Below are 57,671 nucleotides of genomic sequence, written 5' to 3' on the forward strand. Positions count from 1 at the left end.
TTACTTTGGATACCAAATGGATGATATGCGAATAATATTGTGGTTCCATGTAAGACTCAACCTTGACTTGAGTACAGTGTCTGCTTAAGTCATTACGGGCAAGGTCAACAAGCATCACATGTTCTGAGGTTTCTTTTGGGTCTTCCTTCAACCTGGAAGCAATCTTCTGGTCTTCATCCATGTCACCTGTACGCTTGAATGTTCCCGCTATCGGAAAAATTGTTGCCTGTTTTCCATGTATACGTAACTGGGCTTCTGGGGATGATCCAAAGAGTTTAAAATCGCCGTAATCAAAATAGAAAAGGTAAGGGGATGGGTTAATGGATCGTAGGGCACGATAGACATTAAATTCATCACCAGAGAATGAAGTCTTGAAGCCTCTCGATGGAACGATCTGGAAAACATCGCCACGTTGGATATGTTCTTTCATCTTTTTGACCAATTGGCGATGTTCTTCATCGGTACGGTTGGAGCTTTCTCCGCCAGCCAATTTGAAGGTGTACTCTGGGAAATTTTTATTCTGAATAAGAAACTGCATTCTTTCAAGTTCCGATTCTTCACCTTCCAACAGGTGTTCAAAGATATAAAGCTGGTTACGGAAGTGGTCGATGGCAATAACATATTTGTAGACGTGATATTGCATGAATGGTATTTTCCGTTCAGGATCTACTGCTGTTGTCAACTTGATATCCTCAAAGTGCTCGATACAATCGAAGGTAAAATAACCGAAAAGACCATTGGAGATCAGGTTAAGTTCAGCAATTGTTGAATCTTCGAAAGAATTCCGGAAATCGGAAACTTCCTGACGTAATTCGATTTCCTGCGCATGTTTTATGATGCGTTCTTTGCCAGGATAAGTTAAGGTTAGCTCCTTTTCATCGAGTTGAATTCCAGCAATAGGCTGACAACAGATATAACTGATGTTATTGTCGCGACTGTGGTAGTCAGAACTTTCCAATAACAATGAGTTTGGAAAGATGTCTCTAAGGCGAAGGTAGATACTCACCGGAGTCGTTGTGTCCGCGAGTAATTTTCTGCTTTCTGTTTTGAATCTATACTTCATTTTTATATTTTTTTCTTTTTGATAAACGTTAATACATAAAAAAACCCGATACTGTTTAGCATCGGGTTTGGAATTTCCATAAATGGTTTTGGTTGATTATGAAATATGATGACAATACCAATTAGTTCCCGATGCTTATTGCTTCAGGCCACCACCAATTTGTATTTGTATATCTTCGTGTCATTATTACACAAATTTATAAAAAAAAATAAATAAGCAAACTTTTTGTGATAAAAAAACAAAAATACACCTTATTCCTTAATCATTTAATAAATCGGGACGTCTTTCCTGTGTTCTTTTTAGCTGTTGTTCATGCTTCCAGGTAGCGATGTTTGCTTCATGTCCGCTGAGCAAAATATCGGGTACTTTGTGCCCTTTCCAGTCTGCAGGGCGTGTATAGATCGGCGCATCAAGCAGTCCGTCCTGAAAAGAATCCGAAAGTGCGGAGGTCTCATCAGATAAAACTCCGGGGATCAGACGGATGATCGCGTCTGTAACAATTGCTGCGGGAAGTTCGCCTCCGGACAGCACATAATCACCCACCGAGATTTCCTTTGTCACATATATATCCCGGATACGTTGGTCTATACCTTTGTAGTGGCCACAGAGAATGATGATATTCTCTTTTGTGGACAATCCGTTTGCGATATCTTGATTGAATGTTTCACCGTCGGGTGTCATATAGATGATCTCATCATATTTCCGCTCGGCCTGTAGCTGTTCAATGCATTTTGCGAAGGGCTCGATTTGTAGGACCATACCTGACCCACCACCATAAGGATAATCATCGACACTTTTGTGCTTGTTTGTTGAATAATCTCTTAGATTGTGAACATGTATTTCTGCCAAGCCTTTATTCTTTGCACGTTGCAAAATAGAGTGTGCAAATGGACTTTCCAAAAGGTCGGGTAAGACCGTAATAATATCAAAACGCATGGCGCAAAGATACACAAAAATGCACCATTGTCTATTTATAAGATTGATTCGCTTATCTTTGTGGCAAATTTAAGTGTACATACAGTGATTGACGTAAATAATATTTCTGTTTCCTTTGGGGGAACGACTCTTTTTTCGGATGTATCATTCTCCATTAATGAGAATGATAAGATTGCATTGATGGGTAAGAACGGTGCGGGTAAATCTACCCTGTTGAAAATTATCGCTGGCGTGGGAAAGCCTACAACGGGTAATGTCGCAGGGCCAAAAGACGCGGTTATTGCATACCTACCGCAGCATTTGCTGACAGAGGATAATGTAACAGTCTTTGAGGAGACCTCGAAAGCTTTCGAGGAGGTTTACGGCATGCGGGATGAATTGGAGCAACTGAACGAGCAGCTGAATGTCCGTACGGATTATGAGTCGGATGATTATATGCAATTGATCGAACGGGTGTCAGAGCTGAGCGAGAAGTTTTATTCGATCGAAGAGGTCAATTACGATGCGGAGGTAGAAAAGGTGCTAAAAGGGCTTGGTTTTGAACGATCGGATTTTACCAGACAGACGTCGGAATTTTCCGGGGGCTGGCGTATGCGTATCGAACTAGCTAAAATATTATTAAAAAAACCGGATCTGATTTTGTTGGATGAGCCGACCAACCATATGGATATCGAGAGTATCCAATGGCTGGAGGATTTCCTTGTCAATTCGGCCAAAGCAGTTATTGTTATATCACACGATAGAGCCTTTGTCGATAATATCACCAACCGTACCATTGAGGTGACGATGGGGCGTATTTACGACTATAGAGCCAAGTACAGCCATTACTTGGAACTGCGTCAGGAAAGACGTCAGCATCAGCTGAAAGCTTATGAGGAGCAGCAACGTTTTATTGCTGACAATCAGGAATTCATTGACCGTTTTAGAGGTACTTATTCGAAAACCTTGCAGGTACAGTCACGTGTTAAGATGTTGGAAAAGCTGGAAATTATCGAAATTGATGAAATCGATACTTCAGCCTTGCGTCTGAAATTTCCCCCTTCACCACGCTCGGGTCAATATCCTGTGATTGTGGAAGATCTTAGCAAAGCATATGACGATCATGTCGTATTCCAAAAAGCCAATATGGTGATTGAACGCGGAGAAAAAGTTGCTTTTGTCGGTAAGAACGGTGAGGGTAAATCAACCATGATCAAAGCGATTATGGGCGAAATAGATTTTGAAGGTACATTGAAAATAGGCCATAATGCCAAAATCGGTTACTTTGCTCAGAATCAAGCCGCTTTATTGGATGGCGAATTGACTGTTTTTGATACCATCGACCAAATCGCCGTGGGCGATGTGCGCGTAAAAATGAAAGATCTTCTGGGGGCTTTTATGTTCAGCGGGGATGACACGACGAAAAAGGTTAAAGTATTATCCGGTGGTGAGCGAACTCGTCTGGCGATGATAAAACTACTTTTGGAACCCGTGAATGTGTTGATCCTCGATGAGCCGACCAACCATTTGGACATGAAGACCAAGGATATTATCAAAGATGCTTTAAAGGATTTTGATGGTACATTGATCCTTGTTTCACACGACCGTGACTTTTTGGACGGCTTAGCGGAGAAAGTATTTGAGTTTGGAAATAAGCGTGTCCGTGAACATTTTGAGGACATCAAAGGATTCTTGGAATATAAGAAAATGAGCAGTTTAAAGGATATTGAGCGATAGCATCTAAATCAACGGAGTGTAAATATATGCTGTTAGTCTATCTCATATAATCATACGCTATAAGTTTTTGTCCAAATCCCGATATTTGCAGTACAGAAATCAGAAACTTTATCTGTAACGAAGTCTCCTGAGCTTAGCTATAAGAGCAACTGACCTGTAACTAACAGGTTATTGGTTTATCTCTATAGGAGGTTCAGTTATAAAAAGCGGCTTTATATAAAAAAGCCGCTTTTTGCGTTTCAAACGAAGATTAAATCGGATCTTTACGCTTTTTTTTCTTAATCCCAAAGGGTGTGAAAGATACCTGCCTGATCAATACGCTCATAGGTATGTGCGCCAAAATAGTCTCGTTGTGCTTGTATAATATTTGTAGGTAATTTTTCGGATCGGTAGGCATCAAAGTAAGAGAGTGCGTTTACGTATCCGGATACGGGTATCCCGTTTGCGATAGCATCTTTCAATACCTCGCGAAGGCTGGCCTGCGTGTTCAGCAACTTTTGTGCAATGCTGTTATCGAGTAGGATATTGCGCAGGTCCGGATTAGCCGCATAGGCTTTTCTAAAGTCCTCGAGCAAAGCCGCGCGAATAATACAGCCGCCGCGCCAAACTTTGGTTACCACCTGCAAATCTAGCTCATAGCTGTAGCTTTCCGATGCAACAGTAAGCTGTGCCAAACCTTGCGCATAGGTCGTGATGATCACAAAGTACAATGCATCTTTTAAGCGATCGATGAGTTTTGTTGCGGGGAGATCAACAGCTTGTCCATCCCAATGAAGTAATTTTGCTGCTTCCAAACGCTCGGGTTTGTATTTGGACATATCGCGCATATTGACCGCTGCATCAATCACCGGCACTGGCACCTGTAGATCCATCGCATTTTGCGAAGTCCATTTACCCGTTCCTTTTGATCTTGCCCAATCTGAAATCAGGTCCACCAAATATTGGTTACCTTCTTTTTTCTTCAGAATCTGAGCAGTAATCTCAATCAAGAACGAGTTTAGTTTGCCCTTGTTCCATTCTTCAAAGGTCTGCTGTATGGTTTGGGTGTCAAAACCATATAATCTTTTCATCAGGTCATAGGTCTCTGCGATCAACTGCATGATACCATATTCGATACCGTTATGCACCATCTTTACATAATTTCCGGCAGACCCGTTGCCTAGAAATTCTACACAGGGCTCGCCGTTTACCTTGGCCGAAACCGCCTCAAATATTGGCCTTAGCCTTTCGTATGCCTTTCTGTCGCCACCGGGCATCAAGCTCGGCCCGCGACGAGCGCCACTCTCTCCTCCAGATATGCCCATTCCGAAGAAATGCATACCCATCCCGGAAAGCTCATTAAATCGTCTGTCCGTATCCGCAAAGTAGCTGTTTCCGCCGTCGATGATTATATCTCCTTTATCCAAAAGCGGCACAAGACTGGCAATCGCCATATCAACCGGCTTTCCGGCCGGCACCAACAGCATAATTGCTCTGGGTTGTTGCAAAGCCCCTATAAATTCTTTTACCTGGGTCGTCACTTTGATGCGATGCCCTTCACCTGCTTCAGCTTCCAATGACTCAGCTTTCTGTGGGTCAAGGTCTAATCCGGCTACCGCGAAACCGTTGTCGGCGATGTTCAGCAATAAATTACGTCCCATTATGCCGAGTCCGACAATTCCAAAATCGTAATTATTCATTTTATCTATACTCATCGTTCAATACCGTTTTTAAAGTTGAAATTTACCATTTTTGTTGATACTATGAAAGGCAATTATCAGCAGATTGGTATGAAGCGCTTTTTTTTCTCCAATTACTTCGATGGTATTGAGTGTTTTGTTGTAAACTAACAGATAATCCGTATATTGAACTCTCCTAAACATCAATTTTATTTATGATCATTGGATTAGACATTGGGACATCATCTGCGAAAGCTGTTGCATTTGACTACGAAGGTAACATCTTGTCGCAACATGGTATACCTTATCCCATATTAAACCCGTCGGAAGGCTGGTACGAGCAAGATCCGGAGATTGTTTATGCTGCATGTATTGAGTCTATTAGGTATGTCATGGTTAGCTTAAAGCAATCGAGTGCCGAGATACCGAAACCCGTATGCATTTCGGTGAGCAGTGCTATGCACGGACTGATCGCTGTTGACTCGGTGGGAATGCCACTTAGCAATTGCATGATATGGGCAGATCGCAGAAGCGAGGATATTGCGGTAGCCTTGGAGGCAAGTGAGACTGGCAGGCTGCTTTATCAGCAGACGGGTACACCGATACATCCCATGTCTTTGCTCTGCAAATTAATGTGGATAAAGTCTAACGATCAAAAATTATTTGCGCAGTCGCACAAGTTTATCGGTATCAAAGAATTTCTTTTTTACCGGCTCTTTGGCGTTTATGTGGTCGATCATTCCATTGCATCTGCCACAGGGCTTTTCGACATACATCGCCTAAAATGGTCTGATCAGGCGTTAAAATTGACGGGCATATCGGAAGAACAACTAGCATCACCAGTTCCGGTCGATTATATGTTAAATATGCCTAGCCGAGAAATTGCGGACTTGATGCACATCCCTGAAGATACCCCCTTTGTTATAGGCGGTAGTGATGGGTGTTTGGCTAATCTCGGGGTAGGGGCTATACGTCCTGGGGTGGCTTCGGTAACTGTCGGTACCAGTGGAGCTATTCGCGTGGGAAGTCCGCAGGCAAATCAAGAAAAAAAACAAAGGCTATTTACCTACCTACTGAGACCGGATGAATATATAATTGGTGGCGCGGTTAACAATGGAGGTGTATTACGCAACTGGTTTCGAGATAATTTTTTGCATGAATTTATCCAAACGGAAACGGATGGAGATTCTTCTACCGCGTTAAATGCTTTGGTCGACTCCGTCGTTCCCGGGACAGAGGGCTTGATATTCTTGCCCTATTTAACCGGTGAACGGGCACCACATTGGAATTCCAATGCAAAAGGCGTTTATTTTGGGATACAGCTGCATCATGGCAGGGCGCACTTTGCGCGGGCCATGATGGAAGGGATGTTGTTTGCAATTTACAGTGTAGGAATCGCATTGGAGGAGAACACCGGCCCCATTCATACGATCTTTGCAAGCGGCGGCTTAGCGCGTTCATCATTGTTGCCGCAAATGCTTGCAGACATTTTCAATAAACCTGTATTCACCAAAAATACGGTAGAAAGCTCTGCATGGGGAGCAGCATTGATAGGCTTGGAAGCATTGGGTATACAGGCGGGTGAGCCTTCCGTAAAAAACAAGCAAGTGGCGGGAACACATGATACCGAGTACTATTACAAACCGAGTGAAGAGAATCACGCCATATATATGAAGAATTTCCAGAAATTTGAACGCCTGTACCATATATTGGAAGGTGAGTTTTAACTAGTTGTAAATTATTATGCCTCTAATCATCGTTATTTTGGGAGTAGCTTTGCTACTTCTTTTAGTCACTGTCGTCAGGTTAAACACGATCTTTTCATTACTAATAACCTCTGTTGCGGTCGGTTTTGCTATGCATATGAATGCTGTCGATATCCTTAAATCTGTTGAAACCGGAGTGAGTAGTACCATGGGTCAGTTGGCACTTTTGTTGGCTTTCGGGTCTTTACTGGGTAAATTGATGGCCGAGGGGGGCGCTGCAGAAAAGATCACAACGAAACTAACGGCGGTATTTGGCAGAAAGAACTTACCTTGGGCAATGGTGCTCACGGGCTTTTTAGTAGGAATTCCTTTATTTTACAATGTCGGTTTTATCGTCTTGGTACCGTTTGTTTTCATGGTCTGTGCTTCCAATAAAATGCCCTTGCTTTACGTGGCTATTCCACTGCTGGCAGCGCTGTCCGTGACGCACGGTTATTTGCCACCGCATCCGGGAGCTACAGCCATAGCGGTTACTTACAATGCGGATATAGGTCTGACAATGGCCTATGGCATTGTGGTGGCAATTCCTGCCATAATTATCGGTGGACCACTCTTTGGTAGGATGCTTAAGCGTATTCCGACCAACCCACCTGCCGAGTTTTTTCCTGAACACAATCAAGCAGATAAGAAAGAGCTTCCCGGATTTGCAATTAGTATATTTACGGGGCTGTTTCCAATAATTTTAATTGCTTTTGGTTCATTTGCACATCTAATATTCCCGGAAGATTTCCCTTGGCTGACGGCCCTACGTTTCCTGGGTGACCCGGTGGTGGCTTTAATGATTGCATCTCTGGTAGCGATGTACACGATGGGAATCCGCCAGGGTAAAAGTTTGCGGGAGCAGTCAGAAAGTGTGGAAGAAGCAATCCGTGGGATCATGATGATCCTTTTTATCATTGCAGCATCAGGCGCCTTCAAGCAAATTTTGGTAGATAGTGGTGTAGCGAACTACATCGCAGACCTAACCGCAGACCTTAGCTTGTCACCTCTTGTGCTTGCCTGGTTAATAGCTGGTATCATTCGCCTGGTGATCGGTTCGGCAAGTGTTGCTGGACTCACGGCAGCGGGCATTATGCTCCCCATTGTGCAGGCAGGAGATGTTACTCCTGAATTAATGGTGCTCGCGACTGGAGCGGGCAGTCTCATGTTCTCCCACGTCAACGATCCGGGGTTTTGGATGTTTAAATCTTATTTTGGAGTGAGCGTGAAAGATACGTTTCGCTCATGGACGGTGATGGAAACGCTCGTTTCTGTTGTTGGATTGATCGGTGTCTTGATTTTACACTGGCTTGGTCATTGATAGCTAATGAGAAAGTTTCATATTGCCATAGGCTCCTGTCCTTTGCTAAAGCTGCCGCAAGACCAGCTCCATACCTTGAAGGCAAAGCTTGACAATGGGGTTTAAGGTGAAAGTGAACCAAATTTTGTTATTCTAAAACTATGGGGAAATTACATCGATTTCATATCTTTTTGTTGTTCTGGGTGGGAACCTGTCTCACTGGGGCTTCAGCTTTTGGACAATCGATAGCCTATACAGTTGACAATATACCCAGTCCAAAGCAGAAAGGACAAGATTATTTTGTCTCCAACCCTGATGGGATTCTGTCTTCGGGTACTGTAGCTGAATTGGATGGTTTATCCACACAGATTGAAGCTGCTACCAAAAGTGAGTTTGCCATTGTATTGGTCAATGACTATGTTGGTGACAGCGATTTTGAATTTGCATTAAAGCTATTTAATGCCTGGGGTATCGGTAAGAAGGAAAGCAATAATGGGCTATTATTGTTTATTGCCAAAGACCGGCGGGAATATCGCTTTATTACAGGTTATGGCATGGAAGGTACATTGCCTGATGCCTATCTAAAACGAATCGGCGAAAAGTATCTGGTACCTAATTTTCGAAATGGAAATTATGATCAAGGCGTCCTGGAGGCTTCGCGGTTTATCAAAACCATTCTGACATCACCCGACAGTAGGGCCGAACTGGAACGTTTGATGCCCGAAGCAACTCCAATTTGGAGTTTTAGAAGTCCTATCCTGAGAAATTCACTTTTGGTACTGGCTTTATTTGCCCTCTGTTACATCTGGCTGGGCGAAGTGACCCGTGCGATCAAAGGAAAGCTAACCAAAAAAAGTAAATATTTTCCACCACTGGTCAGCGGCTGCGGTTGTATGGGAATGCTGATGTTTGCCAGTGTATTTATATGCGCTTTTGCGCTGAACAACTTCGAAATTGTTTATCAATGGAAGAACCTACCTTATTTTGTGTTTATATTTGGAAGCATTACACTGGCGATGAAATATAATGCAAGCCGTACACAGATTATTAATTCCTATCGTGATGAAGAAAATATCCAGCAGGCCTTGCGTAAGTTTCGTGTATGGGGACTTATTCCTTTAATGTTAAGCCCTTTGGCGCTGTTTGATCTCTTTGGAATAAATAAACGGATCCGAAGGAATGAACTTCGGCTGACCCCTCCAGATGGCTCAGGACGTTGGTTGCGCATGAATAAGGATGATGCCGATACCCGGGAAAGTGCATATTTGGATAAAGGGCAGCTTTTGGAAGAGAAAATCGGCAGCCGGTCTTATGAGATCTGGGTAGATCAGACAAGTAATGAGACCAAGCTGGTTCCCTGGGATGAAAATGCAGGGTACATGGATTGTCCGCAATGTCATTACCGCACATTTGAGACCGGTCTTTCACGGACGATCCGATCCGCAACCTACAATTCGCAGGGACTGGAGGAACGTTTTGATAAATGTAAGAACTGTGGCCATCGCGTCTCCCATGGTGAGCATACCATACCAGTTAAAGTGCGATCTTCATCGAGCAGCTCCAGTGGTGGTGGTTCTGGTAGTAGTGGTGGTGGAAGTTTTGGCGGTGGTTCGTCCGGCGGCGGCGGGGCTGGCGGAAGATGGTAGCTTGTCGATGTCATTCTTCTTGAGGTAATGAATAGGAAAAACTTGACTTTTGCTGATTGTCCACTATTGGAAACTGATATTTAATCGATTGATAAGCAGCTGTTTTATTGTATGCAGTGGAGATAGACTCTCTTTTCGAAAGGATTTAATCATGATTTTGTTACAAATGACAAAAGGTTAATCTTGTTCATTTTTAGTCGAGATTTATGGATAAGAGGCCATATAGTATCATTTTTATCTTTTTTTTCTGTTTTCGTGAAAAAAAATATTTGGATTATAAATTGTTTTATTTCAACTTTAAGACTAGTAAATAATTTTAATTTATATATAAACTTACACGTTTCATGAAACCATCATGATTTATTTGACCTCTCTGAGGGATGAATAAATCTGATCGCTTCATCACAATTAAAAAAAATTATTCAGATGAAAAAAATGATTTTATCTGCAGCGATTGCTGCACTTTTCTTAGCTTCTTGTAATAATGCAGATAGCAAAAAGGTAGAAACAAAGGATACTACAATGTCAGTAGATACAGAAGATGGTGTTGCCCAGACCACCAGTACAGAAACCACTACCACCACTGAAGTCCCTAAATTTAGTTCTCCGGAAGCTCAACAGTTGGCCGAGGACTATACAAAATATGTAAATGAATATGTTTCCGCGGCTAAAAGCGGCGATGCTACTAAATTGCAGGAACTAGCAGGACAGCAACAAGAATGGGCAACCAAAACTGCTGCAGCTGCTTCGAAATTAACCCCGGAAGATGCGAAATTGTGGTCAGAGTATGCACAGAAGTTAGCTGCTGAGCTGACTGCTGGAGCTGCCCAATAGCTGGTAAAAGGAAAGTGGGAAAACAAGATCCCACTTTCTTTTTAGATATCACCGAGAAATTAAAAGGGTAGATCATCATCGTTGTCTTTCGGAGGAATTGGACTGTCATTGCTTGTACCGTTCTGATCAGAAAGAATTAGAAAGCTATCCACTTTAATTTCAGTGACATATTGTTTTAACCCATCGGTATTTTCATAATTACGATAGGTGAGTTTTCCTTCAACCATTAATTTGGTCCCGCGCTTGCATTTTTTCTCAATGGTATTATTCTGATTGCCCCAAATGACGAGGGTATGCCATTGTACTTCTTCAACCCATTCTCCGGCCTTGTTTTTAAAGAGATCATTGGTAGCGAGACGTATTATCGAATACGTTGTTCCTGTAGTGGTCGTTTTGATGACAGGATCATTTCCTAGATGACCGATTAATTGTACTTTGTTTCGTAATGTGCTTATTGTCTTAGATTTTTAAATGTTTTTAATAATTCTTATTTTAGTCATAAGCCACAGTTTTACTCCTATGCTTAATGATCTTGAGCAAAGATGAGAAGTGGATGAGGTATTAATCGTTTATTTACCATTTGTATTCGACTATAGTCGATTGTAACCGTTTGTTGTCGTTTAATCTTCCGTTATGGCTATTGAAAGAGTCTGTCTTGAATGTGGTGAACGTATACAGGGGCGTTCCGATAAGCGATTTTGTGATGATGCTTGTCGAAATACGTATAATAATAAACTCAATAGTGATCAAACGAACTTGGTCCGAAATGTGAATAATATTTTACGGAAAAATCGTCGTATATTATTCGACGCACTGGGAAGTGAAGGAATGCTGAAGATACAGCAAGAAAAACTGAAAAGTTTAGGTTTTGATTTTAAATTCCATACACATACATTTTCCAATAATAAGGGACAGGTTTATCGGTTTATTTATGAGGTGGGGTACCTCTTGCTTGAACATGATTGGGTATTGATTGTTCAAAAGAAACCTTTTTAGTTTTAACTGTAGCTATTCGATGAAAAATGTATAGTCATCTTGAGAGAAACGCCAAAAAGAAACCCTAGATGAACAATCATCTAGGGCTTTTATTTATATCAATATAGTTTAAGAATTATTCTGCTCTTAAGATTTTGGCAGCTTCTACCATTGATTCTAATGCGGCTTTAGTTTCTGGCCATGCACGAGTTTTTAAACCACAGTCTGGATTGACCCAAAGTTGTTCCGCAGGAACTACAGCTTTTGCTTTACGCAATAAGTCCACCATCTCATCTTTGCTTGGTACGCGTGGTGAGTGGATATCATAGACACCAGGACCAATATCATTTGGATATTTGAAATCACCTGCAAAAGCATTTAATAATTTCATTTGAGAACGGGAAGTCTCAATGGTAATTACGTCTGCATCCATTGCTGCGATATCTTCGATTACGTTGTTAAACTCAGAGTAACACATGTGGGTGTGGATCTGCGTATCATCTTCAACATTGGATGAAGATACACGGAATGCACGTACAGCCCAGTTTAAATAATCTTTTTGATCTGCTTTGCGCAATGGTAATCCCTCACGGATTGCTGGCTCGTCGATCTGAATGATTTTGATACCTGCTTTTTCCAAAGCTTGTACTTCGTCCAGGATCGCCAATGCGATTTGGTAAGTTGTTGTTGAACGTGGTTGGTCGTTACGTACGAAAGACCATTGTAAGATTGTTACAGGACCAGTCAACATCCCTTTAACCGGACGGTTTGTCAAGGATTGTGCATAAGACGACCAGCGTACAGTCATATCTTCCGGGCGGTATACATCTCCATAGATGATAGGAGGTTTCACACAACGTGAACCATAGGATTGTACCCAACCGTTTTGTGTGAATGCATATCCAGCTAATTGCTCACCGAAGTATTCAACCATGTCATTACGTTCGAACTCACCGTGAACCAATACGTCGATATCCAATTGCTCTTGAAGACGGATTGTGTTTTCAGTCTCTTCGGCAATCGCTTTATCATACTCTTCCTGTGTGATCGCTCCTTTTTTCAAATCAGCTCTCCATTTACGCACATCTTTTGTTTGTGGGAAAGAACCGATTGTTGTTGTAGGGAATGCTGGCAAGTTGAATTTCGCTTGTTGTGCCGCTTTACGGTCAGCAAAAACGGATGTACGTTTTGCATCATCATCAGTAATGTTGCTTGTACGCTCTTTTACCTCTGGTTTGTGGATCAATGGAGAAGTACGGCGGCTTTCAGCTGCAGCTTTGTTTGCTTCAAAACGTTTTGCTGTTTCTGTATCAACTTCACCTTCCGCTAAGACCGCTAGATCTTTTACTTCCGCTAATTTTTGTTTTGCGAATGCCAACCAGTTTTTAACTTCAGCAGGTAATGATTGCTCATTATGCTCATTATCCAAGTCAAAAGGAACGTGCAATAAAGAGGAAGAAGGAGCAATCCAAACGCGGTCTTTACCTAAAGTATCAACTGCTTGTTTGATTTTAACCAATGATTTTTCGTAATCGTTTTTCCAGATGTTACGGCCTTCAACAATACCCAAAGATAATGTTAATGAAGCAGGAACTTTTGCTAAAACGGTATCCAATTGGTTTTCGCCACGTACAAGATCCAAATGTAAAGCATGGATAGGTAGGTTGACTGCGACATCTTCGTTGTCTTTTAATGCTTCGAAGTAAGTCGTTGCGATCAATTTGATGTTTTTTGCTGCTGCAGCTAATTTCTCAAAAGTAGGTTGGTATAACGCTTTTACTTTTGCGTCTAAATCCAATGCCAAGAAAGGCTCGTCGATCTGAACGTATTGTGCACCAGCTTCTGCCAATTTAGACAAGATTTGCTCATATACAGGAACTAATTTGTCCAATAGGTCGATACGGTCGAAACCAGCTTCTTTTTCTTTACCGATCAAAAGGTAAGTGATCGGACCAAGTAAAACTGGTTTTGTCTCAATACCCAATGATTTTGCTTCGTTGTATTCATTTAAGAATTTCTCAGAAGTCAATTTGAACTCTTGATCTTTTGTGAATTCTGGAACCATATAGTGGTAGTTGGTGTCCAACCACTTGGTCATTTCCATGGCAGTCACATCGATTCCCTCTTGTTGGAAACCGCGAGCCATTGCAAAATATAAGTCTAAACTGTAATTGTTGTCTACTTTATTTAATAAAGAATGATAACGGGCAGGAATTGCACCAACAGTAAGTGTTAAATCCAATACTTGATCGTAAAAAGAGAAATCGTTGGAAGGGATCAAGTCTATTCCAGCATCTTTTTGCGTTTTCCAATTGCCTTCACGAATTTTTTTTGCTGTATCCAATAATTCCTCAACAGAAGATTTTTTAGCCCAATAGGCCTCATTGGCTTTTTTCAATTCGCGGAACGCGCCCACACGAGGGTAACCTAAATTGTTAGTCAATAACATAATGAATGTTTTATTAATTTCTTTCAACTATATTTCTTGCTAGAGAGAAGGACACACTAGAATTCGGTGACTTCGGCTTATCATTCCCAATACTGTGTTGGGTAGAATTTAGCACCTTGTCAAGGGACAGGTTGCTAAGGCTTCATCGGGTCTATTCCCTCTGCCTTTCTCTATAAGCGACGCTAAGTTAGAATATTTCTTTTTGATATGCAAATTTTTTATAAAAGTGCATCCATTTTTTTTATTCTTCTAATGATAGAAAGTTTTATTTGCCTTCTTTTTATCAAGGAAGAGGTGTGAATGCACATACTTCGCATTCACACACAATTTGTTTAGCTGACCAGCAGTTTGTACCCTTTTCCATGAACATTGACAATTTCCACCTTACTATCTTCTTTTAAGTATTTTCGAAGTTTGCTGAGGAATACATCCATACTTCTTCCGGTAAAATAGTTGTCATCATGCCATATTTTCAATAAAGCTTCTTCTCTGGTCAATACATCGTTTTTCTTTAGACAAAGAAGACGTAATAATTCAGCTTCTTTGGTCGAAAGTTTCTGCGTCTGTCCTTTGTATGAAATCTGTTGACTGGTATAGTCAAAGAAGTAGTCACCGATTTCAAATTTGTCTGCAACGATTTCATCTTCTTTATCCCTGACACTCCGCTTCAAAAGAGCATTAATCCGAAGTAATAACTCTTCCACTCGGAAAGGCTTTGTGATATAATCATCTCCACCTAGTTCAAATGCTTCGGTCTTATCTTCCATCATACCCTTTGCTGTTGCGAAGATGATGGGAACTGTATTGTTTGTTTTTCTGATCTCACGTCCGACCGCAAAGCCATCCTTTTTAGGCATCATGACATCAAAAATGCATAAATCATAGTTGTTTTTTTTGAATTGAGAAACAGCTTCGTCACCATCAGTACAGAGCGTAACGTCAAATTTCCCTTTTAATTCGAGATAATCCTTTAAAAGATCCCCCAAATTGGGATCATCTTCTGCTAATAATATCTTTTGCATAATGAATCTATTATTTTTCACTAATGTTCCTTGAATATACGAAAAAGGAACGTGTTATTTCTTAATGGGCAAAATTACTTCAAAGGTCGTACCCTTATCTTTTTCGCTTTTAACCGTAATTCTACCGTTCAATCTTCTCAAAATATCCTGTACGTAGCTTAACCCCAAGCCAAATCCTTTGACATTGTGAACATTGCCGGTAGGGATGCGGTAAAACTGATCGAATATCTTTTGAAGATGGTCCCGGCTCATGCCGATTCCGTTGTCTGCTATGGTGACAACAATGCTATCAGCCACGTTTTTTGAACTGACATGTACATGCAGATTCCCTTTGCTGTATTTTATGGCATTATCCATTAAGTTGTAAAAGACATTTGAAAAATGGAGCTCATCGCCTACGGCAATATCTTTAGTTGCGGCAAGGTCAATACTGAATTTTCCGCCTATATTTTGCATACGCAATTGCATGCTGTCAGTAACTGCTGAAACAAGGTCATTGATGTGTACATCTTCCTGATCGAGTTTTAGGGTTTCCTTTTCCAAGCGGGCCAGATCCAGGACACGCTCTATGTGATTACCCAGACGAACATTCTCATCATAGATGATATTGGCCAATTTTTGTACACGATTATGATCGGCATTAATGTCTGGATCTTTCAGGGACTCGCTGGCAATCATGATCGTTGCCACAGGAGTTTTAAACTCATGAGTCATATTGTTGATGAAATCTGTTTTCATCTCAGAAACCTTCTTTTGCTTGAAGATGATAAGAAGTGTATAGGCAAAACAGCCAAGTAGTAAAAACAATAATGCGAGCATTGGAAGGAGCAAATAGCCCATATTATCTGCTATGATGGCCTTTTTATTTGGGAAGTATATGGTCAATTTACCTGGCGCAGCACCAATATCACCTTTGAAAAGAGCTGTAGAATATCTGGTCGTGTTCTTTGAAGTATTTAGACTGGCCTCGTTTAAGATATTATTTAATAATATATTGCTTGTGCTCCATATTTCAATGTTAAAGGGTACTCTAATATCCCGTTGCGCCAATTCTTCCTTCAGGAGTTCTTGAACAATAATAACGTTTAACCGATCCTTCAATGGTCTTTTTGCCAGTTCCATCCCGATGGCAACATCCTCGATGTAATCTGCCTTCTTTCCGCCCAACATGGCCACAGAATCATAGACATTAAATTCATAGCCCGCATTTTTTCTGGACAATTTATTTAATCTGGTCTCCAGGTCAAATATCTTTTTAGATAATTTGGGGTCTGATCTTGGAGGTAAGGCAACAAGATCTTTTCTAAGTAGTCTTCTAAAATCGTCAATATGAACAATCAGAAAACGAGTACTATCGTCTTTTGCCTCTACCCGCGGAATTGTTTTCGTCGCCGAAACAATAACATCTTCCTGATAATATAGCCCACTGGTAGGAGTCTTAACAATATTGATCTCAACCAGATCCTGGTATTGTGTCCTTCTAATATAAGTTTCATAAAACCAATTCTCAATATTGATGATGTTCGGGTATAGTGCTTTTAGCTTGTCTTCTTCGATTTTATATTTTTGATAGATACGATCCAATTTCCCCCGCAGGTCCTCAATCTGAGTCTGGAGCTGTAACTGTTGGGTCAGCTGGCGTTGTTTGGCCTGTTCCTGCTTGGATTTTTCGATGTTACGTTCCTGCTGAATTTTGGCAAAATCAACCACTTCCTGGCGCTCAAGTTTTCCTGCAACGGCGGTGAGGGCCGCATTGACAGACTCATCAAACAGTTGGGATTTTTGACGGTACGAATCTCTCAAGAAATAGAATTGCATTGCCAATACACCAATAAGGGCCAATGACATCAGTCCAATGATTAATACAATACTATTTTTTTTCATTAGAATAAATTGTTGTTTATTAAGCCTGCTTTTTTAATATATCATTATAAACCCATTGCTGTTTGGCAATGAATTGATCATGGGCCATTTCTAATTTATATCCTCGGTGAATTCCGGGTTACCTATTAATGATCTTATGAACCCCTCTTTATTTATTATTTAAATTGTTACAAATATAAAGATGCAAATGTGTTTTGAAGCTGTTTTAACAATGTTTAACAGCCATAGCTATAGATCTTGGCTATGTTGTTGTAAATTAGTGTGTAAATAGCGTGTTGAATTCTTGTAATGTTTAAATTTTCATTATCAGTGTGATGAATACGAATGTTAAGTGGGCTAAGTCCCATCTGGCCAATGGAAGAAAAACTGTGCTTGCCAACTCATGAGATAATACGGGTATTGATGGATCTGATCGAGATAAACACGAATGAATAATGGAGGGTGTCGAGTTTATTGGAGACAAAAGCAAACAAATACATATCAATAATTATTTACAGATGAAAAATTACGTATTGTCATTGACATTATCTTTGCTTGGAGGAATTGCCTTTGGGCAGGTCAAATTGAAGGAACATCGTCCTTTACTGCAGCGGAAAGAATCGAACATGCCTATCCTTAAGCTAGATTCTTCTGATAGAAAATATAACATGCCCGTCAAAAAATTCAAGCGTGCAGATAGTCTGGCACCAATGCCTGGGACAGAGAAAATGCCGAAAGGAGGACAGAAAAAGCGGCCTTCCCAATACCAACCCTTAACGGATACCTTGAAAGTGAAGGATTTCAAACTAAAAATAGATTCATTGTATCCAAAAAGGCAAAAAAAATAGCGTGACCCGATAGGTCACGCTATTTTTTTTGCCTTCATGTTATCTTATAGTTGAGAGACACGAATAGTATTTGTTTTACCTTTTTCAATTAAAGGCGTGGAGGCTGTATTGATAATAATCGAACCAGGTTTAACATAATTATTTTTTATGATAAATTTATTGACATCATGGATAGAGCCGTCTGTACTCTCGAATTTATCATATATAAATGTTTTCACTCCCCAAAGCAGACTGAGCTGTTTCAATAATTTTTGGGTACCGGTGAATACCAAGACATCAACATTTGGTCTGTAGCTCGCAATTTCAAATGCTGTAGCTCCTGAAGATGTTAATACCGCAATTGCTGAAGCATCTGTTTTTTGTGCCAGGTAGACTGATGAAGCACAGATTGCATCTGGAATGAGCGTTCCATCGTGAATTTCACTAACTTTCTCATTATAATAAGGATAAGAAGTTTGTTCCACGTGGATAATAATTTTGCTCATGGTTTCGATCACAATCTCTGGGAATTCACCTACAGAAGTCTCACCACTCAACATAACAGCATCTGCTCCATCCAATACAGAATTGGCGACATCATTTACCTCTGCGCGCGTAGGGCGAGGGGTGGTGATCATGCTTTCCAGCATTTGGGTAGCAATGATGACAGGTTTAGAAAGATCTCTACATTTTTGGACAATGATCTTTTGAAGTCCCGGTACTTCTTCCATTGGAAGTTCTACACCTAAGTCTCCACGAGCCACCATAACAGCGTCTGTGGCTTCAATAATGGCATCTATGTTTTCGATAGCCTCTGGCTTCTCAATTTTCGCAATTATACGGGCATGGCTACCTTTTGCTGCTATGATTTTTTTACACTGAACGATGTCTTCTGCAGAGCGAACAAACGACATGGCAATCCAATCAGCACCATTATCCAACGCAAAATTCAGGTTATCCAAATCCTCTTCCGTTAAAGAAGGGATTGATACTTTTGTATTGGGTAAGTTTACACCTTTACGTGAAGTAAGTACGCCGCCATGGACCACTTCACAAGTGACCGTATCTTTATGGTTGGTCTCTAAAACACGAAGTTGAAGTTTTCCGTCATCAAGTAAAATGATTTCGTTGGCTTCAACATCGTTTGGAAAGTTTTCGTATGTAATATAGATTCTGTCTTCGTCCCCAATAAGTTCGTGTGTAGTCATTTCTACTTTTGAGCCATTTACGAGAACAGCGCCACCTTCTTTCATTTTTCCGATCCTGATCTTTGGACCTTGTAAATCTGCTAAGATGGCAACATTGAATCCAGTTTCATTATTTATTGCATTTATAGTTTCGATTACCTTAAGGTGATCGGACTGGCTGCCATGAGAGAAATTCAACCGACACACATCAACCCCTTTGGCAATCATGTTGGTCAAAACTTGTTTGTCTGCCGAAGCAGGGCCTAATGTTGCGACAATTTTAGTCCTTTTTTGAACTTTTTCCATCTGTTATTTTGTATTTTTTAATGTTCTTCATTTATCACAACAAATAGCACGCTATATTGTTGTGTACTGTCCAAACTAAAACGAATTAATTTAGATTTATGGGAGGTGTACTTGCTACACTAACCTACAGTGCGCTAAAATATGAGATTTTCTTTAGATTTCAATATTTTAGGAGATATTTCTTTTGCAATGACGACTTCTGGTAATCTGCTGATCTTTTTGATAATATGCTCAACATCATCTTCACAGATGTAATTTTTGATAATGATAAAAAAATCAAAGTGTGGATTTTCAGGAATTAAAAAAGCTCCTTCAATACTTTTATTGTTAATAAGATAATATTCTGTGTCAGAGTCGGTACTCACATAATGAAAGGAAGTGAAATGCTGGCTTATTTTTTTCTTTGCGTCAAAGATGATATGATATTCAAGCTCTTCTTCGGATTTATTTTTAGGTCTGCCGTCATGATCATTCTTGCTTTCTTTACCTCTAGCAAAATTGAGATTCGTTTCCTTATTGATAAAGTGGCAGAGCCGGTAATCTTTGAGCGAACAGGTAATGGCAAGAAGGGTGAAATCCAATTCTTCATCCATATCCATGTCTAACCTTGCTACTAACTTATTGACCACTTTTAATCCTTAAATATTTTGTTCTTTGATAACGAAGGTAGTAATAATTTTAGGGTCGGAATATACTTTTTATGTAAAATTTGAGTTAATTAGGGAAGCGTTTGGAATACAAAATAATTTTTGTTATACTTGAAGTAAGTTAATATAGAGTGGGTTAGCTAGTATAAGACGCGAATAAGTTCGGTCGCCTAACATGGTGACTTTCATCTAAATATCAATTTAGGTTTGAATTTTGATGAAATTTATTTTTCTTTGCACAGATTTATTAAACAATTAAACTATAAAATCATGTCAGATATCGCTTCAAGAGTAAAAGCAATTATCGTTGAAAAATTAGGTGTTGACGAAAACGAAGTAACACCAGAAGCTTCATTCACTAATGATTTAGGTGCTGATTCACTTGACACTGTTGAGTTGATCATGGAGTTTGAAAAAGAATTCAACGTTGCTATTCCTGATGACCAAGCAGAGACTATTGGTACTGTTGGTCAAGCAATCGCTTATTTAGAAAAAAACGTTAACTAACTAATTTAATTAGGCTAATCGTAATAAATGGAGCTTAAAAGAGTAGTAGTAACAGGATTAGGCGCCCTTACACCAATTGGTAATACCGTTCCAGCTTACTGGGAGGCGTTAATAAATGGTGTAAGCGGAGCTGCTCCTATTACGCATTTTGATGCGTCAAAATTCAAAACTCAGTTTGCGTGTGAGGTAAAGGGGTTTGATCCACATGATTTTATGGATCGTAAGGAAGCTCGTAAAGTCGATCCTTTTGTCCAGTATGCAATTGCGTCTACTGATGAGGCGATTAAAGATGCTGGCTTAGATTTTGAAAAATTAGATACTAATCGTATCGGAGTGATCTGGGGCTCAGGAATAGGCGGTTTGACAACTTTTACAGAAGAAGTTGCCAACTTTGCCAAAGGGGATGGAACACCACGTTTCAATCCTTTCTTTATTCCTAAAATGCTCGTCGATATCGCTCCAGGACATATTTCAATGCGTCATGGCCTTCGTGGTCCTAACTTTTCAGCTGTATCTGCTTGTGCATCTGCTACCAATGCAATGATTGATGCTTTTAACTACATCCGTATGGGAAAAGCTGATGTAATTGTTACTGGTGGCTCTGAAGCTACAGTCAATGAAGCTGGAATCGGAGGATTCAATGCAATGCATGCTTTATCAACCCGGAATGATGATCCTAAAACAGCTTCTCGTCCTTTTGACAAAGACAGGGATGGTTTTGTTTCAGGGGAAGGTTCAGGTGCTTTGATTCTGGAAAGTTTGGAACATGCCTTGGCTCGTGGAGCAAAAATCTATGCGGAGATTGCAGGGGGAGGAATGAGTGCTGATGCACACCACATTACTGCTTCGCATCCTGAGGGATTGGGCGCTAAATTAGCCATGACAATGGCAGTCAACGATGCTGATATGAACTTCTCGGACATCGATTATATCAATGTTCATGGAACTTCCACACCGGTAGGTGATATTAGTGAAACAAAAGCTATTGTTGATCTGTTCGGCGATCATGCTTATAAATTGAATATCAGTTCAACAAAATCAATGACAGGACACCTTCTTGGTGCAGCGGGAGCTATTGAAGTCATTGCTTCCATACTGGCTGTACAGAATGATATTGTCCCACCGACAATCAATCATTTTACTGATGATCCAGAAATTGATAATAAACTGAATTTTACATTTAACCAAGCGCAAAAACGTACTGTTAATGCTGCTTTGAGTAACACATTTGGATTCGGTGGACATAATGCTACCGTTATTGTAAAGAAATATAAAGCTTAATGTTTGATCCTTCAAACATGGTTTGATAATATGAGCTAGCGACAGGTTCTTTCATTAGGACTTGTCGCCTTATTTTTAGAAGAGATGCCCTTTGCAAGGATATATAAGTTGTATTTTTCGTCAGATCGGGAATATGTTAGAAAGCTAAAGAATTTGCTTGGATTTGTTCCGGGGAATGTACATTTGTACAAGATGGCATTTAGACATAAATCTGTTGCTGTTATTATTAAAGATGGTGCGAAGAATAGCAACGAACGCTTGGAGTTTCTGGGCGATGCTGTCTTGGGTTCAGTCGTTGCAGAGCTGCTATTCAAAAAATACCCTTATAAAGACGAGGGCTTTCTTACTGAAATGCGCTCTAAAATTGTCAGCCGTGCCAATCTCAACCAACTTTCCCGAAAGCTTGGGTTGAATGAACTTATTCAGTTTGATGCCCGGATGATTAGCTTCCCAAATAAGCAAGGGTCCTTATTGGGCGATGCGTTCGAAGCATTGATCGGAGCTGTTTATTTGGATAAGGGCTATGTGTTTACGAAGAGCTTTCTCCTGAACCGTATCATTAAACCACATGTTGATATCCAATTGCTGGAACAGACGGAAACTAATTTCAAGAGCCGTTTGATTGAATGGTGTCAACATACAGGAAAGGAAATTCTCTTCCAACAAATAGATAATCCTGAAGGTGAATCGGCCAAGATGTTCAGTGTTGAGGCTGTTGTTGATGGAGTCGTATGTGGTCTGGGGCGTGATTTTAATAAAAAGTCAGCTGAAAAATTGGCTGCCGAAAAAGCCTGCGAATTACTCAAGATTCTGGAAGTTGAATAAAGGATTTTTATTCTTTAATTTATTTAGTGCCCACTAAATATTAACTTTGCCAAATATGGCATTAGTAAAACCTTCTTTGGCGAAAGGAACCCGTGATTTTTCACCTTCCGAAATGATCAAACGTAATTATATTTTTGACACATTGAAAGCAGTGTTTAAAAAGTATGGTTACAATGAGATACAGACACCTTCATTTGAGAATTTAACAACCTTGACTGGAAAATACGGTGATGAAGGTGATAAATTGATCTTCAAGATCCTTAATTCTGGAGATTATTTGACAAAAGCTCCAGATGGCCTATTACAAGATAAAAATTCGAACAAATTAATTCCCCATATTTCTGAAAAAGCGCTAAGATATGATCTGACGGTTCCTTTTGCGCGTTATGTGGTGATGCATCAAAATGATATCTCCTTACCATTTAAGCGTTTTCAGGTACAGCCTGTCTGGCGCGCAGATCGTCCACAGAGAGGTCGTTACCGTGAATTTTACCAATGTGATGTTGATGTGGTTGGATCGGAGAGTTTGCTGAATGAAGCTGAATTTATCCTGATTTATCAAGAGGCGTTTGAGCATTTTGGGCTGAAAGATTTTAATATCAAAATCAACAACCGGAAGATACTGTCAGGTATTGCCGAAATTATCGGGAAGCCAGAGCTTATTGTCGATATGACTGTCGCCATCGATAAATTGGATAAGATTGGTCTTGATGGTGTGAATAAAGAGCTGTTGGAAAGAGGCTTCACAGAAACAGACTTGAACCTTCTAAAACCTATCATTTTGTTGGAGGGCTCAAATGAGGAGAAACTGTCAGCATTAAAAACAGTCTTATCAACTTCTACTGTCGGCTTAAATGGTATTGCCGAGATTGAGGAGGTATTTGACTATATCACAAAGTTAAGTGGAGATAATGTGCTGTTGACACGAATTGTTGATCTGGATATTACATTAGCTCGCGGCCTTAATTATTATACAGGTTGTATTTTCGAAGTAAAAACAAATGAGGTTGCGATGGGAAGCATAGGTGGGGGAGGTCGCTATGATGACCTTACTGGGATGTTTGGATTAAAAGGTTTGACGGGAGTTGGGGTTTCGTTTGGAGCAGACCGTATTTATGATGTTCTAGAAGAACTTAGCCTATTTCCCGAGAACAAAGCAGATACCACCAAGTTGCTGATCATCAATTTTGATAAACAGCTTGAAGCGTATACCTTGAGGTTGCTGCACAAGCTTCGAAAAGAAAATATTGCAGCTGAATTGTATGCTATGCCTGTAAAATTGAAAAAACAGATGAGCTATGCCGACGGAAAGGGAATTCCTTATGTACTGTTGGTCGGAGAGGAAGAGGTGAGTTCCGGTCAATTGTCGCTTAAAGACATGGAAAGTGGGACGCAAGTTAAAGTTTCAGAATCGGAGCTCATACAAAAACTGCGGTAGTAAAATGTTTGTACAAAATAGATTAAGCCAAATGATTATAATGTCCTTTGGCTTTTTTATTTTCATAAGTTTTTGATTTATTTGATTGTGCCTTTCATTTATTTGTTAAAAAATGCTATATACTTTAAATCAAATGTCTTAGAAGTGTCTTAAAGTATAAATAAAATTGATTTTTGGCAAAGGAAATTCACCCAAAATGATTAGATTTGTAGTCTAGAATAGTAAGAAAATCAAAACTTTGAAATGAGTTCAACACCTATAACAAAAGAGACATATTTGGAGTGGTATAAGTCCATGTTACTTATGCGTAAGTTTGAAGAAAAAGCAGGCCAACTTTACGGACAGCAAAAGATTCGTGGTTTCTGTCACTTGTACATAGGACAAGAGGCTGTAGTCGCGGGAACGATGTCTGTAATCAAATCTGAAGATTCATTAATCACTGCTTATCGTGATCACGCCCATGCCCTGGCGAAAGGCGTTTCCGCAAATGCATGTATGGCTGAATTATTTGGAAAGATCACTGGTTGTTCAAAGGGCAAAGGCGGTTCTATGCACTTCTTTTCGAAAGAGCATAAATTTATGGGCGGCCATGGTATTGTTGGTGGTCAGATTCCTTTAGGAGCTGGTATCGCATTTGCTGAGAAATATTTAGGCACAGACAATGTGAATATCTGTTATATGGGCGATGGGGCTGTACGTCAAGGGGCGTTCAATGAGACACTTAACATGGCAATGTTGTGGAAACTTCCTGTTATTTTTGTCTGTGAAAATAATGGTTATGCTATGGGTACATCGGTACAACGTACTACCAATATGCAGGATATTTATAAAATGGGTTTAGGCTTTGATATGCCTTCTGCACCTGTAGATGGAATGGATGTGGTCGCGGTACACAATGCAATGGATGAGGCGGTTCAACGCGCACGTGCTGGTGAAGGACCAACATTCTTGGAAATCCGTACATATCGTTACAAAGGGCACTCCATGTCAGATCCTGCAAAGTATCGTACAAAAGAGGAGTTAGAAGCATATAAAGACCGGGATCCAATCTTGTCTACCAAACATGCTATTTTGGAAAACAATTATGCTGATGATGCCTGGTTTGCTGAAGTTGAAGCTGATGTGAAAAAAGTGGTTGACGAATCTGTTAAATTTGCAGAGGAATCTCCATATCCAAATGCAGATGAGTTGTACAAAGATGTATATGTACAACAAGATTATCCATTTATTTTAGATTAATACTCTTTAACTTGATAATATAATAAAGAATGGCTGAAGTAGTAAGAATGCCGAAAATGAGCGACACAATGACCGAAGGGGTCATTGCAAAGTGGCACAAAAAAGTTGGTGATAAAGTGAATTCTGGTGATTTGGTAGCTGAAATTGAGACAGATAAAGCTACGATGGATTTTGAGTCCTACCAAGAAGGAACTCTTTTATATATTGGTCCTAAAGAAGGCGAGGCCGTAGCAATTGATGCTATTATTGCTGTTTTAGGTGAACCTGGTGAAGATTTTCAGGCTTTATTGAGCGGCGATGCTCCTGCGGCTGAAAAAGCACCGGAAAAAACAGAAGAGAAGAAAGAAGAAGAAGCTTCGGCTCCAGCAGCTTCGGCGAGCACAGTAACTCCTGAAGAATTGGGATGTACCGTGATCACGATGCCATTGTTGAGTGATACCATGAAAGAAGGTGTCATTGCGCAGTGGAACTTCAAAGTTGGCGACACGATCAAATCGGATGATGCGATTGCTGATGTAGAGACCGACAAAGCGACAATGGAAGTAACAGCGTATGCTGATGGTACATTGTTGTATGTTGGGCTTGAGGCTGGAGAGGCAGCAAAAGTAAATGATATTATTGCTATTGTTGGTCCTGCCGGAACGGATATTACTCCTTTGTTAAATCAAAAATCTGAACCTGCCAAAGCCGAAGCTGCGGAAGCTCCTAAAGCGGATTCAGCTCCAGCAGCAACTGCTGCACCGGTTGCATCTGCTTCAAGCGATGATTCCCGTGTGAAAGCTTCTCCTTTGGCCCGTAAGATTGCGAAAGAAAAAGGAATCAATTTGAGCGATGTTAAAGGTTCTGCTGATGGTGGTCGTATCGTGAAAAAAGATGTGGAATCCTTTGTTCCAGCAGCAGCGAAAACCGCTGAAACAACAGCTGCAGCAGCTCCTGCTACAGAAACAAAAGCAATTACTTTACCTACGTATGTTGGTGAAGAGCGTTATACGGAAAAACCTGTCAATCAAATGCGTAAAACAATTGCCCGCCGCTTAGGAGAGTCGTTGTTTACAGCTCCGCATTTCTATTTGACGGTTTCTATCGATATGGATAATGCGATGGCAGCTCGTGCTCAGATCAATGAAATTGCACCCGTTAAAGTTTCATTTAATGACATCGTTGTGAAAGCTGTGGCGGTTGCATTGAAAAAACACCCTGCTGTGAATTCATCTTGGCAAGGAGACAAAATCCGTTTCAATGAGCATACAAACATTGGTGTTGCTATGGCGGTTGAAGATGGGTTATTGGTTCCTGTGGTGCGCTTTGCTGATGGCAAATCATTATCTCATATCTCTGCGGAAGTGAAAGACTTCGCTCAGAAAGCGAAAGCTAAGAAATTACAACCTGCAGACTGGGAGGGATCTACATTTACAGTTTCCAACTTGGGTATGTTTGGAATTGATGAATTTACATCAATCATCAACTCCCCTGATGGCGCAATCCTTTCTGTAGGAGCGATTCAGGCAGTTCCTGTTGTGAAAAACGGTGCTGTTGTTCCTGGTAACGTAATGAAAGTAACTTTGGGCTGTGATCACCGTGTGGTAGATGGTGCAACTGGTGCGGCATTCTTACAGACTTTGAAAGCTCTGGTAGAAAACCCAGTTAGATTGCTGGCATAGTTCTAAAAAATAATACATATTAAGCCACTTTATTGTTAAAGTGGCTTTTTTTTGCGCTAAAAATTCGTTTTTTTATACTAAATTCTTCATTTTAGCATTATTATCTTTTCAGTCAATCAGGCAGTGCAAATTCATATTGGTAGCTACAATTCAAGGTAAGGTAATATAATTAGGGTATGCAATTCTAGGGCAGTAAAAGTACTGAATTGACATTGTATATTGAATGCGAAATAAAAATCCGGGAGATACAGACTAGTGAAATTATTTTTTTTAAAGGGAATGGTAGCTCTTTTGTTAACATCTACAGTCGCTTGTAGTTCAAAAGAGAAGAAACAAAAGGAAGCGGCGATAGAACAAGCAAAAGTAGATAGCACAAGACTCGTTTATAACCCCAATGATGCAGATCAAAAGATTGATGCTTTTATGAAAAATTTACATAAAAAGCATGCATTTAACGGGAATGTGCTCATCGCTAAGGATGGCAAAATTTTATATCAAAATACATTCGGCTGGGCAAACTATTTAAAAAGAGACAGCTTGGACATTGATGATAGGTTTGAATTGGCTTCTGTGTCCAAACCGCTTACAGCAGTCGGTGTCTTAAAATTGGTGGAATCGGGAAAGCTCCGTTTAGATCAGACAATTAACGACTTTTATCCAGATTTTCCTTACCCGGGCATTACAATCAAGATGCTCTTAACCCATCGTTCTGGACTACCCAATTATGTTTATTTTTCTGAGAAACATTGGCCGGACCGTAAAAAGGGGATGACCAATCAAGATGTTATGAAGATGCTTACAGAGTTTAAACCAAACCGATACGGTGCACCCGGTGGGCGGTTTTTCTATAATAACTCGAATTTCATGGTACTTGGCGCCATCATCGAAAAAGTGACCAAGCAAGACTTTGCCGTATATATGAAAGATAGTGTTTTTAATGCGGCCGGTATGACTAACACAGCGGCATTATCCAAAGCTGTTTATGATAAAATTCCGACCAATGTGATCGGGCATGATAAAGTATGGAGAAGGTCAGTAGTACAGAATTTTCAGGATGGTCCATTAGGTGACAAAGGAATTTACAGTACGGTACGCGATCTTTATCGATTTGACCTAGCCTTGCGGGATGGTAGATTGTTGAGTAAATCTACATTGGATTCCGCGTATTTGGGATATCCGGATGCAAAAAAAGGGATTTTTAGCTATGGATATGGATGGCGTACCTTTGAGCATGGTAATGACCATATTGTTTATCATACAGGATGGTGGCACGGTTTCCGCCACATTTATGTGCGGGACCTAAAGAGAAATATTGTTATTGTTTTGTTGTCTAATATGACAAATGGCAGTTTGGTCAAGTTGGATGAGCTTTATAAAATCTTGGGAATGCCGGTTTTGCGTAAAAATGCATATAGTGCCCATGGAGATTTTATCATAGATGAATAATCCTGATCGCTCCGTCATTTTAGAAAAATAAAACAACTATAAGGAGTTTATTGTTTCATTGGAAATCATTGGCTATAAATCATTGCTTATAGCAAGCTCATGAATAAACACAATTGAATAATTCGTGTAGTATCATGTATGTATACCAATGAAAAGAAACACTTATGGATAATCATATAATCATATGAAAAAGACATTGATTTTAGGCGCGAGTACAAACCCTTCTCGTTATTCTAATAAAGCAGCGAATATGTTGCAAAAACATGGACATGATATCGTCAATATTGGATTGAGTGGTGGAGAAGTAGCAGGTGTGCCGATAGAAGTTAAAGGGAAGATCTATTCAGATATAGATACCATTACCATGTATTTGAGCGAGCAAAACCAAAAGAATTATTATGATTATATTTTGGCAACCCGACCAAAGCGGATTATTTTTAATCCTGGAGCCGAAAATTCGGAATTGGAACAGCTTGCTATGGAAAATGGAATTGAGACAGAAAGAGCCTGTACTCTGGTTTTGCTGAGTACAGGACAGTTTTAGATTTTAGATTTTCGGAGTAATTCGACTGATAGGTATTTCGTAATAAAATAGTTTGTTAGACCTATCGTATTGCTGTCGAGATTTAAACTTGAAACTTTTATATCACAATGTTCTTTCAGGATCGCCATTGTATAGGAATTGATCGCTTGTTGTATAGGTATTGTAATCAGTTCATTTGCTTTTGCGATCTTTCCTCCCAACACGATCAGTTCTGGATTAAGGAGCTGAATGAGCGAGGCAAAAGCCTTTCCTAGATTAGTCCCCAATTTGGAAATTTGATTGATGGCAAATTGATCACCTTGATTGGCAGCTTCAATGATATGCGTAGGTGTCAGGTGCTGTAGTTCTTCTTCTTGGAGCTCATTTAATTTTGTGAGCTCTCCTTTTTGTATTTCTTGTTTAGCGTTGTTGACCAAAGCAATTCCAGAAGCCACTGTTTCAAGGCAGCCTCTTTTCCCGCAGTAACAAAGTTCACCATTATCAATAAACGGCATGTGCCCTACCTCACCGGAATAACCATCCCTTCCTAAATATACTTCTCCATTGGAGACGATGCCAAGACCTATTCCCCAATCCATTAATATAATAAGGCTATTTTTGGTATTTCTTGCCAGCCCAAATTTTAATTCAGCGTAGGCTGCACCTTTAACATCATTAAGGATATAAACTGGTTTCGCATATTTGTGTTCAAAATATCCTGTGACGGACTGGGTGTTATCATGAAGAAATGTCTCATTGGTTCCTTCTTCAGCATTGATTAATCCAGGCATACTTATGATCAATCCAGTTAAATTCTCTATATCAACAGATTTGTCTAAGATATATTGGTCAATAATTTGCGAGATACCCTCCAAATTATCTGCATTCCGGGATAGCTCATTGTCTAATTCTACTGTTTCAGCTATAGAATTCTGATTATTATCCATAATACTGAGCGTGATCGAGAACCGCTGCAATTCAATACATAATACCTGGAATAATCCATCACATAATTTATATAAATTGGGTTTTCGTCCACCAATAGATTCTCCTTTATCAAATTGACGGATAATGTCATCTTCTAATAATTCTGCAATCAGGCTGTTGACGGTAGGGAGACTTAAATAGAGGTTCTTTACAATATCATTTACGGATACAGATCCTAATTCGGCTATTAATTTAATAATAGAGATCTTATTGAACAGATTTTTCTTTTCAGGTTTACTCTCCAATTTTTTGTTAATCAGTAAGTTTACGGCTTTAGTCATAAAACATCATATTTTGAATTAGAATCCTAATGTCTTCAATTTAGTAAAAGTTTTGGAATCATAAGGTTATTTTCACTCTTCTAGTCAGGTCGTTTTCTTAGAAAAAAGGGGATAAGTTGTCTTACCCCCTCTCATTTGTCAATTTTTGAAAACTATTTGAGTTTCTTAACGCGAATATCCTTGAAGAATACCTCTGTTCCATGGCCTAAGAATCCAATATGACCTGCAGAACGTTTTAAACCAGGGTGTTGTTTTCCATCCAAAGTGCCATTTTTACTTGCTTCAGCAATATCCGCATCAACGATAACAGTACCGTTCAATGTTACTTTAACGCGGTTGCCTTTAACAGCGATTTCTTCAGAATTCCATTCACCTAATGGCTTTAAGTGGCCTTTTTTAGCGGTCACCACCCCATAGATGGAGCCATGATATTGATAAGGTTTCAGATCTTTGTAAACATCTGCACCGTCATCCAATACCTGGATTTCCATGGCTTCATAGGCTGCATCACCATCGAGTGGGGCACGTATCCCAACACCGTTGTTGGCTCCTGGAGTTAGTTTGAAATCAAATCGATAAATGAAATCTGAAAATTCTTCTTTGGTATATAAATTCCCGCCAAATTTAGCATTTGGATATACCCAAAGATAACCTTCATCGTTAATGACATAGGCTTGATTCTCGGTCCATTTGTCAAGATTTGTTCCATCAAATAAGACTTCGAAGCCCTCTTTTTTCTCCTGATCGCTTAACTTAAAAATTTGCTTTCTAGGAATCTCTTCAATGAAAAGATCTCTGTAATAAACAACAGAACCATGCGCTTGAAGTTCAATCTGCTCTGTTGGGAAGATAGACTGGTTTCTGTCCCAGTAATTTTCAAGCGGGATATTATCTGTGACTAATTGACCATTTAACCAAACAGTGACTTTATCGTCTACCATTTTTATTTTAAAAGTATTCCATTCACCTGTTGCGTTGTCGGCAACTTTCAATGGTTTGCTTTCGTTGATCTGATTATTATACAATCCACCGGAACCTACTTGGGCCCCCACTCTTGTGTTGGCAATATCCCAAATTTGAACCTGAGGAGTACCTCTTAAATAAATACCGGCATCGCCTTCTACACCACCGTAGTTCTCCAATTTCCAGTCTACGAGCATCTCAAAATCACCATACTGCTTGATTGTGGCCAAGTTATCTCCTTTTCCGCTAAAAACGATCTCTCCATTTGAAGCTGACCATCCTTTTCGCATGACCTCGTCAGCTTTCGCCTGTTCTTTCGCCAAAGTTTTGGCATTCATTTTACTTCGCTTAATCGGGTCTGCCACCAGACCTTTCCAGCCACTTAAATCTTTACCATTGAAAAGTGAAATATAACCTTCTTTCATCGGCATCTCGGCTAGATAGCGGACAATAGCTTCTTTAAGGTAACCACTTTCGCTACCGGTCAGTTTTCCGATCACTTGTTCTAAAACTTCCTTGACTTTGCGACCATAGAATTTGTTGTCCATGGCAATATTCATTGCCGTGTTCGCTGCAGCTTCGCCAAGTTGAGGGTCGTTCATTTTGTCCGCTGCAAAAACTAAGGCTTGATAAGTACCTGTTGGTTGCAATGCAAAAAGTGCTGCTTTTTGTTGCTCTGGATTCTTAGCCACGCTAAAAGCATCCCGCAATAAGAGTGTTTTCTGAGCAGGCGTATGCGATGACGAAGCAATTGATTTGATCAATCCAGTATATATGGTATTGAACAGTACAGCATCTTTTTCTACCCTTGATAAGGAAACAAGTTCTGGCAGTGCATTTGGGGTAGACCAGTTTGCTAATGAAGTGACAGCGGCTGCCCTTAGATCAGGAGTAGTATTATTGACATAATTGCTGACAGCCTGTAAAGATTGACCGTCACCGAGTCCTGCGAAAATAGGAAAATACTTCGCTGTACTTGGTGCTGCTGATTTCGAGATGTTTGCAATCAATTTTTGAGTCAGTCCTTTTGAATCAGCACTCGATTGAATTACATTGACGATGGCCTGTTGTAATAAACTTGCTGATTTATTATCTGTCGTGCTGTTCAGTCTATTGAAAAGTTCTTCAATATCAGATTCCTGCGCAACATTGGGCAGTGCTCTGTTTATAGCTTCTTCTACGGCTGGATTAGCAGGTTTGATTGCTAATACAGCTTTGGATGAAGCATTGTTGGAGCGTTTACTTAAGATATCCAGCAATTGGATTTTCTTGTCATCATCGGCAGTGGCTAATGCGCTATTGACATCATTGATTACCGCAGCATCTTTTGAAGAAAGGATAAGGGCTTTTATGGAATTGTTGAATTGTTGATCAGTGCCCAAAGCCTGGATCAAGGTGTTGGTTTCTTTTCCCTGTGATAGACTGTTGATGGCACTTAACCCTGCAAGCTTTGTAGTAGGAGACTGGGTTTTACCGATCAGCTCCTGGATTAATTTCAAGCTGCTTGCCGAGCCGTTGTGTGCAAGGTAATTTAATACACTTTCCTGTACTTCAGGGCTGCTTTTACTTGCTAATGCAAGGAGAGTTTTGGCATCATTACCTTTACCGTATTTCCCTAATAATTGTAAAGCAACATTACGGTAAGCTGCATGATCACTTTTAACGGCAGATAACAGGTTCTTCTTTTGCTTATCAGGAGCGATTGCAGCCAACATCTTGAGGGAAGCAATTTGTCCATTGATGGATTTTGCTTTTTGAGATTCCTTAAAGAATTTGTTTAAGAATTTAACAGCGTCTTGTTCTTGTTTATTGTCTATTAAAGACTGTGCATAATCGATACCGAGTCCAATAGCATCAAATTTATCATAGTTGTATCCCGCAGCATCGAGTTTGTTTTGGAATAGTGGCTGCGATGCTGTACCTCCGATTTTGCTTAATGCAATTAAAGCTGTGCGCTGGAAGGCATCTGAATTATATTTTTTTGTTAATTCTAAAATTGAATTCTCCGCGGAACTGGTTTTCAAATCGCCAAGTGCGGTCACTAAAGCTATTGCATTTTTTTCCGTTGAAGCATTCGCTAACGCTTCCTCCAAAGCTGAGGCAGATTCCTTTGTGTGTATGGATACTAATGCTCTTGCTGCTGCATCGACGAGGTCATCATTGTTCAAACAGTTGGCAATGGCTGGAATAGCAGCGTTGTCTGCACATTGGCGTAATAGGCGTAAAATAAAAGCTTGATTTGTCTGTTTGCTCAATTGAGGCAGAGACTTTGTCAGACCTTCAACAAAAACCTTCTTTTGTTGTTCTTTCCCGGATTGATTCACATAGAAAGAAAAGCTATTCGCAGCAAATTCAATAGGGGCCTTGTTACCTTCTTGGGCATCTAAACCCTTTAAGAAAGTAGCAATATCATCAGAAGAAAACCCTTCTAATTCACGCATGGCAAGTAAGAATTTTTCTTTTTCCGCGGCAGGCTGCTGCGCCAGTACATCTGCTATCTTAGTAGCTGTAGTTCTATTTTGAGGTTGCTGCGCATAAGTGGCACTTGAGATAAGTAACAATACCGCCAGCGAATTAAATATCTTTTTCATCCGTTTATTTGATTTTTCAGTTGTGATGAAGCTATCAGATTTATTCATCAGGTATATGTTCTAAGTGGCATTCCTGAACTCGTTTAAGTCGGTTTGAATAAATCATGATGGTTTCATTTGAATATAACGTTAGATGGACCAAGGACCTCGCATTGGTTGGTGAATTAATCGATTTGCTGCATCATCATCAATAAATTGTTCATTTTGAGAATCATATTTTAAAGACCGATTAAGTCGCACCGCAGCAAGTCCCATATTGACCAGTGTACATGAGCGATGACCATTGATTTCATTCAAGGCAAATTTTTCACGTGTTCGAACAGATTCAAGAAAATCTGTGATTTGTGGTGCTGGTTCAGGATATTGAGCGAGTTTTCTCTCTAAATCTGGGATATCAGATTCAAACCCTTTATATAACTTTCCGTTAGGTCCTTCGATGTAAGCCGCCTTTTCATCTTTGGCTTCTCCATCTAGAATGATTTGACAACCATCCGCATAGGTAAACGTAATTCTTCGCCATGTTCCTACCGCATCAGGGTGTTGCTGTGGGGCATCGACGTCCACGGTAATCGGGCTTTCATTGTCCTTACCCAAAAAATATTGCACAGGGTCTATGTAATGCTGTCCCATATCACCCAGACCGCCACCATCATAATCCCAATATCCCCTAAATGTGGTATGTACACGATGTTTATTGTATGGCTTATAGGGAGCAGGACCCAACCAGAAATCATAGTCAAGCTCAGCGGGAACTTTTTCTTCTGGAAGATTTTCTTTTCCTACCCAAAAGAACTTCCAGTCAAAACCTGTATGCTTACTTATCGTTACTTTCAGAGGCCAGCCCAACATACCCGTATCAACAAGTTTTTTGATTTTGCTGACCGGGACGTTCATCCCATAAAAATTATCCTTAAAGCGAAACCAGGTATTCAAACGGAATATATTCCCGTGTTGAGCAATGGCTTCTTTGACTTTTTTACCTTCACCAATGGTACGGGTCATTGGTTTTTCACACCAAATGTCTTTTCCGGCTTTAGCGGCCTCTATGGACATTAATCCATGCCAGTGTGGTGGCGTTGCAATATGTACAATATCTACCTCGGGGGATTTGATCAGCTCCCTGAAATCATGATACTCTTTTACACCGCCTCCGAGATCGTTCTGTGCCAGTGCAAGATGACTTGTATCCACATCGCAGATGGCTACTGTTTTTGTTCCTGCATAACCAAAGTGTCCGCGGCCCATACTGCCGACACCGATTACTCCTTTGGTTAGATGATCACTCGGGGCAAGATAGCCCTGTCCTCCAAGTACAAAGCGTGGTACAATCGAAAATGCTGCAGCACCGACCACTGATTTTTTAATGAAATCACGCCTTGACGAATTCTGTTCTTTCATGTTGGTTGGATTAGTTGTTTTTTTATAATTGATCCATTTCTAGGCTGTTAAAAATAACGGCATTGGATATTTGATCTTAAAAATAGATAAAAAACTTATAAATATAAACCGATAACTAAAAATTTGTTTATAGTTTACTATTGTTTTATGAAAAAATAGTAAAAGAATTGCCTTGAATTCATTTCTTTCATGTTTGAGCTCGGATTGTATACTTTCATTATTATGTAAGTACATAGAATTGTTACATGAGGCTTTTAATTTATTTTACCCGTATAGCATACGGTTGAAAAAAATAGTACAAATTCACTCAATCGTTTTCGTAAAACGAGCTTGATTATGGGAGAATAATCAAGCATCTTTATGGTTGCTTAATAAGGTATAGCTGATCAGTTTTCGCTATAGTACTGCTGTTTTTCATTTTTAGGGAAGGTGGATTAAATTATAAAGAAGGAGTCGGTCTGTGGTTGAGCTTTTAAAAAATTTATGTAAAAGGGATTAATATCATGAGATTAAAAAAACAAATTTTTGTGCTTTTATGTGCAGCTTTGGGAACATCTGCAATGGTTCATGGACAAACGGTAAAATTGAACCTATCGAAGGAATTTGTTCAGAAGCAATTAGATGAAGCAGCCAAGCAGATTAAGGTTTTGGCGAATGAAACACCAGCAGAGAAGTTTCCTAAGACATTTCAGAATGGGAAAGAAGTGTTTTCTTCTTCAAGCTGGTGGTGTTCGGGATTTTATCCGGGAACATTATTATATCTATATGAAGGAACCAAAGACGGAGAGCTATTAAAAAAAGCAACCGATAAGCTGACGTATCTGGAGAAAGAAAAAAATAATAAAGGTACCCATGATCTGGGCTTTATGTTGTTCTGTAGTTTTGGAAATGCGCTTCGTTTAACGGGGGACACTCAAAAATATGAACCGATACTTACTGTTGGTGCTAACTCATTAGCCTCCCGTTATAGTCCAATAACAAAAACAATACGTTCTTGGGATCATGGCTCATGGCAGTATCCTGTTATTATCGATAATATGATGAACTTGGAGTTTTTGACGCAAGTAGCTAAAATAACGGGTGATAAAAAATTCTATGACATTGCTGTATCTCACGCTGAAACCACATTGAAAAATCACTTCAGAAAAGATTATAGTTCCTATCATGTCATTGATTATGATAAGAAAACCGGTAAGGCTATAGGAAAAAAAACGCATCAGGGTGCATTTGATGAGTCGGCTTGGTCCCGTGGGCAGGGTTGGGCCTTATACGGTTATACCATGATGTACCGGGAAACGAAGAAAAAGGAATTTTTGAAGCAAGCACAGGCAATTGCAAAGTATATTCTGAAAAATCCTAATCTGCCATCAGACCTAATACCATATTGGGACTTTGATAAAGATAAGATCGCATCTTCTGATAAGATGTATCCAAATAAAGATCTGAGAGATGTATCGGCGGCGGCACTATATGCCTCAGCACTGCTGGAACTTTCACAATATACTACTGGTAACGAAGCTGCAAATTATTTTGATAAAGCTGAAACGATCATCAAAAATTTATCTAAAGCTCCTTATCTGGCTACCTATGGTCAAAATGGAGGCTATATTCTTCAACATAGTGTAGGAGCATTACCTTTGAATTCGGAAGTTGATGTGCCATTGACCTACGCAGATTATTATTATGTAGAAGCGTTGGTTCGCTATCAGCGATTGCTTGCCGGGGAACCGATGATTAAAGAAATAGCTCAATAAAGAAAAGCCACATTTATTAAAATGTGGCTTTTCTTTTCTGCAAGCTTAATTGACTTGAATTGTTTATCAGCTTTCCTCTGATGGATTATGTCCAAACTGTTTCTTGAATTCTTTACTAAAGTACTTTCTGTCAGAAAATCCGACTGCATAGGCAACTTCACTGATATTCATGGATGACTTTAACAATTCTCTAGCTTTATTGAGCCGGTAGCTCTTGACATAATTGTTGAGTGATAAGTTTGATATCGCTTTGAGTTTACGATAGAGAATAGGGGCGCTCATGCCCATTGTACGAGAGATGAAGTTAACATCGAAACCATCTGATTGCATATGTTCTTCAATCAGTTCGTCCAATGCAGTGATGAACTGTGTATCAAGATCATTGTCAAATGAAGTTGTTCTTACCTGAAACTCCCTACTCTTTTTATGAGTGATGGAAATCAGATTTTGCGCTGAGAGGAAAAGCTGTCTATTGTCAAAAGGTTTAGTCAGGTAAATATTTGCTCCGTGCTGTAAGGCATGGATTTGTGAATCATGATCTGTTACGGCAGTTAACAAGATAAAGGGAATATGGCTGGTTGCAATGTTTGTCTTAATGTTTTGACAGAGCTGCGCTCCATCCATGTAAGGCATCATCAGGTCTGAGATGATCAAATCAGGTATATAGACCTGTGCCTTGGACAGTGCTTCTTCGCCATTTACTGCTGTAATTACAGTATAGGTATCTTGAAATAAACTGACAATGGCCTCCAATAATTCCCTATTGTCTTCCACGATGAGTATAGTTTGCTGCAAGGATGTTTCAAACGCTGTTAAGTTCTTGGAAATAGGTCCATCAGTCTCGTCTTTGTAGGCGTCTTCCTGTGAGGAGAAGATGCTGTTCCGTTGCTTTGGTAAGTGCACTGTAAATACGGTCCATTCTCCCTTTTCATCTTTCATGGTAAAACAACGGATATCACCATTATGCTGTTGTACGATTTGTTTCGTTAAAGCTAAGCCAATGCCTGTTCCAATAGTATCATTAACCTGTTCCTCGCGATAATACTCCTCAAATATCTTAAATTGATTGTCCGTGGCGATGCCGATCCCATTATCAACGATATTGATCACATATGAATCTTGCTTCTCCACAAGTTCAAGATAAACTGTTCCATTTTCTGCTGTATATTTAATGGCATTTGATAAGAGATTGAACATAACCTTATCAAATTGTACTGTATCTATAGATTGAATCCCCACAGCATCGAGTTGCCGGATGTAATAATTCAGATGTTTAGTTTGGGCGAGATCATGTAGCAGATAAAAGGTGTCCTCGATGTATTCTCTGAAAGGAACGTCATTTTTCTTTAGCACAAAATGCTTGTCGTCAAATTTTTTGAAATCAAGGAGTTCATTGACAACACCGAGAAGTTTATTGGCATTCTTTTTTATCCGCTTTACTTTGGATTGAGTAGTTGTAGCATTTGCTGTTTCCGAAATAATTTCATCAAGAGGAGCGGTAATTAAGGTTAATGGTGTACGGATCTCATGTGAAATTTGGGTGAAGAATTTGATTTTCTTTTCCTGTTCCCGTTCTGAATTGATCAGCATTTCTCGTTCAACAACAAATTTGATGACGAAATGAACACCTAAGGTAAATAAGCCTGCATATAACAAGTAAGCCCACCATGTTTTCCAAAAAGGAGGCTTTATATCGATGTGAATTCGTAATGGTGTACTGCTCCATATTCCATCATTGTTGCTGGCAAATATGGTCAAGGTATGGATGCCAGTAGGAATATTGGTATACCGTATTGAAGGTGTGCTGGTTTCTATCCAATCTTTGTCAAAACCTTCAAGTTTGTAACGATATCTATTTTTTTGTGGTTTGATGAAATTTGAGCTTGAGAAATTAACCGTAATAAAATTCTCATCATGTCTGAGTTTAAGTTTGTAGCTGTTTGGTTCCTTGCTTTTTTCTAGTCGGCCATAGTGTAAAGGAATTTCCTCAAGAAAAATATTGCGGAAAAGGACATTCGGCTTGTTCTGATTAAATGCGATTTTTCTAGTATCTATAGATACCACACCATTTAAGGTTGTAATGAACAATATGCCGGTTTTACTGGTAAAAACTTTTGCTCCGAGCATGTTCTTCACAGGAAGACCGTCGTATTGGTTAAGAATAAAGCTGCGTTTTGTTTTAGGTTGATAACATATTAATCCATTTTTGCTTGTCAGCCATAATTGACCATTAATGACAATTGGCCAACCTAACGAATTGTTAGGAAAATGAGCGATACGGGTCAAGTGGTCCCTTTGATCAAGATGATATAAATCTTCTTTTGAAGTCAGCCAGACATCTCCATGTGGATGAACATAAAATCCGCTCAGGACTAATGTATCAAGCTGCTTTATTTGCTGTATGTTCGATTCATTGTTTTTTTTGCGATAAAGTGTACCTCCTCTTAGGAAATATATCTGCTGCTTATTATCGGCTTGTATATCCTCAATTGTAGCCGTTTTTAAAGCGGTATTGTATTGAACTGGTTTTCCTGGCTCCACGATATAGAGCCCTCTGTTGGTTCCAAGGTAAATACGATGTGCTTGGTCGGCGTAAATGCTGTAGATGTTATTTTTGAGATTTAAGAGATCTTTTTCTAGATAAAAGTGTTGGGTATTTCCCGATTGTGCGTCGATGATGGAGTATCCCCCTCCGTACTGCGCTGCATATACTTTGTTATCTCTAACATATAAGTCCTTAATCAAGTTTGACTGGGTCAATTTTAATAATGGGGAAGTAGCTCCCGTTGCCTTATCAATCCTGTTGATTCCCTCTTCCTCCGTTCCTATCCAATAGGCATTGTCTGATTCAGCGAAACTACCGGTGATATCGCTATTGATGCGAAGACCAGAAAGCGAACGAGTTGAATAATGCTGTATGGGGATGAGATCGGGGTAAATAGCGTTTATTCCTCCAAAATAGGTTCCTATCCAAGTGATTTGTTGCCGATCAATGAAAATATCGTAAATGGAATTTTGACTCAAGGAATTCTTGATAGTAGTATTGTGTTTAAAGTTGGTGAACATTGGCGTCCCCGTAAAAATGGAAAGTCCTTTTAAGGTACCTATCAATAGTTTTCCTTCTGCATTTTTGGTTATTTTTCGAACATTATTGCTGAGGAGGTTACTATTGTCTTCCCGTAGATTGTTCCATCTATTGTCGTTAAGGTGATATTGAAATATGCCATGCAATTTTGTACCCACCCAAAGGATATTTTTATGGAGATACATCGAGCTGAAGATACGTTCCTTTTGCGGAAGGGAAGGTAATCCGAGATTTTGGATATTGGACACATGATTATTCTGCAATGAAAAGGCTTCAATACCATTGAAACTAGATATGATGTAGGAGTCGGTACCAGTTTGAATTATAGATTGCGTACGTGGACGGGCCAAAATCAACTTAAGATCGTACGCTCCGGCAGTAGGGACTGCAAGGTATAGGCCTTTATCTGTACAGAGGAAGACTTTATTTGAAAAAAATTGAATATCAGCAACGATGATCTTCTCCTGAAAAGGCTTGCCCTGTTTATATACTGCTTTACGGCGGTCGATGTCGAAAATGAATAATTGAGTTGCGGTAGCGATGAAAAGATGATTTTTTACATTGATGCCAATTTTATTAATATAATCTACCTTTTTAAAGACGGTATCCTGAACTAAAATATTAGTGATATTCTGAGAGTCATATACGAATAGGTTGGCGCCGCCGCCAAACCAAAGCTTGCCTTGTATATCTTGGGCGATGGTTAATACGGCCTGTTTATCCAATACATTATCCTGGCTCAGTGTCTCAAACTTAAGATCCTGGGCGTGACAGAAGGAAATGATGGATATCAACAGCAGAAAATGTCGCGATAAAATAGGCAGTAAGTTCATGGCTATGGGGTATTTGGATCAAATTTAAGATTTTACCCCCAAATATTTATGAATTTCACCCCCTTTAATTTGGTTATAGACCCATCTTTGGCTTAATAAACAACCAATTTTTATTATAAAACTAATTTCCTAAAGTATGGCAAAGTTTTACAAAGTTGGACTGTCTGCTATGATGATGTTTACTGTAGGTGCAACTATGGCACAGCAGAAAATTTCGATTACAGGGCGGATTACAGACAGTCAAGGAGCACCTTTAGCGGGTGTAACGATTCGAGAAAAGGGTGGAAGTGTTTCTACTTCTACAAATGGTACCGGTACCTATTCATTTTCAGTGAGCCCTAATGCAACAATTGTCGTTTCTTATATCGGTTACCAAAATCAAGAAGTTGCCGTTAATAGACGCAATGTCATTAATGTAACTATGGATGGAACGAGTGCAGCCATTGATGAAGTTGTAGTCGTGGGGTATGGGCAACAGAAGAAATCCAAACTATTGGGCTCTGTTGCAACTATCGATGGGAAAAAACTGGAGAGTAGGGCTGTGACGAATGTATCCTCTGCCTTGTCGGGGCTCGCTGCCGGTGTTCAGGTGAAAGTCGGTAATGGTAAGCCTGGTAGTGATGGAGCAACTATTCGCGTACGTGGTACAGGTACCATGAACAATAATGATGCTTTGGTGATTATTGACGGTATTCAAGGGGTAATGGATGCAGTAAATCCGGAAGATATTGAAACGATATCAGTATTAAAGGATGCTTCATCTGCAGCGATATATGGTGCGCGGGCAGCAAATGGTGTTATATTAATTACAACAAAAAAAGGAAAGGGTGGACAAGCTCCGCAAATAAAATACTCAGGTTTGTTTTCCCGTACAACACCGAGTGTCAAACCTGTATTTCAAAGCGATTATCTGAAGCATATGCTTTTGTTTCAAGAAGCGGCTGAAAATATTGGCGAAAAAGGTCCTTACACCCAAAGTGCTATTGATGCTTGGACAGCGGCTAACGCAGATCCAAATGGATTGACTGCGCAGGGTATACCAAATTACGTTGCATATCCAAATACCAATTGGGGTGATTGGATTTATGAGGATGGCTGGCTTAAGAGTCATAATGTAAGTGTATTGGGGGGAAGTGATAAGATCCGATATAACCTATCTGGAAGAATACAGGATAATCCTGGTATTATGCATAACACGGGAATGAAACGATATGAAGGACGGGTCAACTTGGAAACAGATATTACGGACTTTCTAACGGTTGGTACACAGACATTTGTTGTTAAAGAAGATCGCTCTATGGCTTCGGATGCGAACCTTTATAATTATTTGCGTCAAACTACCCCGGGAATTTATCCGATGTATGATGGAAAATTTGGAGGGGCAGTGCTGAGTTCGGGCGAATCCTCTCAATTAAATAACTTATTGACCTATCTTTATGATAATAAAGGAAGCAATGAACGTACACGTTTGAATTCAACGTTGTTTGCCAATATTAAACTTTGGAAGGGTTTAACTTTTGAGACTAAATTTAACTATCAGAGTCGCTTTGATGAAGTGAAAAGCTGGTCAGATCCAGCTCCACGGTATGATTTTTCTACTATGAATATCATCACCAGTCCTATTAATCTTGCGCAATCGACGACTGGACAATCCTATGAAAAAATTTATCGAAAATCTTTTGATAATGTTTTACGTTATAATACCATAATTGATAAACATTCGATTAGTGCACTAGTTGGCCACAATGAATTTTATTATAATGATTCAGGATTTAGTGCTTCAACAAAGGGTTTGATAGACGCCACTATTACAAATATTGGTACGGGAACAGAAATGAACAACATTGGAGGATTCGAATCTGACAATTCAATGCGTTCCTTTTTCGGACGCTTTAGCTACGACTATGATGGAAAATATTTAGCCGAATTTAGTTTACGCCGAGATGGTTCTTCAAAATTTGGCCTTGGTAAGAAATATGGTACTTTCCCTTCTGCTTCGTTAGGGTATATATTGTCCAAGGAATCATTTATGAAGGCCGTAAATCCTTATGTGCAAGATATTAAACTTCGGGCTTCATGGGGTAAGCTGGGTAATGATGGAGGGGATGACCTGAATGTATATGGATGGCATGGTGTGTATGGTCAGGTAGGTTATTCCTTTAATGGAGCTCAGGCTAATGGTCTAAGACTGTCTCGATTTGGAAATAATGTATTGCAATGGGAAGATTCTGAAAACAAGGAATTGGGTTTGGAATTTGCCACGTTAAATCGTCGTGCCTTTGTGGAATTTAATTTATATGATCGTAAAACTTCAAATATCATTCGTACAGCGCAGATGCCGATTACGGCCGGTACAGCTACTCCGCCATATTATAATCAAGCTTCTATGCGTAACAATGGTTTTGAGCTCAATTTGAATTGGCGGGATAATATTGGAGATTTCCATTATAATATAGGAGGCAACTTCGCATATAATAAAAATAGGGTTACGGAATATGAAGGTAAATTGATACAAGGGATGGTAGACGATGGATCTGGAAAAATGGTTTGGCAGACTAACTTAGGAGATGTATCTACTGGAGGGGTAAATCGTAGACTTGAAGATTATCGTTTAGATGAGTTTTACTTGCGTCAAGTGTACAAGGGTAATGGAACTTATTTTAATGCAGATGGCTCTGTTGATATCAATGGTGGACCAACAACAGGTATGATCCGAACAGATAAGGATTATGAATGGGCAAAGGCAATGAAGGCAGCAGGTTATTCCTTTTTATCTTCCTCACAAGCAATTGGTGATAGCTATGGTACGACCAGAATGTATTATGGTGATTTGATTTATGCTGATTTAAATGGGGATGGTATTTATGGAAATACTGCAGATCAATATTTTACCGGAACGTCTACAAGTCCCAAATACATTTACGGTTTCAATTTAGGATTTTCATATAAAGGATTTGATATGTCTATGATTTGGGCAGGAGAAGCAGGTGGCCAGTATTATTGGACTGACCATGGCTATAATAGCAATATTTTAATAAGTGGAAACCAAGTGACAACACGAGTCGCGGAAAATCACTATTTCTATAATCCGGCAGTGCCCGATGACCCGCGCACCAATCAAAATGGCTATCTACCAAGATTAAAACTAGGCACCTCTGCTGAGAATATAAATAATCAATCAAGTGATTATTGGTTGTATAATGCAAATTTCTTAAAGCTTAGAAATCTACAAGTAGGTTATACGGTTGACAAAAGATTAACTGAAAAAATCAAAGTACGTAGTTTAAGGGTGTTTTTCTCAGGAGAGAATCTACTGATGTTTACTGATTTTCCTGGGTTAGATCCTGAAGTGGGATCTGGAGCAGAATATCCAACAATGAAACAATTTGCATTTGGTTTGAATATTGGATTCTAAAAAGAGAGAGATCATGAAAAATAATATAAAAAAATATAATGTGTGGAGTAGAAGTGTGATGTTGGGAATAGTGTTTAGTACAACGACTTTGATTTCTTCTTGCCAGAAGGATTTGTTGGATACGGTACCAAAAACGCAAGTATTGACCAATAATATGTGGTTGACCGAGAATCTTACAGATCAGGGAGTAAATGGTGTTTACCAAGCTTTGCGCCTCGGTCAGATGCTTTATGTGTATGATACCTATGTTACCCTTCAGGGAAGGGACAATTCAACCTTAATGAATGCGACTGCAACAAGTTCATCAGGTATCTTTTCATCCACTTGGCAAAATTTATATGAGGGGGTTCATCGTAGCAATAATGCGATCTATGGGATAACCAATGTGTCACCTGTGGGAGCAGAGAAAAAGGCTAAATTAACTGCAGAAGTTAAATTCCTGCGAGCCTATTACTATTATCGATTGAATCAGCTGTATAAAGGGGTCCCTATTTATACTGAACCAATCGAATGGGATAAGGTTGATAAACCAAGGAGTACAGAAAAAGAAGTCTGGGATTTGATTATTAAAGATCTGACCGATTGTATCAATGAACCTTTATTGCCAAATCGTTATGATAAAGGAAAGGCTGAGTTTGGGCGAGTGACTAAATCAGCAGCACATGCGCTCCGTGGTAAGGTGTATATGTATACGCAAGAATGGGCAAAAGCCATTGCCGACTTTGAACAAGTCAAAAATATGGGCCATACCTTATTTGGTAATTATGCAAATCTGTTTAAAGGTGATAATGAGCAAAGTCCTGAAATTATATTTAGTATCCAAAATATCGCTTTGGCAGGATATGGTTCAGATTACCAATTCAGGTTTGGATCACGATCAGCTTTTGGATCCAATTGGAATACTTATTTAGTACACCCTGATGCTGCAGACCGCTATCAACGCAAAGATGGATCTAAGTTTAATTGGGACGATTACTTGCCAGGCTATAATCAAATGGCACCGGGCCAAAGGGAAGTGTTTTTCTTGCGGAATAATTTAACCGCTACTGAAATATCGAACATTGAAAAACGGACTACAAATAAGCTTGATATGTCTTTGTATTTGCCTACAGGTAATGAAGAACGTCTTAAGAAAGCTTATGAAGATCGTGATCCTAGATTAGCAAGTAATGTGATTTTACCTTACTCTACTTTTGTAGGAGCAAATGGAGCAACGGATCAAATCTTTACGTCTAGGTGGCCATATCGGCAAGAATTTGGTGGTGTGTTTGATCTGAGGACGGATATCGTCCCTAATTTTTACTATTACCCGCGTAAGTTTGTCTATGAGGGAGCTAACCCGGGTATTCCCAATAGAGAGGCAGGCGCTTATGATTATATTGTGATACGATATGCAGATATCCTTTTATTATGGGCGGAAGCACTGAATGAATCGAAAAAGCCTGGTGAAGCTGTGTTAAAAGTAAATGAGGTAAGAAAGCGTGCTGAAGTTGGAGAATTACCGTTAGGAATAGGTGAGCAGGATCTCCGGAAAGAAATTCGTGAAGAACGCCGCCGAGAATTGATGTGTGAAGGTGTTATCTACTTTGATGAGTTGCGTTGGAAAACATTGAAAGAAACATCCTTTTACACAGGAAATGGTATTAAACAGGCATGGGGAGGAGTTGTTTCACCGTATGACTGGCGAGGTGATCAACTTTATACATGGCCAATCCCACAAGTGGAACGGGAACGAAACACATCATTGACACAAAACAGTGGCTGGGATGATTAAGAAATAAGGAAAGATATTTCGATCTTTCGTAAAGAAGCTGTTATCAATCGCTCGTGCAATCGTTTGCTAGAGCGATTGATCCTTTTTAGTTTGTTTTTTTATATTAAAATAAAGATTTTTAATGTTTGGTGTAATACTTAGTTTTTAAGTAGAGCTACCTTTAAACCATTTTCGATGAAAAGAAGAGTGTTAATAAAACTGCTAGGTGGAGCTGGTCTCGGTGCTTTCGCAACATCCTTGACTATTGAATCAAAAGCTAATGATCGTACTTCCGCAAACCTACACTATAACGATAATGATCGTGCCTATTGGGTATCTATCTTACACAAGATGGCCGCCCCCATTTTGGATAATATCAGTAAGCAGCAATGGCGCAAAAATATGCCGATGGAAGTGAGCCCTACTTTTGACAGTAGAGATCCGGGGGTTGGTTACCTCGAGGCTTTTGGTCGGTTGCTGGCAGGAATGGCGCCTTGGCTGGCTTTACCTGATGACAATTCAGAAGAAGGGAAACTACGTAAGAAATTACGTGATCAAGTCTTATTGGGTATCAAATACGGTGTGGATCCAAAATCTCCGGATTATTTTACATGGCGGGGGCCGTCATCACAAACGTTGGTAGATGCAGCACATTTAGCTTTAGCGTTTCTGAGAGCACCCAAAGCGCTATGGGAACCATTGAATCAGGTAACCAAAAAAAGAGTAGTCGAAGAATTTAAACTACTGCGGAAAATTAAACCTAACGAAAGTAATTGGCTGCTATTTGCGGCAATGACCGAAACATTCCTGTATAGTATAGGAGAAGAGTGTGCACGAGAAAAGATTGATTATGCGGTCAATAAATTTGATCAGGAATGGTATGTAGGCGATGGCTGGTACAGTGATGGGGCACGTTTTAGCTTTGACCATTACAATGGTTATGTGATCCATTGCATGCAAGTGGAATCATTACGCCATAATATCTCCGCTGGCGGGAAATATAAAGAAATGTATGAACGCGCCTATAAACGCATGCAGCGCTATGCGCATCATCTGGAACGGATGATCTCTCCGGAAGGACACTATGTGGTTGTGGGGCGTTCTTCTACCTATAAGAATGCCGCGTTCCAGCCTTTGGCAACTGTAGCCCTCGAAAATAAATTACCAGATGATATTTCAAAAGGTCAGGTAAGAGCGGCGTTGACTGCAGTACTCAAACATATCTATATCGATAAGACTTTTGCTCCTTCTGGATGGCTTCGTATGGGGGTAGTCGGAGATCAACAGTCAAATTTGGCAGACTATTATACCAACGCGGGATCAATGTATGTGGCATCGTTGTCGTTCCTACCGTTAGGCTTACCCGCTGTGGATGAGTTTTGGACATGTGCCCCACAGCCATGGACATCGCAGAAATGCTGGAATGCGGAACAGTTTCCGAAAGATTATTACGTCAGTTACTAACTTCTTTATTCCATAATCCAACACTTAAAAAAAATAGAGGTACTTGGTCAGTTTTAGACTTGTATAAGTAAAATCTCAACACTCATATCTCAATACTCAATACTAATAATGAAGATACAACACTATATTACAGGAGCTTTACTCATAGGGTTGGGCATGCAAGGCATTTCCTGTTCCAGTCAGAAAAGTTTAGGATCGATCAAGCTAGGACTTGACAAAGAATTCGTTCATTCCAATTTGGAGGATGCTCGTAAACAAATTAGCTATTTGGCTGCCTCGATCAGTGAATCAGATATGCCAACAACATATAAAGATGGTAAATATGTCAATTGGGGTTCGACATGGTGGTGTTCTGGATTTTACCCCGGTACGGTGTTATATCTATACGAATATAGCAAGGATGAAAAGTTATTGGCTGAAGCAAAACGTAAATTGAAACATCTTGAAAAAGAAAAATATAACAAAGGAACTCATGATCTAGGGTTTATGTTGTACTGTAGTTTTGGCAATGCTTTACGATTGACAGGAGATTCTGCGGCCTATAAGGAAATTTTAAGTACAGGCGCAGCTTCCTTGGCCACACGCTTTCATGAAGCACCAAAAACGATCCGCTCATGGGATGGGGGCAAGAATTGGGATGGCCAGCCTTGGACCTATCCGGTCATCATCGATAACATGATGAATTTGGAGTTTTTGACCGAAGTCTCTAAGATGACAGGCGATAAACGATACAGAGATATAGCTGTAACCCATGCCAACACAACCATGACCAATCATTATCGCAAAGACTATAGTTCATATCATGTGGTGGATTATAATCCGGATAATGGAAGTATAATCGCGAGAAAAACAGCTCAAGGAGCATTCGATGAGTCTGCCTGGGCAAGGGGACAAGCTTGGGGATTATATGGATACACAATGATGTACCGCGAAACCGGTGAAAAGAAATATCTGGAGCAAGCGCGGAATATCGCTAAGTTTTACCTTAATCATCCAAATCTTCCAAAGGACCTGATTCCGTATTGGGATATGGATCAAAATAAACTGACCAAGGAAAGTAAGTATTATAACCAAAAGGATCTCCGTGATGTTTCTACTGCTGCGGTTACAGCTTCAGCACTGCTGGAATTGGCACAATATACAAGGGGTAGTGAAAGCCAGTTGTACATCTCCAAAGCTGAACAGATGTTAAAATCGCTTTCTTCTAAACCGTATAAAGCAGATTATAAAGAAGCTGGCGGTTATATATTGAAACACAGTGTCGGTTCTATTCCGCATAAAACTGAGGTAGATGTACCATTGACTTATGCAGATTATTATTACGTAGAGGCATTGATCAGATATAACCGGATGCTCAAGGGTGAAAAAGTGATTAAGCAATAATGCATATGACTATAAAAATTAATGCTTGTCATATTATTAGTGCCAAAGGTAGTATTTGCTCAATAGAAAGAGGTAAATAATGGTCTAAAACAGCGGCCATATTTGGTGAAACCGCTGATCAAAATTGCTGCTCTGTATGTAACAGAAAAGATAATCGATTTTAAAACGCCTGTCTCATTTTTCTGAGACAGGCGTTTTTATAAAATTTAGGATCAATTCGGTATCAATGAATTGCTGTCTTTTAAGGGCTGTTTCAGCCTCAGTACTAGTTTGCCTGTTCTCTGGCTATTGCCTGCTCCATTATTTATTCGTGCCACAAATTCATTTATAACTGGTTTGATTCTTTTAACGGACAAGTTGAGGAGAAGTTTACTTCAAGGAGTGAACTTATTATAAATTAACAGATACAAAACAGGGTAATAATAGGGAGATTATACGCTTTTATCCGAATGAGGTCCGGACCAGGTCCGAATGAGGTCCCTATAAAGTCCCTATTAAATATAAGTAAGATCCCTAGTTGATCCCTTGTCTTATACTTAAAGGAGTCGATAGGATTTTGCCGACCTTAACTATCTTGGTCTTATGTGTTGTTGCATTCTATGATTTATTGGGATCGTGATTTTTTTTGTTTGTTATGATTGCTTTAATCAATATCATTTCGTTAAAAATTGGAATAACTTGTACCTTTATCCCTATGACCGATATTCAGAAAAGATTTGACCGTATACTTGCGATTTATATGCACCTGCAGGCAAAGCCTGTGGTGACAGCCGCTGCGCTGGCGGAAAAATATGAAGTAAGCCTACGGACAATCTATCGGGATATCCGCTCCCTGATGCAGGCTGGAATACCTATTTACGGCGAAGCGGGAAATGGGTATTCACTGGTTGACGGTTATAAAATGCCACCCCTGCAATTTAGCCGGGAGGAGGCACTGAGTTTTGTCGCTGCGGAGAAATTGGTCGAAAAGTATACCGACAGGAATCTTGCTCACCATTTTACCACGGCGATGCTAAAAATGAAGGCTATTTTAAGAGGAAACGAAAAGGAACAGGTTGCGTTGGTAGGCGATAATTTTTTGGTGCGGGGAGGACGACATCAATTCAATGAAAAGTTAACCCACGGAACGCATACACTTATTGAAAGCATTGCCGCAAAAAAATGTGTGGAAATTTATTATTCCAAACCCTCGGATAAAACCCCTGAAAAACGGGAGATCGAAGCCGTTGGTATTTTTGTGGAAAGTAAGTTTTGGTATGTCCTTGCTTTTTGTAAACTCCGAAGGGACTACAGGCAATTTCGTCTGGACCGGATCAGCAATATCCGGATACTCGCTGACGATTTTGGAAAAGACCATCCTGAACTGTCGTTTTTTCTGAATAAAAAGCACGAAATGCCAACAACCAAGGTGGTGGTTCAGGTAGATAGGGAGATGGCGCGATATATGGAATGGGACCGCCATTATTTTGGCTTTCAGCGCGAAGTGGTTGCGGACACCTTTGTCGAAATGCATTTTGAATGTATAAATATGGAGAATGGATTTGCGCGTTGGTACCTAATGTTTGCAGATAGAAGTAAAATTATCGAGCCAGAATCGTTGAAAAGAACAGTAAAACGATTGCTTTCATCCTCTTTGGAGCAGATTTAATCTGAGCATAATGCAGTCAGCTCTTCTCCTGGAAAGAAACTGTCGGACAAAGATACCTGTCGGGTACTTCTCATGAACCCAAACAAGTATCTAGTTGTTGTAATATTAGCCCCTCTCCCAGAAAAATGGAGGTTGTATACCAAGTAGGCGAAGATAGACAAAGCCTTGGCCCCGATGATGGATTTCATTATCTATAAAATAAAGGATGCTTTGAATGATTGGTGATTTAAACTGTCCAAATAGATTGAATTCTTCTACGAAGCGTTCTTCAGAAATCTTGTTAAATAACTCTGTAATCTGTGGAGTAGCTTCGTCCCAAGCCTGTAACAATTGAGTTTTGGTTGAATAATTCAAATTTTCATTAAGTTCTCCAATTTTGTTGCTGACGATTTCTTGAAGACCAGGAACAGCAATCCCCAATAGTTCTTTAACCATATCAGCAAAAGGACGCATGCCTTCTACTTTATAATTGAACAATTCTTGTTCGGGGAATTTTTCAATAGTTTGTCTTGTTAAATTTCGGTGGCCTAACCAGTGTTCAAGTAATTCGTTTCTGGAAATGATCGCTGTGTTCATGATTATGGTATTTATAAGTTGAAAAATTTACATCGCCCCATGCAATGTATGATAATCCAAAATTAAGGCGGGGTTATGACAACAGTATGGCAGTAGTTGGGGTGAGTTGAAAAAAAATATTAGGTGCTTTTGCAGAGAAATAAACCGGGCGGGAGGAAGGTAAGAAATGGAACCGTACACGGGGTCGTAAGAAAATAAAAAATAATTCACTTATTATTTGACAGTTATAAAAATGTTTGTAACTTTGCAATCCCTTAATGGGGATAGTATGTCTTGAGCGAAGCCCTACTGCTTCGAAGGACTTTTAATTAATTAATTTACAACATGTCAGGTATTATTGGAAAAAAAGTAGGAATGACAAGCCTGTTTAACGCTGAAGGGAAAAATATTCCTTGTACAGTGATTCAGGCTGGGCCGTGCGTGGTTACGCAGATACGTACGGAAGAAAAGGACGGCTACTCGGCAATTCAACTTGGTTTCGATGAGGCTAAGGAGAAAAATACGACAGCTCCTTTAAAAGGGCATTTTGCGAAAGCAAACACAACGCCTAAGCGTAAGTTGGTAGAGTTTAAAACTTTCCCGGATGCAAAACAACTTGGTGACGTAGTTGACGTTACACTTTTCGAAGAAGGCGAATACGTAGATGTAGTCGGTACTTCAAAAGGTAAAGGTTTCCAAGGGGTAATGAAACGTCATGGATTTGGTGGTGTAGGTGGTGCGACTCACGGTCAGCACAACAGGTTACGTGCTCCAGGTTCATTAGGTGCTTCATCATGGCCTTCACGCGTATTCAAAGGTATGCGCATGGCTGGTCGTACAGGTGGTGACAGAGTTAAAGTTCAAAACTTACAGGTGTTGAAAGTTTACGCTGAGCAAAACCTTATCGTTGTTAGTGGTTCCATTCCAGGAGCTAAAGGTTCTTATGTAATCGTAGACAAATAGTAGAGATGGAAGTTAAAGTTTTAAATTTATCAGGTAAAGAAACAGGTGCCAAGGTGCAACTTCCTGAGTCGGTATTTGGGTTAGAGCCTAACGATCACGCGATCTATTTGGATGTGAAACAATACTTAGCGAACCAACGCCAAGGAACTCACAAATCTAAACAACGTAACGAAATCGCGGGTTCTACTCGTAAATTACACAAACAAAAAGGTACTGGTGGTGCTCGTGCGGGCTCTATCAAATCTCCATTGTTTAATGGTGGTGGTCGTATATTCGGTCCTCAACCTCGTGACTACTCGTTCAAATTGAATAAAAAATTGAAGCAAGTAGCACGTAAATCAGCGTTGTCTTACAAAGCTCAAGATAACAATGTAGTTGTTTTGGATGCAGTTCAATTTGATTCTTGCAAAACAAAAAATTACATTGCTTTAGTAAACGCGTTGAACATTGCTGATGAGAAAACCTTATTGGTTTTGCCAGCATATGATAAAAATGTTTATTTATCAAGCAGAAACTTGAAAAAAGCAAAAGTTATTGTTGCTTCGGATTTAAATACATATGATGTATTGAACGCAACGAAATTATTGTTGACTACAGATTCTGTTAAAACTTTGGAGGAAGCATTAGCTAAGTAATATGGAAATTATCAAAAAACCTATCTTGACTGAGAAAGCTTCTATCTTAACGGAAAAATTAAACCGTTATGCTTTCAAAGTAGATCACAGAGCAAACAAAATCCAGATTAAATCAGCTGTTGAAGCTATGTTCGGTGTGACAGTTCTTGCTGTAAACACTGCAGTTGTAGCAGGTAAAGCGAAAAGCCGTTACACAAAAGCAGGTTTCGTATCTGGTAGAGCTCCTAAGTATAAAAAAGCTATCATTACGATTAAAGATGGCGAAACTATTGACTTTTACAGTACTATATAATTAAAAATGGCAGTTAAAAGATTCAAACCGGTTACCCCTGGTACTCGTTTCAGAATAGGCGCAGATTATTCTGATGTTACTACAAACGTTCCTGAAAAATCGTTGGTAGTAAAAATCAACAAGAAATCAGGTGGTCGTAATAACTCCGGTAAAATGACTATGCGTTATCTCGGTGGGGGACATAAAAAAGTATACCGATTAATTGATTTCAAACGCGATAAAAAAGATATCCCTGCAAAAGTAGCTACTATCGAGTACGATCCAAATCGTACTGCTCGTATTGCCTTGTTGCACTACGCTGATGGTGAAAAACGCTACATCATTGCTCCAGCTGGTTTACAAGTTGGTCAAACTGTAGTTGCAGGTGATAAAGTTGCCCCAGAAGTTGGTAATACATTACCATTAGCAAACATTCCATTGGGTTCTATCATCCATAACATTGAATTAAATCCTGGTCAAGGTGGTTCAATTGCTCGTTCGGCTGGTACTTATGCGCAATTGTCTGCTCGTGATGGTAAATATGCCATCATCAAATTGCCATCAGGCGAAACACGTATGATCTTATTGACTTGTGTTGCTACAATTGGTTCAGTATCGAACCATGAAAGATCTAACCAAGTGTTAGGTAAAGCAGGTCGCAAACGTTGGTTAGGTCGTCGTCCAAGAGTTCGTGGTGTTGCGATGAACCCAGTAGATCACCCAATGGGTGGTGGTGAAGGCCGTACTTCAGGAGGTCACCCACGCTCACGTACAGGTGTATTGGCTAAAGGCTTCAAAACACGTTACAAGAAGAAAACATCGAATCGTTACATCATTGAGAGAAGGAAAAAATAATGGCTCGTTCAATTAAAAAAGGTCCTTATATCGATCACAACTTAGAAAGAAAAGTTCTTTCTATGAATGAAACTAACAAAAAGTCAGTTATCAAAACATGGTCTCGTAGATCAATGATTTCACCTGATTTTGTTGGCCATACCTTCGCAGTGCACAACGGGAATAAATTTATCCCTGTTTATGTAACAGAAAATATGGTAGGTCACAAGCTTGGTGAATTCGCGCCTACGCGTACATTCAGAGGCCACGCAGAAAAGAAAAAATAATAGGTAATGGAAGCAACAAAAAAACTTAAAAAGTCTGTCTTAATTAGACAACGCAAAGAGCAAGAGAAAGCTCAACAAGGAGGAGCTTCGGATGCCAAATTATTAAACTGCCCTACTTCGCCTCGTAAGATGCGTTTGGTGGTAGACTTAATTCGTGGTGAGCGTGTTGAGAATGCATTATACATTCTTAAACACTCAAGCAAAGAAGCTGCTGCTCGTGTAGAAAAATTATTATTATCTGCAATCAAAAACTGGGAAGCCAAAAACGAAGGTAAATCAGTGGAAGAAAGCGAACTATATGTGAAAGAAGTATCAGTAGGTGGTGGTCGTCAATTGAAAAGATTACGCCCAGCTCCACAAGGTCGTGGATATAGAGTTCGTAAACGTTCAAATCACGTTACGTTGGTAGTTGATAGCAAATTAAACGTTGAACAAAACTAATTTATTGAGAAATGGGACAAAAAGCAAATCCAATAGGTAGCAGATTAGGAATCATCAAAGGTTGGGATTCTAACTGGTTCGGAGGTAAAAACTATTCCGATAAATTAGTTGAAGACGAAAAAATCAGAAAATATCTTTCTGTTCGTATTGCAAAAGGTGGTGTAGCTAAAGTTGTTATCGAAAGAACTTTAAAACGTATCACTGTCACAATTCATACTGCTCGTCCAGGTATCGTTATCGGAAAAGGTGGTCAAGAAGTTGACAAGATCAAAGAAGAGTTGAAAAAATTGACTAAAAAGGATGTTCAAATCAACATTTTCGAGATCAAACGCCCTGAGTTAGATGCTAAGTTAGTAGCTGAAGGTGTCGCTAAACAATTAGAGGCGCGTATTTCATTCCGTCGTGCAATGAAAACTTCAATCGCTTCTACCATGCGTATGGGTGCAGAAGGTATCAAAATCATGTGTTCTGGTCGTTTAGGTGGTGCTGAAATGGCGCGTACTGAACAATACAAAGAAGGAAGAACTCCTTTACACACATTGCGTGCTGATATCGACTACGCTTTAGCTGAAGCATTGACTACATATGGTAAAATTGGTATCAAAGTTTGGATCTGTAAAGGTGAGGTTTACGGTAAACGTGACTTATCTCCAAACATTGGTCAAGCATCAGGTGTGAAATCACGTGGTAACCACGAAGGTGGTGGCGATCGTCGTGACAACCGTAAAGGTGGTCGTGGTGGAAACAACCGCGGTGGAAACAACCGTGGCGGAAACCGCGCTCCAAAAAAAGATTAATAGAGTTTATTTAGATTACAACAAAAACCTGCTGAAAAAGCAGATTTAAAAAGTATACGAACATGTTACAGCCAAAAAGAACGAAGTTCAGAAAGATGCAGAAAGGCCGCATGAAAGGTAACGCTTCTCGTGGAGCGGAGTTAGCTTTCGGTTCTTTCGGTATCAAAACAATGGAGCAAGCATGGATCACTAGCCGTCAAATCGAGGCAGCTCGTATTGCGGTTACACGTTATATGAAACGTGAAGGTCAAGTTTGGATTCGTATTTTCCCTGACAAACCTGTTACGAAAAAACCTGCAGAGGTACGTATGGGTAAAGGTAAGGGTGCTCCAGAATACTGGGTAGCAGTAGTACGCCCAGGCCGTATGTTATTTGAAGCAGAAGGTGTGCCTTTGGAAATTGCCAAAGAAGCTTTACGCCTTGCCGCTCAAAAACTTCCGGTTCAAACTAAGTTTGTGATTCGTAGAGACTACGTTGAAGCATAAAAATCTTGGTAATGTCATCATTTAGGCGTTAGGGCCGTTACCCCTAACGCTATATATAAACGGATGATAACCCAAATAACAACTGAAAAAACATGAAAAATTCAGAAATTTTAGAATTATCTAATGAGGACTTAGCAGCTCGTCTTGCAGAGGAGAAAGCAGCCCTTACAAAATTGAAATTTGCACATGCTGTTTCAGCTATTGAGAACCCTAACGTGATCAAAGCAGCTCGCAGAACTATCGCTCGTATCAATACAGAGATCAGTGCACGCAAAGCTGCAGCTAAAAATGAAACAGCCTCTGAGGCGTAAAATTAAAGTCGAAATGGAAAGAAATTTAAGAAAAACAAGAATCGGCTTAGTAGTTAGCAACAAAATGGACAAGTCTATTGTGGTAAGTGTGGAACGTAAAGTGAAACACCCTATCTATGGTAAGTTCGTTAAAAAAACTACTAAATTTAAAGCTCATGACGAAACTAATACCTGCGGTATCGGCGATACGGTATTAATCATGGAAACTCGTCCGCTGAGTAAAACAAAAAACTGGAGATTAGTTGAAATTATAGAAAGAGCTAAATAACATGGTACAACAAGAATCAAGACTTAATGTAGCTGACAATAGCGGTGCTAAAGAAGTTTTAGTAATCCGTGTATTGGGCGGTACGCGCAAGCGTTATGCATCAATCGGAGATAAGATTGTTGTATCGGTGAAAAGCGCTATGCCTTCAGGAAACGTGAAAAAAGGTTCCGTTTCTAAAGCAGTGGTGGTAAGAACGAAAAAAGAAATCCGTCGTAAAGATGGTTCTTATATCCGTTTTGATGATAACGCCGCTGTATTATTAAATAATAATGATGAGCCACGTGGCTCACGTATCTTTGGCCCTGTTGCCAGAGAATTGCGTGAGAAACAGTTCATGAAAATTGTATCATTAGCACCGGAGGTTTTATAATTATGGCACAGAAAACAAAAACAACTACGCACAAAATCAAAATTAAAAAAGGTGATTTAGTGAAAGTTATCGCTGGTAACTCTAAAGGTGTTCAAGGAAAAGTATTGACTGTTTTAGTGGATAAAAATAGAGCTATCGTTGAAGGCGCTAACATCGTAAAAAAACACACTAAACCAAGTGCAGCTAATCCTAATGGTGGTATCATTGAGAAAGAAGCTGGTATTCACATCTCTAATTTAGCTGTTATCGATCCTAAAACAGGTGAAACTACACGTGTAGGACGTAAGTTAAATGCAGATGGTAAATTAGTTCGTTACGCTAAAAAATCAGGGGAGGAAATTAAATAATGACTTACGTACCAAGATTAAAAGTGAAATATGCGGAGGAAATCCGTAAAGCACTTCAAGAAAAATTTCAGTATAAAAGTGTTATGCAAGTTCCTAAACTTGAGAAAATTGTTGTTTCACAAGGCGTAGGAGCTGCTACAGCTGATAAAAAATTAATCGATAATGCTATCGCTGAATTGACTTTAATCACAGGTCAACAAGCCGTTGCTACAAAATCGAAAAAGGATATTTCAAACTTCAAATTGCGTAAAGGTATGCCAGTTGGTGCACGTGTTACTTTACGTGACAACAACATGTTTGAATTCTTGGATCGTTTGGTGGCAGTATCGCTTCCACGTATTCGTGACTTCCGCGGTATCAACGATAAAGGTTTCGATGGTCATGGTAACTATAACTTAGGTATCACTGAACAAATCATTTTCCCTGAGATCAACATTGACAAAATCAATAAGATTCAA

48 protein-coding genes and 1 riboswitch (2 of these 49 running past the window's edge) are annotated in these 57,671 nt (G+C 39.7%); of the genes, 34 read left to right on the forward strand and 14 right to left on the reverse strand.

Features of this window, described 5'->3' with window-relative positions; genetic code table 11:
* Together HX021_RS14520 and trmD are read right to left on the reverse strand one after the other, a co-directional pair.
* Window positions 1-1,063, reverse strand: the 5' portion of a protein-coding gene (locus HX021_RS14520; protein WP_286591148.1) for an anthranilate synthase component I family protein. 341 nt of this gene lie to the left of the window's left edge; only the first 1,063 of its 1,404 coding nucleotides appear in the window; it begins with the start codon at window positions 1,061-1,063; its stop codon lies beyond the left edge, outside the window.
* Window positions 1,064-1,321: 258 nt separating this feature from the next.
* A complete protein-coding gene (gene trmD, locus HX021_RS14525; RefSeq protein WP_286591149.1) occupies window positions 1,322-1,999 on the reverse strand; it encodes a tRNA (guanosine(37)-N1)-methyltransferase TrmD in 678 nt (225 codons plus the stop codon).
* A gap of 84 nt (window positions 2,000-2,083) precedes the next feature.
* Between trmD and HX021_RS14530 the strand changes: the two genes are divergently transcribed.
* Entirely contained in the window at window positions 2,084-3,715 is a 1,632-nt protein-coding gene (locus tag HX021_RS14530; protein ID WP_286591313.1) for an ABC-F family ATP-binding cassette domain-containing protein, read from the forward strand.
* A gap of 278 nt (window positions 3,716-3,993) precedes the next feature.
* Here HX021_RS14530 and gnd read toward each other — a convergent pair whose 3' ends face one another.
* Entirely contained in the window at window positions 3,994-5,409 is a 1,416-nt protein-coding gene (gnd, locus tag HX021_RS14535; RefSeq protein ID WP_286591151.1) for an NADP-dependent phosphogluconate dehydrogenase, read from the reverse strand.
* A gap of 179 nt (window positions 5,410-5,588) precedes the next feature.
* On the opposite strand from gnd, the gene HX021_RS14540 reads away from it, so the two are divergent.
* The 4 genes from HX021_RS14540 (at window position 5,589) to HX021_RS14555 (ending at window position 10,898) form a co-directional block, all read left to right on the forward strand.
* Window positions 5,589-7,100, forward strand: a complete 1,512-nt coding sequence (locus HX021_RS14540; protein ID WP_286591152.1) for a gluconokinase — start codon at window positions 5,589-5,591, stop codon at window positions 7,098-7,100.
* Window positions 7,101-7,116: 16 nt separating this feature from the next.
* Entirely contained in the window at window positions 7,117-8,439 is a 1,323-nt protein-coding gene (locus tag HX021_RS14545) for a gluconate:H+ symporter (RefSeq protein ID WP_286591154.1), read from the forward strand.
* Window positions 8,440-8,579: 140 nt separating this feature from the next.
* Window positions 8,580-10,064 carry a TPM domain-containing protein gene (locus HX021_RS14550; protein WP_286591155.1) on the forward strand — a complete coding sequence of 495 codons (1,485 nt, stop codon included), beginning with the start codon at window positions 8,580-8,582 and terminating at the stop codon, window positions 10,062-10,064.
* A gap of 435 nt (window positions 10,065-10,499) precedes the next feature.
* Window positions 10,500-10,898 carry a hypothetical protein gene (locus HX021_RS14555; RefSeq protein WP_286591156.1) on the forward strand — a complete coding sequence of 133 codons (399 nt, stop codon included), beginning with the start codon at window positions 10,500-10,502 and terminating at the stop codon, window positions 10,896-10,898.
* A gap of 59 nt (window positions 10,899-10,957) precedes the next feature.
* On the opposite strand, the gene HX021_RS14560 is transcribed toward HX021_RS14555, so the two are convergent.
* Window positions 10,958-11,353, reverse strand: a complete 396-nt coding sequence (locus HX021_RS14560; protein ID WP_286591314.1) for a single-stranded DNA-binding protein — start codon at window positions 11,351-11,353, stop codon at window positions 10,958-10,960.
* Between the two features lie 178 nt (window positions 11,354-11,531).
* Here HX021_RS14560 and HX021_RS14565 point away from each other — a divergent pair, with 178 nt between their 5' ends.
* Window positions 11,532-11,894: a hypothetical protein gene (locus tag HX021_RS14565; RefSeq protein ID WP_286591157.1), complete on the forward strand. Its 363-nt coding sequence runs from the start codon at window positions 11,532-11,534 to the stop codon at window positions 11,892-11,894.
* A 115-nt stretch (window positions 11,895-12,009) separates the two neighbouring features.
* Here the strand turns inward: HX021_RS14565 and metE are convergent, their stop codons facing one another.
* From metE to HX021_RS14580, 3 genes are all read right to left on the reverse strand, one after another.
* Window positions 12,010-14,322 carry a 5-methyltetrahydropteroyltriglutamate--homocysteine S-methyltransferase gene (metE, locus tag HX021_RS14570; RefSeq protein WP_353621042.1) on the reverse strand — a complete coding sequence of 771 codons (2,313 nt, stop codon included), beginning with the start codon at window positions 14,320-14,322 and terminating at the stop codon, window positions 12,010-12,012.
* A gap of 74 nt (window positions 14,323-14,396) precedes the next feature.
* A riboswitch (SAM riboswitch) is annotated at window positions 14,397-14,501 on the reverse strand.
* Window positions 14,502-14,654: 153 nt separating this feature from the next.
* Window positions 14,655-15,344 carry a response regulator transcription factor gene (locus HX021_RS14575; RefSeq protein WP_286591158.1) on the reverse strand — a complete coding sequence of 230 codons (690 nt, stop codon included), beginning with the start codon at window positions 15,342-15,344 and terminating at the stop codon, window positions 14,655-14,657.
* Between the two features lie 54 nt (window positions 15,345-15,398).
* On the reverse strand, window positions 15,399-17,228 hold the full coding sequence (locus HX021_RS14580; RefSeq protein ID WP_286591160.1) for a sensor histidine kinase: 1,830 nt from the start codon (window positions 17,226-17,228) through the stop codon (window positions 15,399-15,401).
* Window positions 17,229-17,725: 497 nt separating this feature from the next.
* Here HX021_RS14580 and HX021_RS14585 point away from each other — a divergent pair, with 497 nt between their 5' ends.
* Window positions 17,726-18,055, forward strand: a complete 330-nt coding sequence (locus tag HX021_RS14585) for a hypothetical protein (protein WP_286591162.1) — start codon at window positions 17,726-17,728, stop codon at window positions 18,053-18,055.
* A 44-nt stretch (window positions 18,056-18,099) separates the two neighbouring features.
* Here the strand turns inward: HX021_RS14585 and pyk are convergent, their stop codons facing one another.
* Both pyk and HX021_RS14595 read right to left on the reverse strand, forming a co-directional pair.
* The gene (gene pyk, locus HX021_RS14590) at window positions 18,100-19,527 is read right to left on the reverse strand and encodes a pyruvate kinase (RefSeq protein WP_286591163.1); all 1,428 of its coding nucleotides are present in this window, start codon (window positions 19,525-19,527) and stop codon (window positions 18,100-18,102) included.
* Between the two features lie 134 nt (window positions 19,528-19,661).
* Window positions 19,662-20,156: an IPExxxVDY family protein gene (locus HX021_RS14595; protein ID WP_286591165.1), complete on the reverse strand. Its 495-nt coding sequence runs from the start codon at window positions 20,154-20,156 to the stop codon at window positions 19,662-19,664.
* Window positions 20,157-20,444: 288 nt separating this feature from the next.
* Here HX021_RS14595 and HX021_RS14600 point away from each other — a divergent pair, with 288 nt between their 5' ends.
* The 8 genes from HX021_RS14600 (at window position 20,445) to HX021_RS14635 (ending at window position 29,115) form a co-directional block, all read left to right on the forward strand.
* Window positions 20,445-20,681: an acyl carrier protein gene (locus HX021_RS14600; RefSeq protein ID WP_028070665.1), complete on the forward strand. Its 237-nt coding sequence runs from the start codon at window positions 20,445-20,447 to the stop codon at window positions 20,679-20,681.
* Between the two features lie 27 nt (window positions 20,682-20,708).
* A complete protein-coding gene (fabF, locus tag HX021_RS14605) occupies window positions 20,709-21,962 on the forward strand; it encodes a beta-ketoacyl-ACP synthase II (protein WP_286591166.1) in 1,254 nt (417 codons plus the stop codon).
* Between the two features lie 84 nt (window positions 21,963-22,046).
* Window positions 22,047-22,787, forward strand: coding sequence for a ribonuclease III (gene rnc, locus HX021_RS14610; RefSeq protein WP_286591167.1), 741 nt, complete (start codon window positions 22,047-22,049; stop codon window positions 22,785-22,787).
* A gap of 55 nt (window positions 22,788-22,842) precedes the next feature.
* A complete protein-coding gene (gene hisS / locus HX021_RS14615; protein ID WP_286591168.1) occupies window positions 22,843-24,225 on the forward strand; it encodes a histidine--tRNA ligase in 1,383 nt (460 codons plus the stop codon).
* Window positions 24,226-24,468: 243 nt separating this feature from the next.
* Window positions 24,469-25,464 carry a pyruvate dehydrogenase (acetyl-transferring) E1 component subunit alpha gene (gene pdhA / locus HX021_RS14620; RefSeq protein ID WP_286591169.1) on the forward strand — a complete coding sequence of 332 codons (996 nt, stop codon included), beginning with the start codon at window positions 24,469-24,471 and terminating at the stop codon, window positions 25,462-25,464.
* 29 nt (window positions 25,465-25,493) lie between these two features.
* Window positions 25,494-27,125 (forward strand): dihydrolipoyl dehydrogenase family protein, encoded by a 1,632-nt coding sequence (locus tag HX021_RS14625; RefSeq protein ID WP_286591170.1) that lies wholly within the window; start codon window positions 25,494-25,496, stop codon window positions 27,123-27,125.
* A gap of 279 nt (window positions 27,126-27,404) precedes the next feature.
* Window positions 27,405-28,571, forward strand: a complete 1,167-nt coding sequence (locus tag HX021_RS14630; RefSeq protein ID WP_286591171.1) for a serine hydrolase domain-containing protein — start codon at window positions 27,405-27,407, stop codon at window positions 28,569-28,571.
* A gap of 184 nt (window positions 28,572-28,755) precedes the next feature.
* A complete protein-coding gene (locus HX021_RS14635; RefSeq protein ID WP_286591172.1) occupies window positions 28,756-29,115 on the forward strand; it encodes a CoA-binding protein in 360 nt (119 codons plus the stop codon).
* Here HX021_RS14635 and HX021_RS14640 read toward each other — a convergent pair.
* From HX021_RS14640 to HX021_RS14650, 3 genes are all read right to left on the reverse strand, one after another.
* On the reverse strand, window positions 29,112-30,362 hold the full coding sequence (locus HX021_RS14640) for an ROK family protein (RefSeq protein WP_286591173.1): 1,251 nt from the start codon (window positions 30,360-30,362) through the stop codon (window positions 29,112-29,114). The two genes, HX021_RS14635 and HX021_RS14640, sit on opposite strands and share 4 nt — an antisense overlap.
* 152 nt (window positions 30,363-30,514) lie before the next feature.
* Window positions 30,515-33,916: a DUF1080 domain-containing protein gene (locus HX021_RS14645; protein ID WP_286591174.1), complete on the reverse strand. Its 3,402-nt coding sequence runs from the start codon at window positions 33,914-33,916 to the stop codon at window positions 30,515-30,517.
* Between the two features lie 129 nt (window positions 33,917-34,045).
* Complete coding sequence (locus HX021_RS14650) at window positions 34,046-35,314, reverse strand: Gfo/Idh/MocA family oxidoreductase (protein WP_286591175.1); 1,269 nt, start codon at window positions 35,312-35,314, stop codon at window positions 34,046-34,048.
* 503 nt (window positions 35,315-35,817) lie between these two features.
* On the opposite strand from HX021_RS14650, the gene HX021_RS14655 reads away from it, so the two are divergent.
* The gene (locus tag HX021_RS14655; RefSeq protein WP_286591177.1) at window positions 35,818-37,068 is read left to right on the forward strand and encodes a glycoside hydrolase family 88 protein; all 1,251 of its coding nucleotides are present in this window, start codon (window positions 35,818-35,820) and stop codon (window positions 37,066-37,068) included.
* Between the two features lie 66 nt (window positions 37,069-37,134).
* Here the strand turns inward: HX021_RS14655 and HX021_RS14660 are convergent, their stop codons facing one another.
* Complete coding sequence (locus tag HX021_RS14660) at window positions 37,135-40,986, reverse strand: hybrid sensor histidine kinase/response regulator transcription factor (protein ID WP_286591178.1); 3,852 nt, start codon at window positions 40,984-40,986, stop codon at window positions 37,135-37,137.
* 136 nt (window positions 40,987-41,122) lie between these two features.
* On the opposite strand from HX021_RS14660, the gene HX021_RS14665 reads away from it, so the two are divergent.
* From HX021_RS14665 to HX021_RS14685, 5 genes are all read left to right on the forward strand, one after another.
* A complete protein-coding gene (locus HX021_RS14665) occupies window positions 41,123-44,401 on the forward strand; it encodes a SusC/RagA family TonB-linked outer membrane protein (protein ID WP_286591180.1) in 3,279 nt (1,092 codons plus the stop codon).
* A 13-nt stretch (window positions 44,402-44,414) separates the two neighbouring features.
* The gene (locus HX021_RS14670; RefSeq protein WP_286591181.1) at window positions 44,415-46,175 is read left to right on the forward strand and encodes a RagB/SusD family nutrient uptake outer membrane protein; all 1,761 of its coding nucleotides are present in this window, start codon (window positions 44,415-44,417) and stop codon (window positions 46,173-46,175) included.
* A 174-nt stretch (window positions 46,176-46,349) separates the two neighbouring features.
* Window positions 46,350-47,618, forward strand: a complete 1,269-nt coding sequence (locus HX021_RS14675; RefSeq protein ID WP_286591182.1) for a DUF2264 domain-containing protein — start codon at window positions 46,350-46,352, stop codon at window positions 47,616-47,618.
* A 108-nt stretch (window positions 47,619-47,726) separates the two neighbouring features.
* A complete protein-coding gene (locus HX021_RS14680; RefSeq protein ID WP_286591183.1) occupies window positions 47,727-49,001 on the forward strand; it encodes a glycoside hydrolase family 88 protein in 1,275 nt (424 codons plus the stop codon).
* 694 nt (window positions 49,002-49,695) lie between these two features.
* The gene (locus HX021_RS14685) at window positions 49,696-50,649 is read left to right on the forward strand and encodes a helix-turn-helix transcriptional regulator (protein ID WP_286591184.1); all 954 of its coding nucleotides are present in this window, start codon (window positions 49,696-49,698) and stop codon (window positions 50,647-50,649) included.
* Between the two features lie 105 nt (window positions 50,650-50,754).
* Here the strand turns inward: HX021_RS14685 and HX021_RS14690 are convergent, their stop codons facing one another.
* A complete protein-coding gene (locus tag HX021_RS14690) occupies window positions 50,755-51,225 on the reverse strand; it encodes a DinB family protein (RefSeq protein ID WP_286591185.1) in 471 nt (156 codons plus the stop codon).
* 324 nt (window positions 51,226-51,549) lie between these two features.
* Here HX021_RS14690 and rplC point away from each other — a divergent pair, with 324 nt between their 5' ends.
* The 13 genes from rplC to rplE all read left to right on the forward strand — a co-directional run.
* On the forward strand, window positions 51,550-52,167 hold the full coding sequence (gene rplC, locus HX021_RS14695) for a 50S ribosomal protein L3 (RefSeq protein ID WP_286591186.1): 618 nt from the start codon (window positions 51,550-51,552) through the stop codon (window positions 52,165-52,167).
* A gap of 5 nt (window positions 52,168-52,172) precedes the next feature.
* A complete protein-coding gene (gene rplD, locus HX021_RS14700) occupies window positions 52,173-52,802 on the forward strand; it encodes a 50S ribosomal protein L4 (RefSeq protein WP_286591187.1) in 630 nt (209 codons plus the stop codon).
* 1 nt (window position 52,803) lies between these two features.
* Window positions 52,804-53,094 carry a 50S ribosomal protein L23 gene (gene rplW / locus HX021_RS14705; protein WP_077438123.1) on the forward strand — a complete coding sequence of 97 codons (291 nt, stop codon included), beginning with the start codon at window positions 52,804-52,806 and terminating at the stop codon, window positions 53,092-53,094.
* 6 nt (window positions 53,095-53,100) lie between these two features.
* The gene (gene rplB, locus HX021_RS14710; protein WP_077438122.1) at window positions 53,101-53,928 is read left to right on the forward strand and encodes a 50S ribosomal protein L2; all 828 of its coding nucleotides are present in this window, start codon (window positions 53,101-53,103) and stop codon (window positions 53,926-53,928) included.
* Window positions 53,928-54,194 carry a 30S ribosomal protein S19 gene (gene rpsS / locus HX021_RS14715; RefSeq protein WP_002997495.1) on the forward strand — a complete coding sequence of 89 codons (267 nt, stop codon included), beginning with the start codon at window positions 53,928-53,930 and terminating at the stop codon, window positions 54,192-54,194. Before rplB ends, rpsS begins: the two co-directional genes overlap by 1 nt.
* Before the next feature lie 6 nt (window positions 54,195-54,200).
* Window positions 54,201-54,635, forward strand: a complete 435-nt coding sequence (rplV, locus tag HX021_RS14720) for a 50S ribosomal protein L22 (protein ID WP_286591193.1) — start codon at window positions 54,201-54,203, stop codon at window positions 54,633-54,635.
* Between the two features lie 11 nt (window positions 54,636-54,646).
* Window positions 54,647-55,432, forward strand: a complete 786-nt coding sequence (gene rpsC / locus HX021_RS14725; RefSeq protein ID WP_286591194.1) for a 30S ribosomal protein S3 — start codon at window positions 54,647-54,649, stop codon at window positions 55,430-55,432.
* Window positions 55,433-55,494: 62 nt separating this feature from the next.
* Entirely contained in the window at window positions 55,495-55,917 is a 423-nt protein-coding gene (gene rplP / locus HX021_RS14730) for a 50S ribosomal protein L16 (RefSeq protein ID WP_046674870.1), read from the forward strand.
* Between the two features lie 92 nt (window positions 55,918-56,009).
* Window positions 56,010-56,228, forward strand: coding sequence for a 50S ribosomal protein L29 (gene rpmC / locus HX021_RS14735; RefSeq protein ID WP_286591196.1), 219 nt, complete (start codon window positions 56,010-56,012; stop codon window positions 56,226-56,228).
* 13 nt (window positions 56,229-56,241) lie between these two features.
* A complete protein-coding gene (rpsQ, locus tag HX021_RS14740; RefSeq protein WP_046674872.1) occupies window positions 56,242-56,496 on the forward strand; it encodes a 30S ribosomal protein S17 in 255 nt (84 codons plus the stop codon).
* A gap of 1 nt (window position 56,497) precedes the next feature.
* On the forward strand, window positions 56,498-56,866 hold the full coding sequence (gene rplN, locus HX021_RS14745) for a 50S ribosomal protein L14 (protein ID WP_104385212.1): 369 nt from the start codon (window positions 56,498-56,500) through the stop codon (window positions 56,864-56,866).
* Between the two features lie 2 nt (window positions 56,867-56,868).
* Window positions 56,869-57,213, forward strand: a complete 345-nt coding sequence (rplX, locus tag HX021_RS14750; protein WP_077438118.1) for a 50S ribosomal protein L24 — start codon at window positions 56,869-56,871, stop codon at window positions 57,211-57,213.
* Window positions 57,213-57,671 carry the 5' portion of a 50S ribosomal protein L5 gene (rplE, locus tag HX021_RS14755; protein WP_286591197.1) on the forward strand. It continues 111 nt past the right edge of the window, so the window shows 459 of its 570 coding nt (coding positions 1-459); the start codon lies at window positions 57,213-57,215; its stop codon lies beyond the right edge, outside the window. Before rplX ends, rplE begins: the two co-directional genes overlap by 1 nt.

Origin of the sequence: Sphingobacterium sp. N143 (genome assembly GCF_030325625.1) — a bacterium.
Lineage (GTDB): Bacteria > Bacteroidota > Bacteroidia > Sphingobacteriales > Sphingobacteriaceae > Sphingobacterium.

What these genes read in the sequence shown, in the direction of transcription:
- trmD (WP_286591149.1), bottom strand. Translation starts at nt 1,999, where the DNA reads ATGCGTTTTGATATTATTACGGTCTTACCCGACCTTTTGGAAAGTCCA.
- HX021_RS14640 (WP_286591173.1), bottom strand. Translation starts at nt 30,362, where the DNA reads ATGACTAAAGCCGTAAACTTACTGATTAACAAAAAATTGGAGAGTAAA.
- rplV (WP_286591193.1), top strand. Translation starts at nt 54,201, where the DNA reads ATGGAAGCAACAAAAAAACTTAAAAAGTCTGTCTTAATTAGACAACGC.
- rpsC (WP_286591194.1), top strand. Translation starts at nt 54,647, where the DNA reads ATGGGACAAAAAGCAAATCCAATAGGTAGCAGATTAGGAATCATCAAA.
- HX021_RS14665 (WP_286591180.1), top strand. Translation starts at nt 41,123, where the DNA reads ATGGCAAAGTTTTACAAAGTTGGACTGTCTGCTATGATGATGTTTACT.
- fabF (WP_286591166.1), top strand. Translation starts at nt 20,709, where the DNA reads ATGGAGCTTAAAAGAGTAGTAGTAACAGGATTAGGCGCCCTTACACCA.
- rpsQ (WP_046674872.1), top strand. Translation starts at nt 56,242, where the DNA reads ATGGAAAGAAATTTAAGAAAAACAAGAATCGGCTTAGTAGTTAGCAAC.
- HX021_RS14650 (WP_286591175.1), bottom strand. Translation starts at nt 35,314, where the DNA reads ATGAAAGAACAGAATTCGTCAAGGCGTGATTTCATTAAAAAATCAGTG.
- HX021_RS14630 (WP_286591171.1), top strand. Translation starts at nt 27,405, where the DNA reads ATGGTAGCTCTTTTGTTAACATCTACAGTCGCTTGTAGTTCAAAAGAG.
- pyk (WP_286591163.1), bottom strand. Translation starts at nt 19,527, where the DNA reads ATGGAAAAAGTTCAAAAAAGGACTAAAATTGTCGCAACATTAGGCCCT.
- HX021_RS14645 (WP_286591174.1), bottom strand. Translation starts at nt 33,916, where the DNA reads ATGAAAAAGATATTTAATTCGCTGGCGGTATTGTTACTTATCTCAAGT.
- rplD (WP_286591187.1), top strand. Translation starts at nt 52,173, where the DNA reads ATGGAAGTTAAAGTTTTAAATTTATCAGGTAAAGAAACAGGTGCCAAG.
- HX021_RS14625 (WP_286591170.1), top strand. Translation starts at nt 25,494, where the DNA reads ATGGCTGAAGTAGTAAGAATGCCGAAAATGAGCGACACAATGACCGAA.
- HX021_RS14690 (WP_286591185.1), bottom strand. Translation starts at nt 51,225, where the DNA reads ATGAACACAGCGATCATTTCCAGAAACGAATTACTTGAACACTGGTTA.
- gnd (WP_286591151.1), bottom strand. Translation starts at nt 5,409, where the DNA reads ATGAGTATAGATAAAATGAATAATTACGATTTTGGAATTGTCGGACTC.
- HX021_RS14540 (WP_286591152.1), top strand. Translation starts at nt 5,589, where the DNA reads ATGATCATTGGATTAGACATTGGGACATCATCTGCGAAAGCTGTTGCA.
- HX021_RS14555 (WP_286591156.1), top strand. Translation starts at nt 10,500, where the DNA reads ATGATTTTATCTGCAGCGATTGCTGCACTTTTCTTAGCTTCTTGTAAT.
- HX021_RS14660 (WP_286591178.1), bottom strand. Translation starts at nt 40,986, where the DNA reads ATGAACTTACTGCCTATTTTATCGCGACATTTTCTGCTGTTGATATCC.
- HX021_RS14655 (WP_286591177.1), top strand. Translation starts at nt 35,818, where the DNA reads ATGAGATTAAAAAAACAAATTTTTGTGCTTTTATGTGCAGCTTTGGGA.
- HX021_RS14580 (WP_286591160.1), bottom strand. Translation starts at nt 17,228, where the DNA reads ATGAAAAAAAATAGTATTGTATTAATCATTGGACTGATGTCATTGGCC.
- rplN (WP_104385212.1), top strand. Translation starts at nt 56,498, where the DNA reads ATGGTACAACAAGAATCAAGACTTAATGTAGCTGACAATAGCGGTGCT.
- rnc (WP_286591167.1), top strand. Translation starts at nt 22,047, where the DNA reads ATGCCCTTTGCAAGGATATATAAGTTGTATTTTTCGTCAGATCGGGAA.
- HX021_RS14565 (WP_286591157.1), top strand. Translation starts at nt 11,532, where the DNA reads ATGGCTATTGAAAGAGTCTGTCTTGAATGTGGTGAACGTATACAGGGG.
- HX021_RS14585 (WP_286591162.1), top strand. Translation starts at nt 17,726, where the DNA reads ATGAAAAATTACGTATTGTCATTGACATTATCTTTGCTTGGAGGAATT.
- HX021_RS14600 (WP_028070665.1), top strand. Translation starts at nt 20,445, where the DNA reads ATGTCAGATATCGCTTCAAGAGTAAAAGCAATTATCGTTGAAAAATTA.
- HX021_RS14685 (WP_286591184.1), top strand. Translation starts at nt 49,696, where the DNA reads ATGACCGATATTCAGAAAAGATTTGACCGTATACTTGCGATTTATATG.
- pdhA (WP_286591169.1), top strand. Translation starts at nt 24,469, where the DNA reads ATGAGTTCAACACCTATAACAAAAGAGACATATTTGGAGTGGTATAAG.
- HX021_RS14545 (WP_286591154.1), top strand. Translation starts at nt 7,117, where the DNA reads ATGCCTCTAATCATCGTTATTTTGGGAGTAGCTTTGCTACTTCTTTTA.
- hisS (WP_286591168.1), top strand. Translation starts at nt 22,843, where the DNA reads ATGGCATTAGTAAAACCTTCTTTGGCGAAAGGAACCCGTGATTTTTCA.
- HX021_RS14680 (WP_286591183.1), top strand. Translation starts at nt 47,727, where the DNA reads ATGAAGATACAACACTATATTACAGGAGCTTTACTCATAGGGTTGGGC.
- HX021_RS14670 (WP_286591181.1), top strand. Translation starts at nt 44,415, where the DNA reads ATGAAAAATAATATAAAAAAATATAATGTGTGGAGTAGAAGTGTGATG.
- rplW (WP_077438123.1), top strand. Translation starts at nt 52,804, where the DNA reads ATGGAAATTATCAAAAAACCTATCTTGACTGAGAAAGCTTCTATCTTA.
- HX021_RS14675 (WP_286591182.1), top strand. Translation starts at nt 46,350, where the DNA reads ATGAAAAGAAGAGTGTTAATAAAACTGCTAGGTGGAGCTGGTCTCGGT.
- HX021_RS14550 (WP_286591155.1), top strand. Translation starts at nt 8,580, where the DNA reads ATGGGGAAATTACATCGATTTCATATCTTTTTGTTGTTCTGGGTGGGA.
- rplC (WP_286591186.1), top strand. Translation starts at nt 51,550, where the DNA reads ATGTCAGGTATTATTGGAAAAAAAGTAGGAATGACAAGCCTGTTTAAC.
- HX021_RS14635 (WP_286591172.1), top strand. Translation starts at nt 28,756, where the DNA reads ATGAAAAAGACATTGATTTTAGGCGCGAGTACAAACCCTTCTCGTTAT.
- metE (WP_353621042.1), bottom strand. Translation starts at nt 14,322, where the DNA reads ATGTTATTGACTAACAATTTAGGTTACCCTCGTGTGGGCGCGTTCCGC.
- HX021_RS14575 (WP_286591158.1), bottom strand. Translation starts at nt 15,344, where the DNA reads ATGCAAAAGATATTATTAGCAGAAGATGATCCCAATTTGGGGGATCTT.
- rplX (WP_077438118.1), top strand. Translation starts at nt 56,869, where the DNA reads ATGGCACAGAAAACAAAAACAACTACGCACAAAATCAAAATTAAAAAA.
- rplB (WP_077438122.1), top strand. Translation starts at nt 53,101, where the DNA reads ATGGCAGTTAAAAGATTCAAACCGGTTACCCCTGGTACTCGTTTCAGA.
- rpsS (WP_002997495.1), top strand. Translation starts at nt 53,928, where the DNA reads ATGGCTCGTTCAATTAAAAAAGGTCCTTATATCGATCACAACTTAGAA.
- rpmC (WP_286591196.1), top strand. Translation starts at nt 56,010, where the DNA reads ATGAAAAATTCAGAAATTTTAGAATTATCTAATGAGGACTTAGCAGCT.
- rplP (WP_046674870.1), top strand. Translation starts at nt 55,495, where the DNA reads ATGTTACAGCCAAAAAGAACGAAGTTCAGAAAGATGCAGAAAGGCCGC.